At 72.5% G+C, this 53,547-nt stretch carries 49 protein-coding genes (1 of these 49 cut by a window edge); 34 read left to right on the forward strand and 15 right to left on the reverse strand.

Going from position 1 to position 53,547, the window contains the following annotated elements; all coding sequences use genetic code 11:
- The 5 genes in view from ACZ7EG_RS11680 to ACZ7EG_RS11700 are tightly spaced (at most 37 nt apart) and all read left to right on the forward strand, a layout consistent with a single transcriptional unit that may run on beyond the window.
- Positions 1 to 144, forward strand: partial view of a zinc-dependent alcohol dehydrogenase gene (locus ACZ7EG_RS11680; RefSeq protein WP_471075726.1) — the final stretch only. 927 nt of this gene lie to the left of the window's left edge; 144 of the gene's 1,071 nt are visible here — the last part of the coding sequence; its start codon lies beyond the left edge, outside the window; the stop codon is at positions 142 to 144.
- On the forward strand, positions 141 to 1,313 hold the full coding sequence (locus ACZ7EG_RS11685) for a glycosyltransferase family 2 protein (RefSeq protein ID WP_471075729.1): 1,173 nt from the start codon (positions 141 to 143) through the stop codon (positions 1,311 to 1,313). Before ACZ7EG_RS11680 ends, ACZ7EG_RS11685 begins: the two co-directional genes overlap by 4 nt.
- 37 nt (positions 1,314 to 1,350) lie before the next feature.
- The gene (locus tag ACZ7EG_RS11690) at positions 1,351 to 1,920 is read left to right on the forward strand and encodes a DUF1349 domain-containing protein (RefSeq protein ID WP_471075732.1); all 570 of its coding nucleotides are present in this window, start codon (positions 1,351 to 1,353) and stop codon (positions 1,918 to 1,920) included.
- Positions 1,913 to 3,310 (forward strand): MATE family efflux transporter, encoded by a 1,398-nt coding sequence (locus tag ACZ7EG_RS11695; RefSeq protein ID WP_471075735.1) that lies wholly within the window; start codon positions 1,913 to 1,915, stop codon positions 3,308 to 3,310. Before ACZ7EG_RS11690 ends, ACZ7EG_RS11695 begins: the two co-directional genes overlap by 8 nt.
- 31 nt (positions 3,311 to 3,341) lie before the next feature.
- On the forward strand, positions 3,342 to 4,130 hold the full coding sequence (locus ACZ7EG_RS11700) for an inositol monophosphatase family protein (protein ID WP_471075738.1): 789 nt from the start codon (positions 3,342 to 3,344) through the stop codon (positions 4,128 to 4,130).
- A gap of 52 nt (positions 4,131 to 4,182) precedes the next feature.
- Here the strand turns inward: ACZ7EG_RS11700 and ACZ7EG_RS11705 are convergent, their stop codons facing one another.
- From ACZ7EG_RS11705 to ACZ7EG_RS11715, 3 genes are all read right to left on the reverse strand, one after another.
- A complete protein-coding gene (locus tag ACZ7EG_RS11705) occupies positions 4,183 to 4,716 on the reverse strand; it encodes a winged helix-turn-helix transcriptional regulator (protein WP_471075741.1) in 534 nt (177 codons plus the stop codon).
- A gap of 68 nt (positions 4,717 to 4,784) precedes the next feature.
- Positions 4,785 to 7,223: an FtsX-like permease family protein gene (locus ACZ7EG_RS11710; protein ID WP_471075744.1), complete on the reverse strand. Its 2,439-nt coding sequence runs from the start codon at positions 7,221 to 7,223 to the stop codon at positions 4,785 to 4,787.
- Positions 7,217 to 7,942: an ABC transporter ATP-binding protein gene (locus tag ACZ7EG_RS11715; protein ID WP_471075747.1), complete on the reverse strand. Its 726-nt coding sequence runs from the start codon at positions 7,940 to 7,942 to the stop codon at positions 7,217 to 7,219. Before ACZ7EG_RS11715 ends, ACZ7EG_RS11710 begins: the two co-directional genes overlap by 7 nt.
- 157 nt (positions 7,943 to 8,099) lie before the next feature.
- On the opposite strand from ACZ7EG_RS11715, the gene ACZ7EG_RS11720 reads away from it, so the two are divergent.
- From ACZ7EG_RS11720 to ACZ7EG_RS11730, 3 genes are all read left to right on the forward strand, one after another.
- A complete protein-coding gene (locus tag ACZ7EG_RS11720; RefSeq protein WP_471075750.1) occupies positions 8,100 to 9,371 on the forward strand; it encodes a sensor histidine kinase in 1,272 nt (423 codons plus the stop codon).
- Positions 9,355 to 10,020 carry a response regulator gene (locus ACZ7EG_RS11725; protein WP_471075753.1) on the forward strand — a complete coding sequence of 222 codons (666 nt, stop codon included), beginning with the start codon at positions 9,355 to 9,357 and terminating at the stop codon, positions 10,018 to 10,020. Before ACZ7EG_RS11720 ends, ACZ7EG_RS11725 begins: the two co-directional genes overlap by 17 nt.
- A 411-nt stretch (positions 10,021 to 10,431) precedes the next feature.
- Positions 10,432 to 11,724, forward strand: a complete 1,293-nt coding sequence (locus tag ACZ7EG_RS11730; protein WP_471075756.1) for a cytochrome P450 family protein — start codon at positions 10,432 to 10,434, stop codon at positions 11,722 to 11,724.
- On the opposite strand, the gene ACZ7EG_RS11735 is transcribed toward ACZ7EG_RS11730, so the two are convergent.
- Entirely contained in the window at positions 11,725 to 12,648 is a 924-nt protein-coding gene (locus ACZ7EG_RS11735) for an NAD-dependent epimerase/dehydratase family protein (protein WP_471075759.1), read from the reverse strand.
- An 88-nt stretch (positions 12,649 to 12,736) separates the two neighbouring features.
- On the reverse strand, positions 12,737 to 14,134 hold the full coding sequence (locus ACZ7EG_RS11740; protein WP_471075764.1) for a ScbA/BarX family gamma-butyrolactone biosynthesis protein: 1,398 nt from the start codon (positions 14,132 to 14,134) through the stop codon (positions 12,737 to 12,739).
- A 157-nt stretch (positions 14,135 to 14,291) separates the two neighbouring features.
- On the opposite strand from ACZ7EG_RS11740, the gene ACZ7EG_RS11745 reads away from it, so the two are divergent.
- The 4 genes from ACZ7EG_RS11745 (at position 14,292) to ACZ7EG_RS11760 (ending at position 17,927) form a co-directional block, all read left to right on the forward strand.
- A complete protein-coding gene (locus ACZ7EG_RS11745; protein WP_471075767.1) occupies positions 14,292 to 14,993 on the forward strand; it encodes a ScbR family autoregulator-binding transcription factor in 702 nt (233 codons plus the stop codon).
- Positions 14,994 to 15,123: 130 nt separating this feature from the next.
- Positions 15,124 to 16,563: a DUF2252 domain-containing protein gene (locus tag ACZ7EG_RS11750; RefSeq protein ID WP_471075770.1), complete on the forward strand. Its 1,440-nt coding sequence runs from the start codon at positions 15,124 to 15,126 to the stop codon at positions 16,561 to 16,563.
- A 129-nt stretch (positions 16,564 to 16,692) separates the two neighbouring features.
- Complete coding sequence (locus ACZ7EG_RS11755; RefSeq protein ID WP_471075773.1) at positions 16,693 to 17,532, forward strand: hypothetical protein; 840 nt, start codon at positions 16,693 to 16,695, stop codon at positions 17,530 to 17,532.
- Between the two features lie 65 nt (positions 17,533 to 17,597).
- Positions 17,598 to 17,927: a rhodanese-like domain-containing protein gene (locus ACZ7EG_RS11760; protein WP_053670196.1), complete on the forward strand. Its 330-nt coding sequence runs from the start codon at positions 17,598 to 17,600 to the stop codon at positions 17,925 to 17,927.
- Between the two features lie 70 nt (positions 17,928 to 17,997).
- Here the strand turns inward: ACZ7EG_RS11760 and ACZ7EG_RS11765 are convergent, their stop codons facing one another.
- On the reverse strand, positions 17,998 to 19,131 hold the full coding sequence (locus ACZ7EG_RS11765) for an acyl-CoA dehydrogenase family protein (protein WP_471075776.1): 1,134 nt from the start codon (positions 19,129 to 19,131) through the stop codon (positions 17,998 to 18,000).
- 291 nt (positions 19,132 to 19,422) lie between these two features.
- On the opposite strand from ACZ7EG_RS11765, the gene ACZ7EG_RS11770 reads away from it, so the two are divergent.
- The 3 genes from ACZ7EG_RS11770 to ACZ7EG_RS11780 are packed head-to-tail and all read left to right on the forward strand — an operon-like array spanning position 19,423 to position 22,267.
- Positions 19,423 to 20,319, forward strand: a complete 897-nt coding sequence (locus ACZ7EG_RS11770) for a DUF5819 family protein (RefSeq protein WP_471077050.1) — start codon at positions 19,423 to 19,425, stop codon at positions 20,317 to 20,319.
- On the forward strand, positions 20,316 to 21,527 hold the full coding sequence (locus tag ACZ7EG_RS11775; RefSeq protein WP_471075779.1) for an HTTM domain-containing protein: 1,212 nt from the start codon (positions 20,316 to 20,318) through the stop codon (positions 21,525 to 21,527). Before ACZ7EG_RS11770 ends, ACZ7EG_RS11775 begins: the two co-directional genes overlap by 4 nt.
- The gene (locus ACZ7EG_RS11780) at positions 21,524 to 22,267 is read left to right on the forward strand and encodes a TrmH family RNA methyltransferase (RefSeq protein ID WP_471075782.1); all 744 of its coding nucleotides are present in this window, start codon (positions 21,524 to 21,526) and stop codon (positions 22,265 to 22,267) included. Before ACZ7EG_RS11775 ends, ACZ7EG_RS11780 begins: the two co-directional genes overlap by 4 nt.
- Before the next feature lie 81 nt (positions 22,268 to 22,348).
- Here the strand turns inward: ACZ7EG_RS11780 and paaN are convergent, their stop codons facing one another.
- Positions 22,349 to 24,040 carry a phenylacetic acid degradation protein PaaN gene (paaN, locus tag ACZ7EG_RS11785; RefSeq protein WP_471075785.1) on the reverse strand — a complete coding sequence of 564 codons (1,692 nt, stop codon included), beginning with the start codon at positions 24,038 to 24,040 and terminating at the stop codon, positions 22,349 to 22,351.
- A gap of 160 nt (positions 24,041 to 24,200) precedes the next feature.
- Between paaN and ACZ7EG_RS11790 the strand changes: the two genes are divergently transcribed.
- Both ACZ7EG_RS11790 and ACZ7EG_RS11795 read left to right on the forward strand, forming a co-directional pair.
- Positions 24,201 to 25,718 carry a 3-hydroxyacyl-CoA dehydrogenase gene (locus ACZ7EG_RS11790; RefSeq protein WP_471075788.1) on the forward strand — a complete coding sequence of 506 codons (1,518 nt, stop codon included), beginning with the start codon at positions 24,201 to 24,203 and terminating at the stop codon, positions 25,716 to 25,718.
- Positions 25,715 to 26,305, forward strand: coding sequence for a TetR/AcrR family transcriptional regulator (locus ACZ7EG_RS11795; RefSeq protein WP_471075791.1), 591 nt, complete (start codon positions 25,715 to 25,717; stop codon positions 26,303 to 26,305). The genes ACZ7EG_RS11790 and ACZ7EG_RS11795 overlap by 4 nt, the downstream gene beginning before the upstream one ends.
- A 10-nt stretch (positions 26,306 to 26,315) precedes the next feature.
- Here the strand turns inward: ACZ7EG_RS11795 and ACZ7EG_RS11800 are convergent, their stop codons facing one another.
- Positions 26,316 to 26,801 (reverse strand): Lrp/AsnC family transcriptional regulator, encoded by a 486-nt coding sequence (locus ACZ7EG_RS11800; protein WP_471077053.1) that lies wholly within the window; start codon positions 26,799 to 26,801, stop codon positions 26,316 to 26,318.
- 190 nt (positions 26,802 to 26,991) lie between these two features.
- Here ACZ7EG_RS11800 and pdhA (ACZ7EG_RS11805) point away from each other — a divergent pair, with 190 nt between their 5' ends.
- The 6 genes from pdhA (ACZ7EG_RS11805) to ACZ7EG_RS11830 all read left to right on the forward strand — a co-directional run bounded on the left by pdhA (ACZ7EG_RS11805) (position 26,992) and on the right by ACZ7EG_RS11830 (position 34,141).
- Positions 26,992 to 28,143 carry a pyruvate dehydrogenase (acetyl-transferring) E1 component subunit alpha gene (gene pdhA, locus ACZ7EG_RS11805; protein WP_471075794.1) on the forward strand — a complete coding sequence of 384 codons (1,152 nt, stop codon included), beginning with the start codon at positions 26,992 to 26,994 and terminating at the stop codon, positions 28,141 to 28,143.
- Positions 28,140 to 29,144, forward strand: a complete 1,005-nt coding sequence (locus tag ACZ7EG_RS11810) for an alpha-ketoacid dehydrogenase subunit beta (protein WP_471075796.1) — start codon at positions 28,140 to 28,142, stop codon at positions 29,142 to 29,144. Before pdhA (ACZ7EG_RS11805) ends, ACZ7EG_RS11810 begins: the two co-directional genes overlap by 4 nt.
- Positions 29,144 to 30,589 (forward strand): dihydrolipoamide acetyltransferase family protein, encoded by a 1,446-nt coding sequence (locus tag ACZ7EG_RS11815; protein ID WP_471075799.1) that lies wholly within the window; start codon positions 29,144 to 29,146, stop codon positions 30,587 to 30,589. Before ACZ7EG_RS11810 ends, ACZ7EG_RS11815 begins: the two co-directional genes overlap by 1 nt.
- Before the next feature lie 86 nt (positions 30,590 to 30,675).
- Positions 30,676 to 31,650 carry an NTP transferase domain-containing protein gene (locus ACZ7EG_RS11820; RefSeq protein WP_471075802.1) on the forward strand — a complete coding sequence of 325 codons (975 nt, stop codon included), beginning with the start codon at positions 30,676 to 30,678 and terminating at the stop codon, positions 31,648 to 31,650.
- Entirely contained in the window at positions 31,647 to 33,035 is a 1,389-nt protein-coding gene (locus ACZ7EG_RS11825; RefSeq protein WP_471075805.1) for a molybdopterin molybdotransferase MoeA, read from the forward strand. The genes ACZ7EG_RS11820 and ACZ7EG_RS11825 overlap by 4 nt, the downstream gene beginning before the upstream one ends.
- Complete coding sequence (locus ACZ7EG_RS11830; protein ID WP_471075808.1) at positions 33,032 to 34,141, forward strand: potassium channel family protein; 1,110 nt, start codon at positions 33,032 to 33,034, stop codon at positions 34,139 to 34,141. Before ACZ7EG_RS11825 ends, ACZ7EG_RS11830 begins: the two co-directional genes overlap by 4 nt.
- Before the next feature lie 170 nt (positions 34,142 to 34,311).
- On the opposite strand, the gene ACZ7EG_RS11835 is transcribed toward ACZ7EG_RS11830, so the two are convergent.
- Together ACZ7EG_RS11835 and ACZ7EG_RS11840 are read right to left on the reverse strand one after the other, a co-directional pair.
- Positions 34,312 to 35,160 carry an ABC transporter permease gene (locus ACZ7EG_RS11835; RefSeq protein ID WP_471075811.1) on the reverse strand — a complete coding sequence of 283 codons (849 nt, stop codon included), beginning with the start codon at positions 35,158 to 35,160 and terminating at the stop codon, positions 34,312 to 34,314.
- Entirely contained in the window at positions 35,157 to 36,176 is a 1,020-nt protein-coding gene (locus ACZ7EG_RS11840; RefSeq protein ID WP_471075814.1) for an ATP-binding cassette domain-containing protein, read from the reverse strand. The genes ACZ7EG_RS11835 and ACZ7EG_RS11840 overlap by 4 nt, the downstream gene beginning before the upstream one ends.
- 170 nt (positions 36,177 to 36,346) lie before the next feature.
- On the opposite strand from ACZ7EG_RS11840, the gene ACZ7EG_RS11845 reads away from it, so the two are divergent.
- Positions 36,347 to 37,336, forward strand: a complete 990-nt coding sequence (locus ACZ7EG_RS11845) for an NAD(P)H-quinone oxidoreductase (protein WP_471075817.1) — start codon at positions 36,347 to 36,349, stop codon at positions 37,334 to 37,336.
- Between the two features lie 28 nt (positions 37,337 to 37,364).
- Here ACZ7EG_RS11845 and ACZ7EG_RS11850 read toward each other — a convergent pair whose 3' ends face one another.
- Complete coding sequence (locus tag ACZ7EG_RS11850) at positions 37,365 to 37,535, reverse strand: hypothetical protein (protein ID WP_471075820.1); 171 nt, start codon at positions 37,533 to 37,535, stop codon at positions 37,365 to 37,367.
- Positions 37,536 to 37,557: 22 nt separating this feature from the next.
- Here ACZ7EG_RS11850 and ACZ7EG_RS11855 point away from each other — a divergent pair, with 22 nt between their 5' ends.
- Positions 37,558 to 37,977: a hypothetical protein gene (locus tag ACZ7EG_RS11855; protein WP_471075823.1), complete on the forward strand. Its 420-nt coding sequence runs from the start codon at positions 37,558 to 37,560 to the stop codon at positions 37,975 to 37,977.
- Between the two features lie 392 nt (positions 37,978 to 38,369).
- Complete coding sequence (locus ACZ7EG_RS11860) at positions 38,370 to 38,909, forward strand: bacterial proteasome activator family protein (protein WP_351632447.1); 540 nt, start codon at positions 38,370 to 38,372, stop codon at positions 38,907 to 38,909.
- A gap of 272 nt (positions 38,910 to 39,181) precedes the next feature.
- Here the strand turns inward: ACZ7EG_RS11860 and ACZ7EG_RS11865 are convergent, their stop codons facing one another.
- Positions 39,182 to 40,828, reverse strand: a complete 1,647-nt coding sequence (locus ACZ7EG_RS11865) for a protein kinase domain-containing protein (protein ID WP_471075827.1) — start codon at positions 40,826 to 40,828, stop codon at positions 39,182 to 39,184.
- Between the two features lie 357 nt (positions 40,829 to 41,185).
- On the opposite strand from ACZ7EG_RS11865, the gene ACZ7EG_RS11870 reads away from it, so the two are divergent.
- From ACZ7EG_RS11870 to ACZ7EG_RS11890, 5 genes are all read left to right on the forward strand, one after another.
- Positions 41,186 to 42,781 carry a protein kinase domain-containing protein gene (locus tag ACZ7EG_RS11870; RefSeq protein WP_471075830.1) on the forward strand — a complete coding sequence of 532 codons (1,596 nt, stop codon included), beginning with the start codon at positions 41,186 to 41,188 and terminating at the stop codon, positions 42,779 to 42,781.
- A gap of 394 nt (positions 42,782 to 43,175) precedes the next feature.
- Complete coding sequence (gene pdhA, locus ACZ7EG_RS11875) at positions 43,176 to 44,372, forward strand: pyruvate dehydrogenase (acetyl-transferring) E1 component subunit alpha (RefSeq protein WP_471075833.1); 1,197 nt, start codon at positions 43,176 to 43,178, stop codon at positions 44,370 to 44,372.
- 1 nt (position 44,373) lies between these two features.
- Positions 44,374 to 45,351, forward strand: coding sequence for an alpha-ketoacid dehydrogenase subunit beta (locus ACZ7EG_RS11880; RefSeq protein WP_062928023.1), 978 nt, complete (start codon positions 44,374 to 44,376; stop codon positions 45,349 to 45,351).
- 10 nt (positions 45,352 to 45,361) lie between these two features.
- Complete coding sequence (locus ACZ7EG_RS11885; protein WP_471075837.1) at positions 45,362 to 46,834, forward strand: dihydrolipoamide acetyltransferase family protein; 1,473 nt, start codon at positions 45,362 to 45,364, stop codon at positions 46,832 to 46,834.
- A gap of 140 nt (positions 46,835 to 46,974) precedes the next feature.
- Positions 46,975 to 47,178 carry a hypothetical protein gene (locus tag ACZ7EG_RS11890; protein WP_471077100.1) on the forward strand — a complete coding sequence of 68 codons (204 nt, stop codon included), beginning with the start codon at positions 46,975 to 46,977 and terminating at the stop codon, positions 47,176 to 47,178.
- A gap of 77 nt (positions 47,179 to 47,255) precedes the next feature.
- Here ACZ7EG_RS11890 and ACZ7EG_RS11895 read toward each other — a convergent pair whose 3' ends face one another.
- Positions 47,256 to 48,155 carry a D-alanyl-D-alanine carboxypeptidase family protein gene (locus ACZ7EG_RS11895; RefSeq protein ID WP_471075840.1) on the reverse strand — a complete coding sequence of 300 codons (900 nt, stop codon included), beginning with the start codon at positions 48,153 to 48,155 and terminating at the stop codon, positions 47,256 to 47,258.
- Positions 48,156 to 48,364: 209 nt separating this feature from the next.
- Between ACZ7EG_RS11895 and ACZ7EG_RS11900 the strand changes: the two genes are divergently transcribed.
- Together ACZ7EG_RS11900 and ACZ7EG_RS11905 are read left to right on the forward strand one after the other, a co-directional pair.
- Positions 48,365 to 49,015 (forward strand): GntR family transcriptional regulator, encoded by a 651-nt coding sequence (locus ACZ7EG_RS11900; RefSeq protein WP_471075843.1) that lies wholly within the window; start codon positions 48,365 to 48,367, stop codon positions 49,013 to 49,015.
- Positions 49,012 to 50,307, forward strand: coding sequence for an MFS transporter (locus tag ACZ7EG_RS11905; RefSeq protein ID WP_471075846.1), 1,296 nt, complete (start codon positions 49,012 to 49,014; stop codon positions 50,305 to 50,307). Before ACZ7EG_RS11900 ends, ACZ7EG_RS11905 begins: the two co-directional genes overlap by 4 nt.
- A gap of 81 nt (positions 50,308 to 50,388) precedes the next feature.
- Here ACZ7EG_RS11905 and ACZ7EG_RS11910 read toward each other — a convergent pair whose 3' ends face one another.
- Both ACZ7EG_RS11910 and ACZ7EG_RS11915 read right to left on the reverse strand, forming a co-directional pair.
- On the reverse strand, positions 50,389 to 51,129 hold the full coding sequence (locus tag ACZ7EG_RS11910) for an SAM-dependent methyltransferase (protein WP_471075849.1): 741 nt from the start codon (positions 51,127 to 51,129) through the stop codon (positions 50,389 to 50,391).
- A 465-nt stretch (positions 51,130 to 51,594) separates the two neighbouring features.
- A complete protein-coding gene (locus ACZ7EG_RS11915) occupies positions 51,595 to 52,419 on the reverse strand; it encodes a maleylpyruvate isomerase family mycothiol-dependent enzyme (protein WP_471075852.1) in 825 nt (274 codons plus the stop codon).
- A gap of 181 nt (positions 52,420 to 52,600) precedes the next feature.
- On the opposite strand from ACZ7EG_RS11915, the gene ACZ7EG_RS11920 reads away from it, so the two are divergent.
- Positions 52,601 to 53,398: a carbon-nitrogen family hydrolase gene (locus tag ACZ7EG_RS11920; protein ID WP_471075855.1), complete on the forward strand. Its 798-nt coding sequence runs from the start codon at positions 52,601 to 52,603 to the stop codon at positions 53,396 to 53,398.
- Positions 53,399 to 53,547 lie beyond the last annotated feature (149 nt).

The following is a 53,547-nucleotide window of genomic DNA, read 5'->3' on the forward strand; positions in this document are numbered from 1 at the left end:
GTGAGCCACGTCGTACCGCTCGCCGACTACCAGGACGGCTTCGCCGAGCTGGGATGCGACATCGCGAACAAGTCGACGGCACCGACCCGCTCGGCCAGTTGCAAGGTCCTCCTCGACGTCACGTCCACGGGCAGCGCCGCATGAGCGAGATGAAGGTCAGCGTCGTCATCCCCTACAAGCAACGCCTGGACAACATCCGGCTCTGCTTCGAATCCCTGGCCGAACAGACCATGGACAAGACGCAGTTCGAGGTGCTGGTCGGCGCCATGGAGTACTCGAAGGAGTACATCGCCCTCTGCGACGAATTCGCCGACCGCCTCACCGTCGTCTCCGTGCTGTCCGCCAGGGAGTGGCAGATCGCGCACGCCCGGAACCTGGCCATGCGCCAGGCCTCCGGGCAGGTCATGGTCCAGCTGGACGCGGACATGGCTCTGCCGCCGCGGTTCCTGGACAACCTTTACGACAGGTATTTCGCCTACGGGCAGAAGATCTGCGTGATAGGCCAGATGATCGGCTACGACAACAACAACAGTGACGTGGACAGCGTCGAGGTCAAGCCGTTCGGGCACTACCGGGCGAGGCTGGCCGAACTCGACGCGGCCGACGAGGTCCGGATCGACATGCGGATGCACGTCGACCATGTCATCCCATGGGCGTTCGCCTGGACCGCCCTGATCGCCCTGCCCACGGCACTGGTCCGGGAGCACGACCTCTTCTTCGACGAGGACTTCCGCGGCTACGGGGTCGAGGACCTCGAGTGGGCACACCGCATCTCCGCCACGGGCACACCGCTCGTCATGGGGAAGGACGTCTACGGTATCCACCTCCCGCACACGCGCAGCGTCGCGGGCAACCGGAACACCGAGAAGCTCAACTACCGCCGTTTCGTACGCAAGTGGCCGGGGCCCGACGTGGAACTGGCCGCCGCCTTCGGTGACTTCGAGGCCAACGGCCTGGCGGTCGGCTTCCGGCGGGAACTGACGTCCGCCGTGGGCGCGGACCGTGCTCCTGCCGTGGTCGCCGGCACGGTGGACGGGGTGAGCACCCTGGTGGTCGGGGCGGTCGTCGAGCGTGGGCAGACAACCGTCCCGGTCTGCCCCGGAGTCCGTTTCGACGCCCACCCGCGCCCCGAGGTGCTCCCGATCGCCGGACTGGCCCTGCCCTTCGCCGACCGGAGTGTCGAGGTCTGTCATCTGCTGCCGCCCGTGCTGCGCCTCTCCGAGGAGTACCGCAAGACCGTGCTCGGGGAGGCCGAGCGGGTGGCCGAATCCCTGGTGTGGCCCGCCGGCGACGGGCCGGCTCCCGCCGCCTGATCCGCAGGCGGCGCCTTCGATCCGCAGGGGAGTAGCCATGTTCGACACAATGCAGTGGCTGAACGAGCCGCCGCTCTGGTCCGTGGACGACGGCACGCTCGTCGTCATCACCGGCGACCGGACGGACTTCTGGAGGGAGACCTTCTACGACTTCGTCCGCGACGACGGACACTTCTTCGGCCGGGAGGTGACCGGGGACTTCACCGCGCAGGTCACACTCTCCGGACAGTACGAGACCCTCTACGACCAGATGGGCCTGATGCTGAGAGTGAGCGAGGACGTCTGGGTCAAGACCGGCGTCGAGTTCACCGACGGGGTCCCCCACCTCAGCTGCGTGGTCACCCGGGACTTCTCCGACTGGTCCGTCGTCGCTGCTCCTGGCGTCGGCGGCGATGTCACGCTGCGAATGACCCGGCACGGCAGCGCGGTGCGGGTGGAGTACCGCACCACGGCCGGTGACTGGCAGCTGCTGCGTCTGGGATACCTGCCGATGCCCTCGACCTGTCGGGTCGGTGTCATGGCGTGCTCGCCGCAACGGGCGGGATTCAGAGGCCGGTTCCGGGACTTCACGATCGCCGGACCGATCACCCCGGATCTTCATGCCTGAGACCGACCGGCACACCACCGCCGGCCGCAGCGCGCTGCGGCTGGCCCGGAACCGGGTGTTCGTCTCCGCGCTGCTGACGACGGCGGTGCCGGTGACCCTGCAGGCCCTGATGTCGACGTCCCGCACGATGGTCGACAGCGTCCTCGTGGCCCGGCTCGGTACCGAGGAGATCGCCGCCATCGGCTACGGCAGCCGCGTCGTCTTCGTGGTCATGCTCGCCACCATGGGCATGGCCGACGGCGGTGGCGTCATCATCGCGCAGTTCTGGGGAGGCCGCGACGCGGTCAGGGCCCGGCGCGCGGCAGCCGTGACCACGGCCGTCACCCTCGGCACAGCAGCCGTCGCCTTCGTCGTCTGCCTGGTCTGGGCCGAGCCGCTGGTCGCTCTCGCCACGCAGGACGCCCAGGTGATCGACCTGGGCTCGCAGTACGTCAGGGCGGTCATCGGGATGATCGTGCCCTTCGCGGTGATCTCGTCCTTCGCGGCGGGGCTGCGGTGCACGGGCCAGGCCCGGGTGGCGGCCGTGTGCGCGCTGGTCGGCGTAGCCGTGCACCTCACCCTGGCGTACGGGCTCGTCTACGGTCGCCTGGGGCTGCCCGCGTACGGCGCCCTCGGGGCCGGGTGGGCGACGCTGATCAGCACCTGTGTGGAGGCGCTGCTGATCACGGGCTACGTGTACGCGACCCGCCACGCCATGGCCTTCCGGGTGCGGGACTGTCTTCACGGTGTGCGGGACGGCATCTCCGCGAAGATCGGACGGGTCGGAGTGCCGGTGTCCGTCAGCTCCACCTCCTGGGCGCTGGGCATCCTGGTGTACAGCATCCTGGTGGGTCGGGCGGGCACCGTGGAACTGGCCGTCCTCTCCATGGTCAACCCGCTGGAATCGTTCGCGATCGCCGTCTTCATCGGTGTCTCCACGGCGGCCGGCGTCATGGTCGGCGGCAGCCTGGGAGAACGGGACCCGCACCGGGCCTGGGACCTGAGCAGGGCGTTGCTGGTCTGGTCGGCGGGCATCGCCGCGGTGACCGGCCTGGCTCTGCTGTCGGCGTACGTCTGGCTACCGGTGCTCTACGCGGGGGTCGGACCCGCGACCCTCGACGTCGCCCGCGACACCGTGCTGGTGCTGGGGCTGGTCTTCGTATTCCGGGCGATGAACATCACCGTCCAGAACGGGCTGCTGCGCGCCGGTGGCGACACGATGTTCGTCCTCCGAACGGACATCCTCTGCCAGTGGGCGGTGGCGGTGCCGCTCACCGCCCTGACGGCGCTCGTGTGGGAAGTCCCCTTCCCGCTGGTGTTCCTCGCGGTCAACACCGAGGAGATGGCCCGCTTCCTCATCAGCGGACACAGGGTGCTCAGCCGTCGGTGGATGCGCGTCCTGGTCGATTGAAACCGGACTTCGAACAGCGGAAGGTACCTTGGTGCTCACTTCTCACGCCCCGGCCCTGCTCGATCTCGCCGAGCGCGCGGCTCGTCTGGGCGGCGGCGAACTCAGCCGGCGGAGCCGCACCTTCACCCAGGCAGGCTGCAAGTCGTCCGCCACCGACCCGGTGACGGACGCCGACCTGGCCAGCGAATCGGCCATCAGCACGCTCATCACGTCCGAGCGTCCGCAGGACGGCCTCCTCGGCGAGGAAGGCGCGGACAGGGTCTCGCGCAGCGGCCTGCGCTGGGTGGTCGATCCCCTGGACGGCACCGTCAACTACTCCTACGGCATACCGCAGTCCGCGGTGAGCATCGCGTGCCAGCAGGCGCACGGTGACGGCTGGCGGACCGTGGTGGGCGCCGTGTACGACGTCGCCCGCGACGAGATGTACACGGCGGTCCACGGTCGTGGTGCGGCGGTGAGCGGCCGCCCCGTTTCCGTCAACGACCCCGTGGAGCTCCCCACGGCTCTGGTGGCCACCGGCTTCTCGTACCGTGCCGACGCGCGGGCCCGCCAGGCCGCCGTCCTTCCGTTCCTGCTGCCCGAGATCCGTGACATCCGCAGCGGGGGAAGCGCCGCACTGGAGCTGTGCTGGGTCGCGGCCGGCCGGTACGACGCGTATTACGAAGACGAACTCGCCCTGTGGGACTGGGCCGCGGGCGCGCTGATCGTGAGCGAGGCCGGTGGCACCGTCTCCCCGCTCGACGAGGGGGTCCTGGCGGCCGGGCCTTCGCTGCACGCCGGGCTGCGGCCGCTCGTCGCCGGGGGCCGGGACGTGCGGTGAGAGGCCGACCCCAGCCGTACGACGTGGTCCGCGCCGACGGCCGTAGAAGCGCTCAGCCCTCGCCGGCCGGGGTCTCGCCCAGCGTTCTGCCCGGGGCGAAGCGTTCCCGTACGACCGGGTCGTCGAGGAGGCGGGGCGGGTAGCCGGGGCCGGTGCGGGCGCTCATGTCCCGCTGCCGCAGGGACTCGCCGCAGGCGGAGCAGACGACCCGGGCCTCGGTGTCGTGGGCGCACGGCCGGTGGTGCAGGACCACCGGGGCGCCCTCGTCGCCGGCCAGCCAGCGGTCGCCCCAGGCGTTGATCGCGGCGAGGACGCCGAAGAAGTCGCGGCCCTTGTCCGTCGGCAGGTACTCGTGGCGGACCGGGTCCCTCTGGTAGACGTGCCGCCGCAGCAGGCCCTCGGCCTCCAGGCGCCGCAGCCGGTCGGTGAGGGTGTTGCGGGCGATGCCCAGGGTGCCGATGAAGCCGTCGAAGCGGGATTCGCCGTAGAAGACCTCGCGCAGCACCAGGAGGGTCCAGGCGTCGCCCAGGATGTCTGCGGTGCGGGCGATCGAGCAGGGCCAGGTGCTGAACGAGGTCCGTCTCATGGGTCCACTGTAGAAGGCCGTCCCCTTTTTGGTCTCATGATGAGATCGACCCTTCCGGCCGGGACGGGCTATTCGCGCATTCCCGCCAGGTCCGCCGGGCGGCGGCGCAGGGCGAGGGCGGCCGGGACCGTCGCGCAGACCACGGCCGACAGGGCGCAGACGGTCGCCGTCGTGCCGAGAGCCTGCCACGGGAGGGTGACGGTGGGCCGCACCGACAGCAGGCCGAGGGCGCCCCACATGCCGGCCAGGTTGACGCCCGTGACCAGCAGGCCCAGGAGCGCACCTGCCGCGGTGGCCGTCAGGGCCTCGGCCGCGGTCAGCCGCAGCACCTGCCGGCGGGTGGCTCCGGTCAGCCGCAGCACCGCCAGGTCGCGGACCCGGTCGGAGGCCGCCATGGCCGTGGTGTTGGCCACGGAGATGCCCGTGTAGAGCAGAGCGATGCCGAGGACCAGGAAGACGCCGAGACGGGTGTTGCGGTTGGTTTCCGGCTGGGTGGCGTGGATCCACGCGTCCCGGGAGAGGACCCGGCCGCCTCCCGCACCGGCCGCCTCGCGCAGGGCGGCGGCCACGGTGCCGGGGGCGGAGCCGGCCTCGAGCGCCACCTCCACGCGGTCGACCGGGGCGCCCGGGGCGTTGCGCGGGGTGACGTAGACGCCGTTGCCGCCCGTGCCGGTGGGCATCACCGCGGCGATGCGGAGGGTGCGGGGTGTTCCGTCGCCGAGCCATACCCGCACCCGGTCGCCCACCCGGTGCCGTTGCCACTCCTCGTTGACGATGATCGAGTCGTCGTCGAGGTCGCTCGTCCTGCCCGCGTCGATCGGCAGCCGGCTGGTGGCCGCCAGGTCGGCGGGGGTCGCGGCGCGGGCCTCGGAACGGATCAGGGCCATGCCGTCCTCCAGGACGTGGACGGCCGTCGTCGACGTCGGTGAGATCCGCGCGCCCGGTACGGCACGCAGCCTGCTCAGGGTGGCGGCGTCGAAGCCCTGTCCGGCGGCCGGGGTGACGACGAAGGCGGCGGTGGTGCGCTCGCTCGTCTCGGTGGACTTCGCGTGGTTCAGGGTCGCGGTGGCGCCGAGGAGTGAGCCGGCGAGTGCGACCGTGACGAGGACGGGGGCCGCGAGGGCGGCGGTACGGCGTACTCCGGTGGCCGTGTTCTCGCGGACCAGCATGCCCACGGCCGAGGGGAGGCAGGTCAGCAGGCGGGTCAGGGGCCGCAGGACCAGGGGTGCGAGCAGGGCGGCCGCGGTGATCAGCAGCATGGGGCGGATGATGTACGTCTTGCGGTGGAGCAGGTCTGACGGGTCGGCGGTGAGGGACAGGGCCAGGGTCACGGCGGCCGTGAGCAGGAGGGCCGTGCCGCTGAGCAGGCGTCCCCGGGTCAGTGGGCCGCTGTCCGCGACCGCCTCGCGCAGGGCCTCGGTGGGGGCGGTGCGGCCGGCCCGCCAGGAGGCCGCGGTGGCTCCGCCCAGGGCGACGAGCAGGCCCGTCCAGAAGGCAGCGTGGTAGGGCCAGGTGTGCTCGCCGATGGTGAACCAGGCCGGGGCGATGCCCTCTTCGACCACCCGGGCCGCCAGCAGCGGCGCCCCGTAGGAGCCCAGCGCGCAGCCGGCGGCCGAGGCGAGGGTGCCGACGGCGAGGGCCTCGGCGAGGACGGCCCGGCGGAGCTGGGCCGGACTCGCCCCGGCGGTGCGCAGCAGGGCGAACTCCCTGCGGCGCTGGGCGACGGCGAAGGCGAAGGTCGACGCCACGACGAAGACGGACACGAAGGCGGTGACGCCACCGGCGGTGCCGAACAGGGCGTTCATCGCGGTGAGCGCCTCACGGTCCCGGCCCGGGTCGGCGTCGGCGAGGCGGCGTGCCGTGCCGGTGAGCACCTGGGCGCTGTCGCCCACCGCCGCGCGTACGGACGTCGGGTCGGCCTTCACGACCAGCTGTGCGATGGAGGGGTGCAGTTGTGCGGCGCGGGTGTCCGTGAAGAACACGGCGTTCTCGAAGCCGCGGGAGGCCAGCGTGCCGACGACGCGTACGGTGCCCGCATCGGTGCGGATGCGTTGGCCCGGGCGCGCCCAGTCGCCGGTGACGGTGACCTCGCCGGCCGTGCGGGGCGCCCGGCCGGTGGCGAGGTCGTACGGGGCGAACGCGGCGGTGGACCAGGGGTGGCCCACCAGGTCGGCGGGACCGCCCTGGGCCCCTACGGGAAACGAGCGGTCCTCGACGACCGGGCCCAGCGTCCGCAACCGCGCGACGGTCGCGGCCGGTACGGGACGCGGGTGCGCGAGCCGGGACTCCCGGATGCCGATCGGGGTCGGTACGCGCAGGGTGTCCTGGCCCTTGACCACCACCGGCGCGGCGGCGAAGCGTTCGGGGTCGCGCTCCGGGGCGGTGGCCGTCGCGGCCAGGGCCAGGCCCATCACGGTCAGCAGCGCCACGCCCAGCGAGAGCGCGACGAAGCTGCCGGTGAAGGTGGCCCAGCGGGCGCGCAGCGTGCGCAGGGTGACACTCAGCACGGCACGGCCTCCAGGCGGGTCATGCGGGTGGCGATGCGATCGGCGTCGGCGCCGGTCAGCTCCCCGCTCACGCGGCCGTCGACGAGGAAGACCACACGGTCGGCGTACGCGGCGGCCACCGGGTCGTGCGTGACCATGACGACCGTCTGGCCCTCGCGGTCGACCATGCCGCGCAGCAGGCCGAGCACATCGCGGCCGGTCCGGGTGTCCAGGGCGCCGGTCGGTTCGTCGCCGAACAGCACGTCGGGCCGGGTGATCAACGCGCGGGCCAGGGCGACGCGTTGCTGCTGGCCGCCGGAGAGCTGGGCCGGCCGGTGCCGGGCCCGGTCGGCGAGACCGACCTGTCCGAGCGCCTGGCGCACCCGGGCCGTGGGGACGCGGCGGCCGGCCAGGCGCAGGGGCAGGGCCACGTTCTGTTCGGCGGTCAGCGAGGGGAGCAGGTTGAACGCCTGGAAGACGAACCCGATGCGTTCGCGCCGCAGCAGGGTCAGCCGCCGTTCGCCGAGCCCGGTCAGTTCGGTGCCGCCCACGGCGACCGACCCGGAGGTGGGCCGGTCCAGCCCGGCCGCGCACTGGAGCAGCGTGGACTTGCCGGAGCCGGAGGGGCCCATGACGGCGGTGAAGGTCCCGGCGGGGAACGACAGGCAGACCCCGTCGAGTGCGGTCAGGGATCCGTATCTCCTGGTGACCGAGTCCAGCCGGACGGCGTCGTGTGTCATGGGTTCCCCCTGGTGTCGGTGTCGGTCTCCACGAAACCGTGCGGGGGCGGGCCGGCGCAGTGCGGCAGGACCTAGACCTGGGGTAGGGCCAGGCATACCCCAGGGCCTCCGCCTGATCCCATGGCCGCGGCCCGGAGCGGCTTCTACGGTGATCCCCATGCACCCTCGCAACGTGTGGCAGGCCATGTCCCGCCCCGGCTATCTGCTGTCGGCGTGGCCATGGCGGTCGGCCGCCTACCTGTTCACCGGCGCGCTCATCGGCGTGCTCGTGCTGGTGGGGATCGTGCTCTCGGCGGCGGCCGGCGGGGTGCTCGCACTCGCGCTGGTGGGGCTGCCGTTGCTGCTCGGGACGGCCCTGGCGGGCATTCCGGTGGCGGCCCTCGAGCGGTACCGGCTGCGGCTGGTCGACGCGGAGCGGGCGCCCGATCCGCACGAGGCGCCGCGGGAGCCGGGGCTGCGGGCCTGGCTGTCGGCGCGGTTGCGGGAGCGGGCCACCTGGCGGGAGCTGGGCCACGCCCTGCTGTTCGCGGGGCTGTTGTGGCCGGTCGACGCCGTCGCGTTCGCGGTCTTCCTGCTCGGGCCGCTCTCCGTGGTGGCGACCCCGTTGCTCCTGGCCGCCCTCGGCGAGGCGAAGGTCCTCAAGGTGTGGCTGGTCACCACCTGGCCGGCCGCAGCGGGGTGCGCCGTCCTCGGGCTGGTCCTGCTCGCGGCGGGTGCCTGGCTGCTGGGCGTCGTGGCCGGGGCCCGGGCCGGGCTGACCCGGCTGCTGATCGCGCCGCGGGAGGCCGACCTGGGAGCCCGTGTGGTCGAACTGGCCCGCTCCCGGGTGCGGTTGGTGGACGCCTTCGAGGCGGAGCGGCGGAGGATCGAGCGCGATCTGCACGACGGGGCGCAGCAGCGGCTCGTCGCCCTGACGATGACGCTCGGGCTGGCCCGCCTCGACGCCCCACCCGGTCCGCTGGCCGACCAGCTCGCCAAGGCGCACCAGGAGGCGGGCACGGCCCTCGCGGAGCTGCGCGAGCTCATCCACGGCATCCACCCCAAGGTCCTCGCCGACTACGGGCTGGAAGCGGCGGTCGCCGACGCGGCCGACCGTTCGGCCGTGCCCGTGGACGTCGACCTGGAGCTGCCCGGGCGGCTCTCCCCGGCGGTCGAGGCCGCCGCCTACTTCGTGGTGTGCGAGGCGCTCGCCAACGTGGGCAGGCACAGCGGGGCGAGCCGGGCCGAGGTGAGCGGCGGGCACCGCGACGGGCGGCTGCTGCTGCGGATACGCGACGACGGGCGCGGTGGAGCGCGGGCCGGGGAGGGCAGCGGGCTGACCGGGCTCGCCGACCGGGTGTCGGTGCTCGATGGCAGACTCTCCCTGTCCAGTCCGCCCGGCGGACCGACCCTGCTGCGTGTGGAGATCCCTTATGACCCTGCGAGTTGAGCGGCCGCTGCGCGTCGCCCTGGCGGAGGACAGCGTGCTGCTGCGGGACGGGCTCGTCGGACTGCTGGAGCGTTGCGGGCACCAGGTCGTCGCGGCCGTGGGAGACGCCGGGGCGCTGGTCGCGGCCGTCGGGGAGCACGACCCGGACGTGGTCGTGACGGATGTGCGGATGCCGCCGGACTTCCAGGACGAGGGCTTGCACGCGGCCGTACGCCTGCGCCAGGAGCGGCCCGGGCTGCCCGTGCTGGTCCTCAGCCAGTACGTGCAACGCCGGTACGCCGCCGAGCTGCTGGACTCCGGCGACGGCACGGGCGTCGGCTACCTGCTCAAGGACCGCGTCGGCCAGGTCGAGGAGTTCGTCGAGGCGCTCGGCGAGGTCGCGGACGGCGGCACGGTCGTCGACCCCGAGGTCGTACGGCAGTTGCTGCGCCGCCGCCGCGATCCGCTGGAGCGGCTCACCCCGCGCGAGCGGGAGGTGCTGGCGCTGATCGCGGAGGGCCGGTCCAACAGCGCGATCGCCCGCGAACTGGTCGTCTCCGAGGCGGCCGTGGGCAAGCACGTCTCCGGCATCCTCACCAAGCTGGACCTGCCGCCGGCCGACGCCACCCACCGCCGGGTGCTGGCCGTGCTGGCATATCTGCGCGCGTAGGAACAATCCCAAAGCCCCTGCGGGTTCGGCACGTTGTGCAAAAACCAGCGAGTTGGTTTCATTGCGTCGCCATCAGAGCCCTGCAGGGGAGCCACGGGTGACCAAACAGGAGCGGGCGGTCCGGACCCGTCTCGTGTTGATCCGGTCTGCTGTCTGGTGGGGGTGCTGGATCCGGCGGGGAGCGGTTCGGTCGAAGGCGGTTCGGAGGGGAAAGGACCGGCGGGGCGTGGGGCGCCGGCTGATCCGGGCCTTCGGGCGGAAGCTTCCTGGGGGGGGGCTCGCGCTGCGATAGTGACGTGCCATGGGCCTGCCGTGGGTGCAGCCATGGCTGAAACAAACCGGATGCCAAGTTTTTCCGGCCCGCTGATCGGACGATGGTCCCCCAGCCCCTGGACCGAGGAGCGATGAGTCATGGCAGAACAGCAGGCCTGCCCCTTCCTGTCGATCGACCCGTCCGGTCAGGACCTCTACGGCGAGATATCCCGGATCCGTGCCCGGGGGCCGGCCGTGGAGGTCGAACTCCCCGGCGGCGTACGAGCGTGGTGGATCACCGGCTTGGAGCTGAACAAGCGGCTCCTGGCCGGGCCCGAGACCAGCAAGGACGCCTACCAGCACTGGCCGGCCTGGATCAACGGGGACATCTCCCGCACCTGGCCGCTCGCCATCTGGGTCTCGGTGCGCAACATGGTCACCGCCTACGGCTCCGACCACAGCCGGCTGCGCAAGCCGATGGCCGCCGCGTTCACCAAGCGCCGCGTCGACGCGCTCATGCCGCGTGTCCAGGAGATCGTCGACCGGGCGCTGGACGCGCTGGAGCGCGTCCCGGAGGGCGAAGTCGTCGACCTGCGGGCTGCGTTCGCGGCGCCGATCCCGCACGAGGTGGTGTGCGAGCTCTTCGGCGTACCGGCCGGCGGGGACGGCCCGCGCGCGGACCTCTACCGCATCATCAACCGCTTCTTCGACACCGCCATCTCCCTGGAGGACGCCCAGGCCAACGCCGTCGACCTCTACGGCACGCTGACCGCGTTCCTCCAGCACAAACGCGAGCACCCGGCCGACGACCTGACGACGGCGCTCATCGCCGCGCGCGACGAAGGCAGCTTCAGCGAACAGGAGTTGATGGACAACCTGATCCTGCTGCTCACCGCCGGTTTCGAGACGACCGTCAACCTCATCGACAACACCGTGCACAGCCTGCTCGCCCACCCCGACCAGCTCGGCCTCGTCCGCTCCGGGCGGGCCACCTGGGAGGACGCCCTGGAGGAGTCGCTGCGCTTCGAGGCGCCGGGTGCCATGTCGGGTCTGCGCTACGCCGTGCGGGACATCGAGATCGAGCCGGGCCTGACCATCCCCGAGGGCGACCCGCTCGTGGTCTCCTTCGCCGGTGCCGGGCGCGACCCCGAGCGGCACGGGCCCGACGCCGACCGGTTCGACATCACCCGCGGCACCAGCCGCGACCACGTGTCCTTCGGCCACGGCGTGCACCACTGTCTGGGCCGGCCCCTGGCCATGGCCGAGGCGACCGTGGCCCTCAGGTCGCTGTTCGCGCGCTTCCCGCGGCTGGCCCTGGCCGATCCGGCGCATCCGCCGAAGCGGCTGCGGTCCATCATCTCCACCGGCCACGAGGAGCTTCCGGTGCTGTTGCACGGCCGGGATACCGGCCCGCGCCCGGAGAAGGGGGCCGCGGAGGCGGAGTCGGAGTGATCAGGAGACCTTCCGGCCCTGGAGGAACGCGCGGTACCAGGGCGCCGCGCGGGTGAACCCGGCCGCGAACCCCTCGCCGGGCGAGCAGTCGACAGCCTTCCAGAACGTGTCGTCCGCGAACCAGTGGTCGACCGTGAGCATGCCGAGGTGGTGAAGGGCGAGCGGTGACCCGGCGGCCCGGTCGAGGGCGGTGGCGACGTCCACGGCCGCACCGCCGCCGGGCTCCCCCAGTTCCCGGGCCACGGCCGCCAGCAGGTCCGCGACCGCCACCGGCTCGGGGTGGTTCACGTGGTGCACGCCGCCGGGCGCCGGGGAGAGCGCGGCGGCCACCACCGCACGGCCCAGGGTGTCCACGTCGATCATCGACTGGAGCGCCGCGCAGCCGGTCAGGGTGGCGGCCGACAGCTCGTTCATCAGCCACACCAGGCCGGGGATCACCCAGCGGTCGCCCTCGCCGTACACGAGGTGGGGGCGCAGCACCAGGCCGCCCGCGTCGAGGACGTACCGTTCGGCGGCGGCCCGGGTGCGGCTGGTGGGTGACGTGGGCGCGATCGGGACCTCCCCGGGGCGTACGCCGCGGAAGGGGCCCCGGCCGTGCACGGCGGCCGTACTGACGTGCACGATGCGGCGCACTCCGGCGCGCACGGCCTCCTCGACCAGGGCCCGCGTGCCGTGGTCGTTGACCGCCTCGACGGTCTCGGCGTCGCCGCCGACCCGCGTGGCGCAGTGCACCAGGACGTCGGTGTCGGCGCAGACGCCGCGCAGGGAGGGCGGGGCGCAGAGGTCGCCGTGCACGTACTCGGGTCCCTGCGGTGCGTGCCGGGACAACAGGCGTACACGGACGCCCGGTTGCCGCTGCGCCGTGACCGCGACCCGGCCGCCGACGAAGCCGCTAGCGCCCGTGATCAGAATCTTGAGCGTCACGACAGGGACCGTACCCGCACGGGCGGGGCGGAGGTCAGGGCGGCGGTGAAGACGGACTCGCCGTTCTGTCGCCCCGACACCTGCACGGTCACCTCCCCGGATCTCTCGGCGAGCACCTCGGCGACAGGGACCGTACCCGCACGGGCGGGGCGGAGGTCAGGGCGGCGGTGAAGACGGACTCGCTGTTCTGTCGCCCCGACACCCGCACGGTCACCTCCCCGGATCTCTCGGCGAGCACCTCGGTCTCGATGCGGCAGGGGGTGTGCAGTTCGGCGTACCGGGTGAAGTCGGCCGTCATCCTGCTCGGCAGGAAGGGGTGCAGGCCGGACGCGGCGGTCGCGGCCTGGCGGGCCGCCTCGAACAGGACCATGCCGGGGACGTGGTCGTTGGGCCGCGGGAAGAGGACCGGGTGGCCGGTGTCGACGCGCAGGTTCCAGACGCCGGGGCGGTCGCCGGGAGCGAGGACGACGTCCTCGGCGCGGTCCCGGCCCGCGGTGGGCGGCGCTATGCCCGCCGGGAGGGGAACCGGCCGGTCCAGGGCGTCCAACCTGCCCGCCCGCAGCCGGCGGTAGGCGCGCGGTGAGGTGCAGCCGGTGCTTCCGGTGCCGCGGGCGACGAGCCGCCCCGCGCGGCGGAACTCCATCGTGGTCCGCATGCTGTGCAGCCCGCGGCCGCGGCGGCGGACCTCGGAGCACACGACGTCGAACTCGACCGGTTCGGCGGCGTCCGCCAGCAGCAGCGCGGCCGGGTCGACACGGACCGTCATGTCCCACATGACGAAGTGCGTGTCGGCCGGGGCACCGAACTCGGCGTGCGCCAGCACCATCGAGGCCTGCCGCAACGTTTCGCCCACGATCATCGGGTCCTGATGGCGGTCGTCCACGGGGCCGAAGAAGGGGTGGGCGGCCGGCCAGTGCGCGGTGAAGCGGAAGCGACTGTCGGAGATTCGGGTCCACCGGGCGGGGAAGACGTCCGTCTCAGTGGTGCGATGGGCGAGTTCCTTGGTGACGACGGCTGCGGTGTGGGAGTGGGGGGCGGAGCGTTCCGTGACGGGGGAGGGCGGCGCGGGTTCCTGGGCGACGTCGGCCGAGGCCGGGGCTGCCTCCGCGGTGGTGGCCGGGGCTGCGGGTGCCTCGGGCGCCGGAGCCGACGGTTCCTCGATGACGGGTGTGGAGGGTAGCTCGATGACCGGTGCGGACGGTTCCGGTTCCTCGATGACCGGTGCCGACGATCGCTCGATGGCCGTGTCCGCGGCCGGGGCCGCGGGTGCCTCGGTGGCCGGTGCCGGTGCCGGTGCCGGTGCCGGTGGTGCGGTTGCGTCGGCGGTGGTGGCCGATGCTTCCGCGGCGGGGTGGGGTGGGGCGATCCCCCGGGGGGCGGTGGCCTGTGGCGGATTCTCGACGGTCGTAGCGCTTCCGTTTGCCGGACGGCCCTCGCGTCCGGTCTGATCCTCCGTGAGGGCGCTTAAAGGCCCTGTCTGCGGCATGAGAACCCCCAGCTCGGCTGCCTGGCCGCGGTCGACGCTTGACTAAGATACGGACGAACCGGTTTTTTTCAAAGGGTGATCCAAGCCCTGGAACAGGCTCTCGCGCCCTCGCCACACAGCGACTTCACAGGGATCGACGGAGATCAGGAGGCATCCGATGGCGCGACAGGAGCGCGCGATCCGCACCCGGCGGACCATCCTGGAGGCGGCAGCGGCCGTCTTCGACGAACGCGGCTACACCTCGGCGACCATCGGCGAGATCCTGGACCGGGCCGGCGTCACCAAGGGCGCGCTGTACTTCCACTTCGGTTCCAAGGAGGAACTGGCGGTGGGGGTGTTCGAGGAGCAGCTCGCGATCACGCTCCCGCCGCAGTCCAGCAAGCTCCAGGAACTCGTCGACTCCGGTCTGGTGATGGCCCGTCGGCTGCGGTCCGAACCGCTGGTACGGGCCAGTGTGGGGCTCGCCCTCGACCAGGGGGCCATGGACCTCGACCGCACCCCGGCCTTCCGGATGTGGATCGACCAGAACACACAGCTGCTGACCGAGGCGAAGGCGCGGGGCGAGCTGCTCCAGCACGTCGACGTGGCGGAGACGGCGGAGCTGCTGGTCGGCAGCTTCTCCGGGGTGCAGCTGCTGTCCCAGCTGCGCTGCCAGCGGCAGGATCTGGAGCGCCGTGTCGTCGTGCTGTTCGAGCACTTCCTGCCCAGCATCACCGTGCCGGCGGTGCTGGCCAGGCTCGACATCTCGGTGAAGAGGGCCGAGCGGGTGCTGGCGCAGGTCCTGACGGAGGAGGTGGCGGCGGCCGTGCCGGCGCAGGCCTCCGAGCCCGCCCAGGCCCCCGTGTCCTCGAGGACGTAGCCACAGTCGTACGGGCCCGGCGTGGGTGTCCACAGCGGTGGAGTCGTCCACAGGGTCTGACGCGTTTCGGCCACCGGTTGTACGGTCGGAACGTGTTGATGTTCGTGCGCGTGCGGGGGAGGCGGTCGGGATGACCAGCACCGGAGCTCAGGACGAGAGCGGGACCACGGCGAGGGCCGGGGCGCCGCGCAGGCTGCCCCGGGTACGTGGCTTCGCCGAGTGGCCGCCCGCCGGTTCGCCCAAGGACGAGGGCAAGGCCCTCCGGAAGCAGATCCCGCGCAGCTCGCACGCCTCGCTCGACCTGGACGCGTCCCGGCCCGACGCGGTGAGCGCCGTGGAGGAGTCGGGCCGCGGGCGGCTGCCCGAGCTGACCCCGATCCGCGTCGGCCGCATGGCCGCCACCCCGTTCGCGTTCCTGCGCGGCTCTGCGGGACTCATGGCGTACGACCTCGCGCGCACGCCCATGACCAGGATCCGGGCACAGCTCTGCGGCGACGCCCACGCGGCCAATTTCGGCCTGTACGGCGACGCGCGCGGCGGCCTGGTCATCGACCTGAACGACTTCGACGAGACGGTGCCCGGCCCCTGGGAGTGGGACCTCAAACGACTCGCGGCCTCCCTGGTGCTCGCGGGCCGGGTGGGCGGCGCCGACGAGGACCAGTGCCGCAAGGCGGCCTACGACGCGGCAGGCGCCTACCGCAGGACCATGCGGCTGCTGGCCAGGCTCCCGGTGCTGGACGCGTGGAACGCCATCGCGGACGAGGAGCTCGTCTCCCACGCGGACGCCCATGATCTGCTCGGCACGCTGGAGCGGGTCTCCGAGAAGGCCCGCCACAACACCAGCGGCCGCTTCGCTGCCAAGTCGACCGAGGCCACGGAGGACGGCGGACGCCGGTTCGTGGACGCGCCACCGGTGCTGCGGCGCGTCCCGGACGCCCAGGCCGCGGCGGTGGCGGCGTCCCTGGAGGAGTACGTCGGCACCCTCCAGGAGGACCGCCTTCCGCTCCTCGCCCGGCACGCGGTGCACGACGTCGCCTTCCGCGTCGTCGGCACGGGCAGTGTCGGCACCCGGTCCTACGTCGTGCTGCTCCTGGACCACCGGGGCGAACCGCTGGTGCTCCAGGTCAAGGAGGCGCGGACGTCGGCGCTGGTTCCGCATCTGGCGACGGCCGGTTTCGACACGCCGGCGGCCGGCCATGAGGGCCGGCGGGTCGTGCTGGGCCAGAAGCGGATGCAGGTCGTGAGCGACAACCTGCTGGGCTGGACGACGGTGGACGGGTTGCCCTTCCAGGTCCGCCAGTTCCGCAACCGCAAGGGCAGCGTCGACCCGGCCGCCCTGGCCACCGACCAGCTGGACGACTACGGCCGTATGACCGGTGCCCTCCTGGCGCGTGCGCACGCGCACAGCGTCGATCCGCGGCTCATCGCCGGGTACTGCGGGAAGAACGAGGAGCTGGACGAGGCGATGGCGACCTTCGCCGTGGCCTACGCGGACCGGACCGAGGCGGATCACGCGGAGCTGCTGGCGGGGGTGCGGGCGGGGAAGGTCGCTGCGGAGACGGGGGTGTAGGAGGCGGGGGTGGGCCGTCCCACCCGGGGCGCCGGCAGCGGCCGGCGTGCCACCTCCCGGGTCTGCCACCTTCCGGGTCTGTTCTCCTCCGGGGCCGGGCCGGGTCGGTGCGTCACCTAGGCTGGTCGGGTGACGACCCCGGAAGCTGAGCAGGATGGCGGCGACGCCGCACGGCCGGAGGCGCGGCTGGAGCGGGCCGTGCGGGCCGCCGAGCAGGCGTTGATCGAGTACGAGATCGCGGTGGAGACCTTCCGCGTCGAGGTCGAGAACTTCTCCCGGCTGCACGAACAGAAGCTCGGCCCGCTGTACGCGCGGCTCGAGGAGCTGGACGCCCGGATCCTGGAGGCCAGAGCCGCCCGCAGCGGCGACCCCGCGGACCGGCAGCGGGCGGAGGAGGCCAGAGCGCGGCTCGCCCCGATCCCCGGCGTCGAGGAACTGCTGCACGGCTGGATGGACGGCAGCGGGCTGTTCCCGGAGGCCTCGGCGATGCTCACGGACCAGCCGGTCCGGCCTCCGCAGCGGGTCCGTCCCAGCGAGGAGGCCCGCAAGCTCTACCGCGACCTCGCCCGCAAGGCCCACCCGGACCTGGCACAGGAGGAGAAGGAGCGCGCGCGGCGCGAGGAGTTCATCACGCGGGTCAACGCCGCCTACGCCCGGGGCGACGAGGCGGAGCTGCGCGAACTCGCCGCGGAGTGGGCCGAGGGACCCGAACTGAAGCGGGGCCCCAGCCGGGCCGAGGAGCTCTACGCCCGCCTCGAGTGGCTCGCCCAGCGCAAGGAGCTGCTCGGGCTGCTGGCCGGGGAGCTGGAGGACAGCGCCATCGGCCACATGCTCCAGCTGGCCCCGGACGATCCGGACCGGCTCCTGGACGAGATCGGGCAGGGCCTGCTCACCCAGGTCGGCGAGCGGGAGACGGAGCTGGCCGCGCTGCTCGACGGCGACGAGGGCCAGGGCCAGGGCCAGGGCTGAGCCGTGCCCCGGGCGGTGTTCCGGCCGGTTCGGGTAGCGTCGGACGCATGAGTTTTGGAGCTGGTGTGCCCACGGTCGCGGTCGCGGACCTCAAGGACGGTGACTTCCTGCTGGACGTCCGGGAGGACGACGAGTGGAAGGCCGGCCATGCCGCAGGGGCGCTGCACATCCCGATCAGCGAGTTCGTCGCCCGGTACGGCGAGCTGACCGAGGCCGCCCCGCAGGACGGCCGGGTCCATGTGATCTGCCGTTCGGGCGGCCGGTCCGCACAGGTCACGATGTACCTGGCCCAGCAGGGCGTCGACGCCGTGAACGTCGACGGCGGCATGCAGGTGTGGGAGGCGGCGGGCCGTCCCGTCGTGACGGACGACGGGCAGCAGGGGTTCGTCCTCTAGGGGCCGTCCTCTGGGGTTCGTCCTCTGGGGGCCGTCCTCCAGGGGCGCCCCCACGGCCCTGTGCCGTGGATCAGGCCGGTGGGTGGGCGGCCAGGAGGTCGCCCAGGGCCTCCTCGTGTGCCGCGGCCGGGCCGAGTGAGAGTTCCAGGTGCTTGGCCCAGGCGTGGTAGCGGTGCAGGGGATAGTCCACGTCGGCGCCGAACCCGCCGTGCAGGTGCTGCGCGGTCTGCACGACCCGGCGGACGCCCTCCGCCGCCCAGATCTTGGCGACGGCCACGTCACCGGCGGCGGGCAGCGGGCCCGGGGCGCCGGAGGCGATCCGCCACGCCGCCTGCCAAAGGGTGGCCTCCATCGCGCGCAGGTCGATGTAGCGGTCGGCGGCCTGCACGGCGACGGCCTGGAAGGTCGCGATCGGGAACCCGAACTGCTCCCGCTTGCCCGTGTACTCCCCGGTCATCCGCAGCACGCGCTCCCCGAGCCCGAGCGCCAGCGCACACGTCCCGGTGGCCAGCAGATCCCGCAGCCACTCCCACGCCCCGTCGGTGTCGATCACGTCCCGGTCCGCGAGCCGTGCCGATGCCAGCCGCAGCTCACCGAGCCGCTCGCCGCTGGTGGAGATCTGCTCGGCGAGGCGGGCCCCCTCGTGCCCGCGCGGCACCAGGGCCAGCACGGTCCGGCCGGTCCCGGTGTGCGCGGGGACGAGCGTGACGTCCGCGTCGTAGGCCCACGGCACCGCCGTCTGGACGCCGTCCAGCACCCAGGTCCCGCCGTCCTGCCGGGCGGTCACGGACTGTTCGGCCGGGTCGTGGCCGGTGCGGCCGTGCGCGGCGACGGTCAGGACGGTTTCGCCCCGGCCGGACCGGGCGAGCAGGTCCGCCTTCGCCTCCTCACCGCCGTAGGCCTGGACGGCCGCGGCCGCCGCGCTGTTCTCCAGCAGGGGGACCCTGGCCAGTACCTGTGCCGACTCCCGCAGTACCAGGCAGAGCGCGATGGCGTCCAGGCCGGCCCCGCCGTACCGCGCGTCGAGCAGCAGGCTCAGCAGGTCGGCGTCGGCGAGCCGGGCCCACAGGGCGCGGTCGTACGTCTCGGCGACGGCGCCCGGGGTGAGGGCCGGGCTGGGCACGGCGTCGGGGGCGACCCCGGCGAACACGCCCTTCGCCGCCTCGGCCGCCGCCTGCTGCTCCTCGGTGAAGGTGAAGTCCACGGTGCCTGTCCTTCCGGCGATCCCGTTGAGCTGACGGGGCGTCAAGATAGAACAGGTTCTAGAAGAAGGGAATGGGTGTACGGGCGGGCGCCGTAGGGTGTCACTCGCCGTGCGGTCGGCCTCCCCGGTGTGGCGACGGCCACGGTGGGAGGGGCGGACAGGGGGTGTGCGCGGGTGGGTCTCCTGAGTACCGTGCCCGTGCCGATGCCGTGCGCAGTGCCGTGCGGGCGGTGCGACGCCCTCGCGGCCGGGCGGACGGAACGACGGACCGGGATCGTGGAACGGGGCGGAATGGACGCGTACGACGAGGGCTCGGACGCCCGGCACGGCCCCGATGCGCCGAGCCGTCCGACCCCGCCCGCGGAGCAGGACGCACCGGCTGAACCGGGCACACCGGCGGATTCCGCCGCGCATTCCGGGCCTGCCGGGCTGGTCCCGCCGCACGGTGTGTCCGAGCCGTACCGGCCCGGTGACCCCCGTACCGGCATCGCCGTGGGTGTGTCCGAGCCGTACCGGCCCGGTGACCCCCGTACCGGCATCGCCGCGCTCTCCCTCCGCTACCAGGCCGGTGTCGCCCTGGCGCTCGCGGTGGTCGCCATCGGGGTGTGTGTGCATCTCGGGATGACGTTCCTGCACGTCGCGCCGGCGAACACGGTCACCAGGGCGCACGGTGAGGCCGTCGACGACTGGATCTATCCGGAGTTCGAGCAGAACTGGAAGCTCTTCGCGCCGAACCCGCTCCAGCAGAACATCTCGATCCAGGTCCGCGCCGGGGTCCGCGGGCCGGACGGCATGACGTCGACCACCGGCTGGTACGACCTGTCCGCCGAGGACGGCCGGGCCATCGACGGCAACCTGCTGCCCAGCCACACCCAGCAGAACGAGCTGCGCCGGGCCTGGGACTTCTTCGTCGCGACGCACGACGGCGAGAGCCGCCCGGTGGGGCTGCGCGGAGCGCTCTCGGAGTCGTATCTGCGCCGGATCACGGTGCTGCGCCTCCACCACGACGACGCGGTGCGGGCCGCGACCGGGGGTGCCGGTGTCATCGAACGGGTGCAGGTGCGCTCCCGCACCAGCAATGTGCCGCCGCCCGAGTGGAGCCGGGAGAAGGTCACCATGACACCGTCCTACCGGGAGCTGCCGTGGTGGAAGGTGCCGCAGGACGAGGCCGAGGGAGGGGTGCGGTGAACCGCTTCTCGTCGGCCGTCTCGGGCGCCATAGCCCGCGTCACCGAGTCCGCCCTGGGCCCCTACCAGACGGCCGTCATCCGCATCGGCTTCAGCGCCACCTGGCTGCTGTTCCTGCTGCGCGAATTCCCCCACCGGCACGAGCTGTACGGTCCCGACGGCCCCTGGAGCTGGGATCTCGCCCAGCAGCTGGTCGGGTCCAACGGCTCCTTCACCGTCCTGATGTGGTCGGACGGCCCGGCCTGGTTCGAGATCGTCTACGCGCTCGCGGTCCTCTCCGCCGCCCTGCTGATGCTGGGCTGGCGCACCCGCACCATGTCGGTGCTGTTCATGGTGGGTGTGCTGTCGCTGCAGAACCGCAGCGTCTTCATGGGCGACGGCGGCGACAACGTGCTGCACCTGATGTCGATCTACCTGGTCTTCACGCGGTGCGCCCAGGTGTGGTCGCTGGACGCCCGGCGGGCTGTGCGGGACCGGGCGGCCCGCGCGCGGGGCGAGCGGGTGACGGACCGGGCCGGACCGGCCCTGTGGGGCGTGCTCGGGTTCGTGCTGGTCGCGGTCACCCTGGTCGGCCGGATGCAGGGCGACCGGCTGATACCGGCACTGCTGTGGACGGTGTGGGTCGTGCAGGCCCTGTGGTGGCTGGTCGGGCGGCGGGCCCGGACCGGTGAGCCGCGGATCCTGCTGGACGTCGTCGCGAACATCGTGCACAACGGCGCCCTGCTCGTGATCATGGCGGAGGCGTGCCTGATCTACGCGACGGCCGGCTGGTACAAGATCCAGGGCTCCCGCTGGCAGGACGGCACCGCGGTCTACTACCCGCTCCACCTGGAGTACTTCTCGCCCTGGCCGGCACTGGCGGATCTGCTGTCCGCCAGCGGAACGATGGTGATGCTGGTGACCTACGGCACCGTCCTGGTGCAGGTCGCCTTCCCGTTCACGCTGTTCAACAGGCGGGTGAAGAACGTCCTGCTGGCGGTGATGATGACCGAGCACGCCGTGATCGCCGTGGTCCTCGGACTGCCGTTCTTCTCGCTGGCGATGATCGCCGCGGACGCGGTGTTCCTGCCGACGGGCTTCCTGCGCCGTCTGGGCGACCGGGCGGCACGCGTGCGTGACCGGCTGGCGCGCCGGGGCGGCCGGGCGCCGGTCCCCGGGCAGCGTGCGCACGAGAGCCACGAGACCACGCACGTAGGCTTCGGGGCATGACCGACCCCGTGACCGCCTGGCACCGGCTCGCCGGTGACACCGTCCTGCTCGACGGGTTCCACGCCCTCAAGCACGCGCTGCGTTTCGGCGCGGAGGTGCCGGTGGCGGTGACGGCCGACCGGGCGGCCGCACTCGCGCTCGCCGACGAGCTGGCCCCGGATGTGCGGGACGTGCTGGCCGGGCTGCTGAGCGAGGTGCCGCACGAGACGTACGCGTCGTTCGTGCCGCGCCCGCACCCCACCGCCGTGGCCGCGCTGGCCGTTCGGCCGTCCCGTTCCGCCGGCCTCGCGAAGCTGGCGGCCGCGCCGCGGAGGACCCCGGTCGTGGTCCTCGACAATCCGCGCAACCTGGGCAACGCCGGTGCGGTGATCCGCCTGGCCGCCGGCTTCGGCGTCACGGGCGTGGTGACGACCGGGACGGTCGACCCCTGGCACCCGACGGTCGTGCGGGGCGGCGCGGGCCTGCACTTCGCGACGACGGTGGAGCGGCTGGCCGTCGACGAACTGCCGCCGGGCCCGCTGTTCGCCCTGGACCCGGAGGGCGACGACATCCGGGGCGTCAAGCTCCCGGACGACGCGGTCCTCGCCTTCGGCTCGGAACGCACCGGCCTGTCGACGGAACTCCGCGCCCGCGCGGACCACCTGCTGTCCCTGCCGATGCGCCCTCAGGTCAGCAGCTACAACCTGGCGACGAGTGTGGCGATGACGCTCTACCACTGGAGTCTCGGAGCGTCCCTCTAGGGGCGCCCCTTCAGGTGCGCGGGGAACCGCGCGAGCAACCCGCACGGCCGGCACCCGCGCACCACCGAGACCCCCGAGCTCCTAGGCGTCCCTGCGCACCTCGACCACCCGGAACCGGTTGGCCACGAACGCCCCGTCACACAGAGCCGCACTCGCCGCCGGGTTGCCACCCGACCCGTGGAAGTCGGAGAACGCGGCCGTCTGGTTCACGTACACCCCGCCCGTGAGGTTCAGCGACAGCTGCGCCGCCTCCTCCAGACAGGCCTCCTGGACGGCCTGTTCGACGTCCGGGTCGGTCGTGTACGCCCCGACGGTCATCGCGCCCTTCTCCCGCACGGTCCGCCGCAGCAACTCCACCGCATCGGACGCGGAGTCGACGGCGACGGCGAAGGACACCGGCCCGAAGCACTCGCTCATGTACGCGGCCTCGTCGTCCGGCTTGGCCCCGTCCAGCTTCACGATCACCGGCGTACGGACGACGGCCCCCGGGAAGTCCGGGTTGGTGATCTCCCGGGACGCCAGGGCGACCTCGCCCAGCCCCGAAGCGGCCTCCAGGCGGGCCTTCACGTCCGGGTTGACGATCGCGCCGAGCAGCGCGTTCGCCCGGGCGTCGTCGCCCAGCAGCCCGTCCACGGACTTGGCGAGATCCGCGACGACCTCGTCGTAGGACTTGGGGCCCTGGTCCGTGGAGATGCCCTCGCGGGGGACGAGCAGGTTCTGCGGGGTCGTGCACATCTGGCCGCTGTACAGGGACAGCGAGAACGCCAGGTTGGAGAGCATGCCCTTGTAGTCGGACGTGGAGTGGACGACGACGGTGTTGACGCCGGCCTTCTCCGTGTAGACCTGCGCCTGGCGGGCGTTGGCCTCCAGCCAGTCGCCGAACTCGGTCGAGCCCGTGTAGTCGATGATGCGGACCTCGGGGCGCAGCGCGAGGGTCTTGGCGATGCCCTCACCGGGGCGCTCGGCGGCCAGCGCGACCAGGTTCGGGTCGAAGCCGGCCTCGGCGAGCACCTCGCGGGCGACCTGCACGGTGAGGGCGAGCGGCAGCACCGCGCGCGGGTGGGGCTTGACCAGGACCGCGTTGCCGGTGGCGAGGGAGGCGAACAGGCCCGGGTAGCCGTTCCACGTCGGGAAGGTGTTGCAGCCGATCATCAGGGCGATGCCCCGCGGGACCGGCGTGAACTGCTTGTTCATCGCCAGCGGGTCGCGCTTGCCCTGCGGCTTGGTCCACTCGGCGTTGTCGGGCGTGCGCACCTGCTCCACGTACGCGTAGGCCACCGCCTCCAGGCCGCGGTCCTGCGCGTGCGGGCCGCCCGCCTGGAACGCCATCATGAACGCCTGGCCGGAGGTGTGCATGACCGCGTGCGCGAACTCGTGCGTCCGGTCGCTGATGCGCTTGAGGATCTCCAGGCAGACCACCGCGCGCTGCTCCGCGCCCGCGTCCCGCCAGGCCCGCTGGCCGGCCTTCATGGCGGGCAGCAGCACGTCGAGGTCCGCGTGCGGGTAGGTCACGCCCAGGTCGACGCCGTACGGGGAGGTCTCACCGCCCACCCAGTCGTCCGTGCCCGGCTGGCCGAGGTCGAGGCGGGAGCCGAGCAGGGCGTCGAAGGCGGCCTTGCCCGCCGCCGCGTCCAGGCTGCCGTTCTCCCCGTAGGCCTTGGGGTGCTCGGGGTGCGGGGACCAGTAGGCGCGTGTGCGGATCGCTTCCAGCGCCTGGTCGAGGGTGGACCGGTGCCGGGCGATCAGCTCGTGCGCCGAGAGTGCGGCGGTCATGGGTGACCAACTCCTCGTCTCAAGAACTCCTCGTCGAGTTCATGACCTGGGCAGAAACCTGGGCAGGAACACTCGGACAGAGCTAGAGTAACCGAACGATCGGTCGGTTCAAGGGGGTCCGCCGCATCTGTGGAAAACCCCGTGCGGGAGGATCGCGCACATGACAGCACTCGACCTCAGCAGCCCCGTGGCCGTCGTCGGCACCGGCACCATGGGCCAGGGAATCGCCCAGGTCGCGCTGGTCGCGGGCCATCCCGTACGGCTGTACGACACCGTCCCCGGGCGGGCCCGGGAGGCGGCCGACGCGATCGGCGCCCGCCTGGACCGGCTCGTCGAGAAGGAGCGGCTCACCGGCGCCGACCGGGACGCCGCCCGGGCCCGGCTGGTCCCCGCCGAGGACCTCGCCGAGCTCGCGGACTGCGCCCTGGTCGTCGAGGCCGTCCTGGAGCGGCTGGACGCCAAACAGGCGCTGTTCGGCGAGCTGGAGGGCATCGTCTCCGAGGACTGCCTGCTCGCCACCAACACCTCGTCGCTGTCCGTCACCGCCATCGGCGGCGCCCTGCGCCTTCCAGGCCGGTTCGTCGGACTGCACTTCTTCAACCCCGCGCCGCTGCTGCCGCTGGTCGAGGTCGTCTCCGGGTTCGCCACCGACGTCACCTACGCCACGCGCGCGTACGAAACCGCCCGCGCCTGGGGCAAGACGCCGGTGGCCTGCGCGGACACCCCCGGCTTCATCGTCAACCGCATCGCCCGGCCCTTCTACGCCGAAGCCTTCGCGGTGTACGAGTCGCAGGGCGCCGACCCTGCCACCATCGACGCCGTGCTGCGCGAGTCGGGCGGCTTCCGGATGGGCGCGTTCGAGCTGACCGACCTGATCGGCCAGGACGTCAACGAGTCGGTCACGCGGTCGGTCTGGCAGTCCTTCTTCCAGGACGTGCGCTTCACCCCGTCGCTCGCCCAGCGCCGCCTGGTCGAGTCCGGACGGCTCGGCCGCAAGACCGGCCACGGCTGGTACGACCACGGTGACGGCGCCGAGCGTCCCGAACCGGACACCGCCGACAAGCGGCAGCCGCCCGCGTACGTCGTCGCCGAGGGCGACCTGGGCCCGGCCGCCGAGCTGCTCGGGCTGATCCGGGAGGCGGGCATCCCGGTCCGCGACGAGGACGAGGACAGCGGCAGCCGCCTGGTGCTGCCGAGCGGCGGGCAGCTGGCCCTCGCCGACGGGCAGACCTCCGTGGAGTTCCGCGACGTCGTCTACTTCGACCTCGCGCTCGACTACCGCAAGGCCACCCGGATCGCCCTGTCCGCCTCCCAGGACACCTCCCCGCAGACCCTCGCCGAGGCCATCGGCCTCTTCCAGGCGCTCGGCAAGCAGGTCAGCGTCATCGGCGACGTGCCGGGCATGATCGTCGCCCGTACGGTGGCGCGGATCATCGACCTGGCGCACGACGCGGTCGCCAAGGGCGTGGCCACCGAGGAGGACATCGACACCGCGATGCGCCTCGGTGTGAACTACCCCCTGGGCCCCTTCGAGTGGAGCCGCCGGCTCGGCCGCTCCTGGGCCTACGCGCTCCTGGACGACCTGCACGTGCGCGACCCCTCGGGGCGCTACGCGCCCTCCCTGGCGCTGTACCGCCACGCCCACGCCTCCGACAAGCGGGAGGGCACCGCCTCATGACCACCGCCAAGCGCGACACCTACACCCCGGACACGCTGCTGTCCGTCGCCGTCCAGGTGTTCAACGAGCGTGGCTACGACGGCACCTCCATGGAGCACCTCTCCAAGGCGGCCGGTATCTCCAAGTCGTCGATCTACCACCACGTGACCGGCAAGGAGGAGCTGCTGCGCCGGGCCGTGAACCGGGCCCTGGACGGGCTCTTCGGGATCCTCGACGAGGAGCACGCGCGCGTGGGACACGCCTCGGACCGTCTGGAGTACGTCGTCCGGCGCATGGTCGAGGTGCTGATCACCGAGCTGCCCTACGTGACCCTGCTGCTGCGGGTGCGCGGCAACACCGACACCGAGCGGTGGGCCCTGGAGCGGCGCCGCGACTTCGACCACCGGGTCGCCGACCTGCTCAAGGCGGCCGCCGCGGACGGGGACGTGCGCGCCGACATAGAGGTCCGGCTGGTGACCCGGCTGGTCTTCGGCATGATCAACTCGATCGTCGAGTGGTACCGGCCGGACGGGCGCGGCATGAGCGAGCGCGAGGTGGCCGACGCGGTGGTGCAGCTGGCCTTCGGAGGCCTGCGCAAGGCCGGGTGACCAGGGCCTGTCAGCCCTGCGGTTCCAGGTCCTCCTCCTCGAACACCAGCAGGGTGCGCGTGCTGAGCACCTGAGGGATCGCCTGGAGCCGGGTCAGCACCAGCTCGCGCAGGGAGCGGTTGTCGGAGACGTGGACCAGCAGCAGTACGTCGAAGTCACCGCCCACCAGGGCGATGTGGGAGGCGCCGGGCAGCTGTCTGAGCTCCTTGCGCACCGTCCGCCAGGAGTTCTGGACGATCTTCAGCGTGATGTACGCGGAGGTGCCCTGGCCTGCCCGCTGGTGGTCGACCCGGGCGCCGAAGCCGCGGATGACACCGTCCTCGACGAGCCGGTTGATACGGGCGTAGGCGTTCGCCCGGGAGACGTGGACCCGCTCGGCGACCGACCGTATCGAGGCGCGGCCGTCCGCCTGGAGCATGCGCAGGATGTCCTGATCGATGGCGTCCAGGGGTCGTGGCGGCGGCAGGGGGCCGCTGTCGTCCTTGCCTTCGGCCATTTGTTCAGATGCCACCTGCGCCGACCTCCCCGCCATGGACGTACTGCGTCCATCTCAGGCTGTGGAGAACCGTTTGTCCACAGCCTGAGGTCACCCATAGCCAAAATGTGCCGTCGACCGAACAATCGGTAGGTGAGGCGGGTCACAGCCGACGCGCCTCTTCGAGCCGCTCCCACGAGGAGGTGCCGTCATGACGGTCATGGAGCAGCGGGGCGCGTACAAGCCGACCCCGCCGCCCGCCTGGCAGCCCCGGACGGATCCCGCGCCGCTGCTGCCCGACGCCGAGCCGTACCGCGTCCTCGGCACCGAGGCGGCCGCGAAGGCCGACCCCGAGCTGCTGAGGACGCTGTACGCGCAGCTGGTGAAGGGCCGCCGCTACAACGCGCAGGCCACCGCCCTCACCAAGCAGGGCCGTCTCGCTGTCTACCCCTCCACCACCGGCCAGGAGGCCTGTGAGGTCGCCGCGGCCATGGTCCTTCAGGAGCGCGACTGGCTCTTCCCGAGCTACCGCGACACGCTCGCCGTGGTGGCCCGGGGAGTGGACCCCGTCGAGGCGCTCACCCTGCTGCGCGGCGACTGGCACACCGGCTACGACCCCTACGAACACCGGGTCGCCCCCCTGTGCACCCCGCTCGCCACCCAGCTTCCGCACGCCGTCGGCCTCGCGCACGCCGCCCGCCTCAAGGGCGACGACGTGGTCGCGCTGGCCATGGTCGGCGACGGCGGCACCAGCGAGGGCGACTTCCACGAGGCGCTGAACTTCGCCGCCGTCTGGCAGGCCCCGGTCGTCTTCTTCGTGCAGAACAACGGCTTCGCGATCTCCGTGCCGCTCGCCAAGCAGACCGCGGCCCCGTCGCTGGCCCACAAGGCCGTCGGCTACGGCATGCCCGGCCGCCTGGTCGACGGCAACGACGCCGCCGCCGTGCACGAGGTGCTCTCCGACGCCGTACGCCACGCCCGGGCGGGCGGCGGACCCACCCTCGTCGAGGCGATCACCTACCGCGTCGACGCCCACACCAACGCCGACGACGCGACCCGCTACCGCGGCGACGCCGAGGTCGAGACCTGGCGCGAGCACGACCCGATCCGGCTGCTGGAGCGCGAGCTGACCGGGCGCGGTCTGCTCGACGAGGCCGGCATCGAGGCCGCCCGCCAGGAGGCCGAGACCATGGCCGCGGCCCTGCGCGAGCACATGAACCAGGACCCGGTGCTCGACCCGATGGACCTGTTCGCCCACGTCTACGCCGAGCCCACCGGGCAACTGCGCGAGCAGCGCGACCAGCTGCGGGCCGAGCTGGAGGCCGAGGCCGACGCCGCTCCGGAGGGGGGCACGCACCGATGACCACCGTCGCCGTCAAGCCGGCCACCATGGCGCAGGCCCTCACGCGCGCGCTGCGCGACGCCATGGCCGCCGACCCCGCCGTGCACGTCATGGGCGAGGACGTCGGCACCCTCGGCGGCGTCTTCCGCGTCACCGACGGACTCGCCAAGGAGTTCGGCGAGGACCGCTGCACGGACACGCCGCTCGCCGAGGCCGGCATCCTCGGCACCGCGGTCGGCATGGCCATGTACGGGCTCCGGCCGGTCGTGGAGATGCAGTTCGACGCGTTCGCCTACCCGGCGTTCGAGCAGCTCATCTCGCACGTGGCCCGGATGCGCAACCGCACCCGCGGCAGGATGCCCCTGCCGATCACCATCCGCGTCCCCTACGGCGGCGGCATCGGCGGCGTCGAGCACCACAGCGACTCCTCCGAGGCGTACTACATGGCGACTCCGGGGCTCCATGTCGTCACGCCCGCCACGGTCGCCGACGCCTACGGGCTGCTGCGCGCCGCCATCGCTTCCGACGACCCGGTCGTTGTCCTGGAGCCGAAGCGGCTGTACTGGTCGAAGGACTCCTGGAACCCCGAGGAGCCGGCGCCCGTCGAGCCGATCGGCCGCGCCGTGGTGCGGCGTTCGGGGCGCAGCGCCACGCTCATCACCTACGGGCCGTCCGTACCGGTCTGCATGGAGGCCGCCGAGGCGGCCCGGGCCGAGGGCTGGGACCTCGAAGTCGTCGACCTGCGCTCCCTGGTGCCGTTCGACGACGAGACGGTGTGCGCCTCGGTGCGGCGGACGGGACGCGCGGTCGTCGTCCACGAGTCGGGCTCCTTCGGCGGCCCGGGCGGGGAGATCGCGGCCCGGGTCACGGAGCGCTGCTTCCACCACCTGGAGGCGCCGGTGCTGCGGGTGGCCGGGTTCGATGTCCCGTATCCGCCGCCGATGCTGGAGCGTCACCACCTGCCCGGTGTGGACCGGATCCTGGACGCCGTGGGGCGTCTGCAGTGGGAGGCCGAGAGCTGATGGCACAGGTGCTCGAGTTCAAGCTGCCCGACCTCGGTGAGGGGCTCACCGAGGCGGAGATCGTGCGCTGGCTGGTCGAGGTCGGCGACGTCGTCGCGATCGACCAGCCGGTCGTGGAGGTCGAGACGGCCAAGGCGATGGTCGAGGTGCCGTGCCCCTACGGCGGTGTGGTCACGGCCCGCTTCGGCGAGGAGGGCACGGAACTGCCCGTCGGGGCTCCGCTGATCACCGTGGCCGTGGGGGAGCGGCCCGCTTCCGGCGCCGACGACACCGGCTCCGAGGGGTCGGGCAACGTCCTGGTCGGCTACGGCACCTCCGAGGCGCCCGCGCGGCGCCGCCGGGTTCGGCAGGAGCGGCCGCTGTCGGGCGCGTCCGCGACAGCCGGTCAGGCCGGTGCCGCCGGGCCGCTGAACGGGCGGGCGGACGCCGCCGTGTCCCCGGCCGGCGCGCAGGCGCAGGCCGGTGGCCCCGAGACGACCGTGAACGGGCGGGCCGACGGCACCGCCCCGGACGACGGTCCGGTGCCCGTGATCTCACCCCTGGTGCGCCGACTGGCGCGACAGAACGGCCTCGACCTGCGGAAACTGACCGGGTCCGGCCCCGACGGGCTGATCCTGCGGGCGGACGTGGAGTACGCCCTGCGCGTCGCGGGCCAAGGCGCCCCGGCGGCAGCGCCGGCCGAATCGCACCCGCGCGTGCCGCAGGCACCGAGCCCGGCCCCCGTATCCCGTCGACTCTCCGCGACAGCGGCACCCGGCGAGATCCGCACCCCGCTCAAGGGCATCCGGGGCGCCGTCGCCGACAAGCTGGCGCGCAGTCGCCGCGAGATCCCCGACGCCACCTGCTGGGTGGACGCGGACGCCACGGAGCTCATGCGGGCGCGCGCGGCCATGAACGCGGCCGGCGGACCGAAGATCTCCCTCCTGGCCCTGCTGGCCCGGATCTGCACCGCGGCCCTCGCCCGCTTCCCCGAGCTCAACTCCACGGTCGACGCGGAGGCCAGGGAGGTCGTCCAGTTCGACCACGTGCACCTGGGGTTCGCGGCGCAGACCGACCGGGGCCTGGTCGTCCCGGTCGTACGGGACGCCCACGCGCGCGACGCCGAGTCTCTGACCGCCGAGTTCGCCCGGCTGACCGAGGCGGGCCGGACGGGGACGCTGACGCCGGGCGAACTCACCGGCGGGACCTTCACGCTGAACAACTACGGTGTCTTCGGCGTCGACGGTTCCACCCCGATCATCAACCACCCCGAGGCCGCCATGCTCGGCGTCGGCCGCATCGTCCCCAAGCCGTGGGTGCACGAGGGCGAGCTGGCGGTGCGGCAGGTCGTCCAGCTCTCGCTCACCTTCGACCACCGGGTGTGCGACGGGGGCGTGGCGGGCGGCTTCCTGCGGTACGTCGCGGACTGCGTGGAACAGCCGGCGGTGCTGCTGCGGACGCTGTGATTCCTGTTCCTCGTCCGAGCCGGTGTTCGTGATCGTGTCGCTTCCCCCGCGTTCCGTGTGATCGCGGGGGCACGCATACTCGGGGGGTGACCGCCTACGAGTCCCCCGGTGAACCCGGTGCCGCCACCGGCCCCGCGCACGGGTCCGGCCCCGCCCGGTACGACGCCGTCGTACTCGCCGGCGGTGCCGCCCGGCGCCTGGGCGGCACGGACAAGCCCGGCGTGCGGGTGGGCGGACGGCCCCTGCTCGACCGGGTGCTCGCGGCCTGCGCCACCGCTCGCACCACCGTCGTCGTCGCCGCGCCCCGGCCGACCGCACGGCCCGTGACCTGGGCCCGCGAGGACCCGCCCGGCGGCGGACCGCTCGCCGCGCTCGACGCCGGACTCCGCCACACCACGGCCGAGCACGTCGCCGTGCTCTCCGCCGACCTGCCGTTCCTTCAGGAGCCGACGGTGGGCCGTCTGCTGAGCGCACTGCGGGCGAGCGGCTTTGACGGCGTGCTGCTGACCGACCCCGGAGGCCGTGACCAGCCGCTCGTGGCCGCCTACCGCGCGCCGCGGCTGCGCGAGGAGCTCGCGCGCCTCGGCGCCCGGCACGGCGCTCTCGCCGGTCTCCCCCTGCGGCGCCTCACCGCCGAGTTGGACCTCACCCGCATCTCCGACCCCGTCGCGTCTTTCGACTGCGACACCTGGGACGACATCGCCACCGCCAGGGCACGTATCAGGGAGCATGGGCACGTGTTGGATGAATGGATTTCCGCCGTCAAGGACGAACTGGGGATCGACCTCGATGTCGACACCCGCGGCCTGCTCGACCTCGCCCGCGACGCCGCCCACGGGGTGGCCCGGCCCGCGGCGCCGCTGACCACCTTCCTCGTCGGTTACGCGGCCGCGCAGGCGGGAGGAGGCCCCGAGGCGGTCGCCGAGGCGGCCCGCAAGGCCGCGGCCCTCGCCGACCGCTGGGCGCAGGAGAGCACCTCCGAGGCCGAGCCCGCCGCCGGCGGGCCTCAGGGCGACGTGGCCCCCGACGCCACGCCCGACACCCGCCCGGACGCCGGATGACCCCGCACCACGCCCCTGCCGGTGAGGACGCCGAGGACCTCGACGTCGAGGAGGTGCTCGCGCTCGTGAGGAACAGCAACGGCAACCACCCGCCCGACCCCGCGCCGCGGGGCGAGACGGACAGCGCCCACTCCTCCCACCAGCCGGATCCCTCCGCCCGGCCCGACACCCGCCACCGCGCCACCCCCTGGCCCGAAGCCCGGGCCCTGGCCGAGCGCGCCGGCCGCGACGCCGCCCGGGCCGCCCGCCGCGCCCCCGTCTCCGCGCCCCTCGACACCGCCCTTGGCCTGACCCTCGCCGCCCCGCTCGACGCCCTCACCGACCTCCCCTCCTTCGACACCTCCGCGATGGACGGCTGGGCGGTGTGCGGCCCCGCCCCCTGGCACGTACGGGACGAGGGCGTCCTCGCCGGGCATGCCGCGCCGGGGTCCCTCACCGACGGCGAGGCCGTCCGGATCGCCACCGGCGCCCGCATCCCCCCGGACACCACCGCGGTCCTGCGCAGCGAGCACGGCCGCACCGACGACAAGGGCCGCCTGTACGCGACCAGGGACGTCGTCCCCGGCCAGGACATCCGCCCGCGCGGCCAGGAATGCCGTACCGGCGACCAGCTCCTCGCCGTCGGCACGCTCGTCACCCCGGCCGTTCTCGGACTCGCGGCGGCGGCCGGATACGACGCCGTCACCGCCGTCCCCCGCGCCCGTGCCGAAGTCCTGGTCCTCGGTGACGAGTTGCTCACCCAGGGCCTGCCGCACGACGGTCTGATCCGGGACGCGCTCGGCCCGATGCTGCCGCCCTGGCTGCGGGCGCTCGGCGCCGAGGTCACCGCCGTCCGGCGCATCCGTGACGACGCCGACGCCCTGCACGAGGCCGTCACCGCGTCCGGGGCCGACGTCATCCTCACCACCGGCGGCACCGCGGCGGGCCCCGTCGACCACGTGCACCCCACGCTGCGCCGGCTCGGTGCCGAGCTCCTCGTCGACGGCGTCAAGGTGCGCCCCGGCCACCCCATGCTGCTGGCCCGCATCACGCAGACCCAGCACCTCGTGGGCCTTCCGGGCAACCCGCTCGCCGCCGTCTCCGGCCTGCTGACGCTCGCCGAGCCCCTGTTGCGGGTCCTCGCGGCGCGCCCGGCTCCCGAGCCGTACACGATGCCGCTCCGGGACGCCGTGCACGGGCACCCGCACGACACCCGGCTCGTCCCCGTCGTCCTGCGCGGCGACGAGGCCGTGCCGTTGCACTACAACGGCCCGGCCATGCTGCGCGGTATCGCGGCGGCCGACGCGCTGGCCGTGGTCCCGCCGGGCGGCGCCCGTCCGGGGCAGGAGGCGGAACTGCTCGACCTGCCCTGGGCGTCCGGGGGAATCGGGGTGTGTTTCACGTGAAACTTCCGGGCCAGGACGTGATCGCCCGCCAGGCCGACGAGCATCTGGTGACCCATCGGGTGAAACTCCCGAGGAAAGTGGTGGAGCACCCGATCCGCCAGGTCGCCAAGCGGCTCTCCATCGCGCTGTTCGTCCTCGTCCTGACCGCGCTGATCGTCTACGCCGACCGCGACGGTTACAACGACAACGCGGGTGGTGGCATCAGCCTCCTCGACGCGTTCTACTACGCGACCGTCACGCTCTCGACCACCGGCTACGGTGACATCACCCCCGCGAGCGAAAGCGCCCGGCTCACCAACATCCTCGTCATCACGCCCCTGCGGGTGCTCTTCCTGATCATCCTGGTCGGCACCACCCTCGAAGCCCTCACCGAACGCACCCGGGAGGAATGGCGACTGACCCGCTGGAGGTCCACGTTGCGCGATCACACCGTCGTCATCGGCTTTGGCACGAAAGGCAGGTCGGCGATCCGGACCGTCTGCGCGACGGGCCTGAGGAAGGAGCAGGTGGTCGTGGTCGACCCCAGTTCCAAGGTGATCGACGCCGCGACCGCCGAGGGCTACGCGGGCATCGTCGGGGACGCGACCCGAAGCGAGGTGCTGACGCAGGCCGAGGTGCACAAGGCGCGTCAGATCATCATCGCGACCCAGCGCGACGACACCGCGGTCCTGGTGACGCTGACGGCACGCCAGCTCAACCGCGGGGCGAAGATCGTGGCCACCGTGCGGGAGGAGGAGAACGCCCCGCTGCTCAAGCAGTCCGGCGCCGACGCGGTCGTCACCAGCGCCAGTGCCGCCGGCCGGCTGCTCGGCCTGTCCGTGCTCAGCCCCTCCGCCGGCATGGTGATGGAGGACCTCATCCAGCAGGGCAGCGGGCTCGACATCGTGGAACGGCCGGTGGTGAAGGCCGAGGTGGGCAAGACGCCGCGGGAGGTCGCCGACCTGGTGGTGAGCGTCATACGCGGACACCGGGTCCTCGGCTACGACGATCCGTCCGTCGGACGGCTGGAGCTGGCCGACCGCCTCATCACGATCGTGCGCGCGACCCCGGCCACCCAGGTCGCGCCGGACATCCGCCCGATGCCGCCGATGCCCCGCAACAACTGACGGGCAGAGCGGCCGGCCGCCCCGCAACAACTGACGGGCAGAGTGGCCGGCCGCCCCGCATCCGCCCGGTGCGCGAGGGCCGGCCGCCCCGCACCCGCCCGGTGCGCGAGGGCCGGCCGCCCCGCACCCGCCCCGGTGCGCGACGGCCGGCCGGAAGCTCGCCGCGAGGGCTACTTGCGGTTGTACAGCCGCATCGTGACCGGCCCGAAGACCAGCACGAACAGGGCCGCCCAGCCCAGCGACCAGGCGACCTCGTCGGCCGGCCAGTCGCCGCCCATCAGGCCCCGCACAGCCGACGCCAGATGCGTGATGGGGCTGTTGTTCACGAACGCCTGCAGCCAGCCCGGCATGGTCTTCGGATCCACGAACACGTTGGACAGGAACGTGAGCGGGAAGATCACCATCATGCTGACGCCCATCACCGACTTCTCGGTGCGCAGCAGAAGCCCGAACATCGTCCAGATCCACGAGAAGGCGAACGAGAAGGCCACCAGGAGGGCGATCCCGGCGAGCACACCGGCGACCCCACCGTCCGGCCGGTAGCCGAGGATGATGCCGACGGTGAGCATCACGACCGAGGCGATCGTGTACCGCAGGGCGTCACCGAGCAGATAGCCGACCATCGTCGACGGCCGCCAGATCGGCAGGCTGCGGAACCGGTCGAAGACGCCCTTCTCGATGTCGGTGTTCACGGAGACACCCGTGTACATCGTGATCATCACGACCGACATCACGAGGATGCCCGGCAGCAGGAACTGGATGTACTCCTTCGGCGAGCCGGCCAGCGCCCCGCCGAACAGATACGTGTACATCAGCACCATCATGATCGGGAACGCCGTGACGTCGAAGAGCTGCTCCGGCACGTGCTTGATCTTGAGGATCGCCCGCCAGCCGAAGGTCATCGAGGCCGACCACGCGCTGGGCCGCGGCGGCCTCTCCTTGGCGACCAGCAGTGCGGCGAGGGACTCGGCGCTGACCGGGGCGAGCTCTTTGCTCTCGGTGGTCGTCGTGGTGCTCATGCCGCCACCTCGTCCTTCGGGTCGTCGGAGTACTGGGCGGAGTCGTGCGTGTCGTGCCCGGTGAGGGCGAGGAAGACCTCGTCCAGGCTGGGCTGGCCCAGCGAGAAGTTGTCGACGGTGATCCCCGCGCGGGCCAGTTCGCTCAGGGCACGGGCGGACTGCTCGGCCGCGGAGTCGTCACTCGCCGCCGAGCTGAGGCGGGCGGTGAGGGCCACCGGGTCGGGCTCCGGCTGTACCTGTGCGTCGAGGGCACGGCGCAGCAGGTCGGCCGCGAGATCGCGCTGGTCGGGATCGCGCAGGCGCAGATGGACGGACCCGGCGCCGACGGACGACTTCAGCTCGCCCTTGGTGCCCTCGGCGATCACCTTGCCCCGGTCGATGACGGCGATCCGGGACGCCAGCTGGTCGGCCTCGTCCAGGTACTGCGTGGTCAGCAGCACCGTGGTGCCCTGGGCGACGACGGCCCGCACGATGTCCCAGACCTGGTTGCGGCTGCGCGGGTCCAGGCCGGTGGTCGGCTCGTCGAGGAACAGCAGGTCGGGGGTGTTGAGGATGGACGCGGCGATGTCGATGCGGCGCCGCATGCCGCCGGAGTAGTGCTTGACCTGCTTCGGGGCCGCGTCCGTGAGCCCGAAGGCCTCCAGGAGCTGGGCGGCGCGCTCGCGGGCGGCCTTCTTGTGGTGGCCGAGCAGCCGGCCCAGCAGGACCAGGTTCTCGGTGCCGGTGAGGTCCTCGTCCACCGACGCGTACTGGCCGGTGAGGCTCACCCGGCCGCGTACCTCGTCCGCCTCGCGGACGATGTCGTGACCGAAGACATGCGCCTCGCCGCTGTCCGGCCGCAGGAGTGTGGCGAGCATCTTCACGGTGGTGGTCTTGCCGGCGCCGTTCGGGCCTAGGACGCCGTAGACCGTGCCCGCGGGCACGGACAGGTCGACGCCGTCGACGGCTCTCGTCTCGCCGAACGTTTTCACCAGGCCCGCGGTCTCGATCGCCAGGCCGGACATCTGCGTGCTCATGCTTCGGGTCCTTCCGCGTGCTTGGGCTACGCATGGAGAGACCTTTACCGTCGCGCAAACTCATCGGTGACGCACACGGGTTTTCTGCGGGACCGGTCCAAGGGCGGAGGCGGGGAGGACCTCGGGACGGAGCGGACTCGGTCCCGGGACCGACGGGTACGGTCCCTTGCATGCATGCGATCACGATTCCCGAACCTGGTGGGCCCGAGGCGCTGGTCTGGGACGAGGTCCCGGACCCCGTGCCCGGCGAGGGCGAGGTCCTGGTCGAGGTGGCGGCCGGCGCCGTCAACCGGGCCGACATCCTGCAGCGGCAGGGCTTCTACGAACCACCGCCCGGCGCGTCCCCGTACCCCGGCCTGGAGTGCTCCGGGCGGATTGCCGCGGTCGGCACCGGCGTCTCCGGCTGGAACGTCGGTGACGAGGTGTGCGCGCTGCTGTCCGGCGGCGGCTACGCCGAGAAGGTGGCCGTCCCGGCCGGGCAACTGCTGCCCGTGCCCGAGGGCGTCGGCCTGACGCAGGCCGCGGCACTGCCCGAGGTGGCCTGCACCGTCTGGTCGAACGTCTTCATGATCGCCCATCTGCGGCCCGGCGAGACGCTCCTCGTGCACGGAGGCTCCAGCGGCATCGGCACGATGGCGATCCAGCTGGCCAAGGCCGTCGGCGCGCGGGTGGCCGTGACGGCCGGTACGAAGGAGAAGCTGGAGCGGTGTGCCGAGCTGGGCGCCGACATCCTGGTCAACTACCGCGAGCAGGACTTCGTCGAGGAGGTCAGGAAGGCGACGGACGGCGCCGGTGCCGACGTCATCCTCGACAACATGGGCGCCAAGTACCTGGAGCGCAACGTCAAGGCCCTCGCCGTCAACGGCCGGCTCGCGATCATCGGCATGCAGGGCGGCGTGAAGGGCGAGCTGAACATCGGCGCCCTGCTGGCCAAGCGCGCCGCCATCAGCGCGACGTCCCTGCGGGCCCGGCCCCGGGAGGAGAAGGCCGCCATCGTCGCGGCAGTACGCGAACACGTATGGCCCTTGTTCGCGGGGGGCCACCTTCGCCCGGTCGTCGACCGCGAACTCCCGATGCGGGACGCCGCCGCCGCGCACCGGGTGGTGGAGGAGAGCGGCCACATCGGGAAGGTGCTGCTGATCGCCCCTCAGGCAGCCTGACACTCGCCCGGCCCGCCCCTGGGCACACCTAGACCCGCCGCAGCCGCAGCGCCACGAACGCCAGGGCCAGTCCCAGGCCGATCAGGACCAGGCCGCTGCCCAGGGGCAGGATGCGCAGGACCTGGCCGACGGGGCGTTCCGCGGTCGCGGCCTCTCGTACGGGCTGGTGCGACGGAGCCGCGGGTACCGGGTCGGTCACCTGCGGCTCGTCGGGGAGGGCCGTGGCGTCGGAGAGGCCCGGCCCCTCCCCTGACTCCTCCGGCCGCCCGGGCCGCACCCGGCCCTCTCCCGCCCTGCTCCCGGCCCGCGAGGGCTCACCGGCGTCGGAAGGGGGCGCCACGGCTGCCGCAGCCGACGAAGCCGCCCGGGCCGACGAAGCCGCCTCGGGCGACGGAGCAGCCAGGGGTGGTGGGGCGGACCGGGCCGACGAAGCCGCCCGGGGCGACGGAGCAGCCAGGGGTGACGGGGCGGACCGGGACGACGAAGCCGTCCGGGACGACGCCGTCGGCCGGGACGCCGGGGGCGGGGCGGGCGGGTCGGCGGAGGCGGGCCCGGGCGACGGGGTGGTGAGGGTCCCGGACCCCGCCTGCGCCGGCTCCGCCGAGACCGCCTCCTCGTCGTACGTGCGGACAGCCCCGTAGGACGGGACGGATCCGAAGGGTGAGACGGCCGCGCCGGCCCCCAGGGCGAGGACCAGTCCCGTCGCCCGCAGCGCGCGTAGCCATGGAGTCACGGGGGTGACCCCCTCCCGCCGTGCCCGGTAGGGCAGAACGGCAAGTTCGGTCATATATGGCAATCAGCCTCACACCGCCCCGCAGTCCCGGCACTCCGGGTTCGGCCGACGGACGGAATCGCTGCACAATCCGGGGGCCGGACCACTGCGAGGCCCGCCTGCTCCGATTCGCCCGCGAGGAGGAACCGCCCCCGCCGGAGCAACCCGAAGCGTGACCGACTCGTCTCCTCCAGCGCGGTGGATCAGCCTCCTGTGGGGGCACCACGGAGGTGAGATGCAGGCGTGCGACAGAATGGCGACATGGAGATGCCGAGGAACGAAAGGTCGCCGGAGAACCCGCAGATCCTGGTCGTGGGCCAGGACGGCATGGCGCTCGGTGGCGGCAGCGCAGACGAGGACTCCCGCGAGACCCCGGTCACGGAACAGGTGGAGCAGCCCGCCAAGGTCATGCGGATCGGCAGCATGATCAAGCAGCTGCTGGAGGAAGTGCGCGCGGCTCCCCTCGACGAGGCCAGCCGCGTCCGGCTCAAGGACATCCACGCCAGCTCGGTGAAGGAGCTGGAGGACGGTCTGGCGCCCGAGCTGGTCGAGGAGCTGGAGCGGCTCTCCCTGCCGTTCACGGACGAGACGACTCCCAGCGACTCGGAGCTGCGCATCGCGCAGGCCCAGCTCGTGGGTTGGCTGGAGGGGCTCTTCCACGGGATCCAGACGACGCTGTTCGCCCAGCAGATGGCGGCGCGTGCCCAGCTGGAGCAGATGCGCCGCGCCCTCCCGCCGGGAGTCGGCGACGGCCTCGACGAGCAGCACCCGGGCGGCCGGTCCGGCGGCCCCTACCTGTAGGCGGCCACAGGACCGGGACGGCCGCGGGACCGAGGCCACAGGACCTGGGACGGCCACAGGACCGGACGGCCGCGGGACCGAGGCCGCCACAGGACCTGGGACGGCACAGGACCGGGACGGCCGCGCGACCGAGGCCACAGGACCTGGGACGGTCGTGCGGTATCGGGCGGGTACGACGGCCTCTTCGAGTCTGTAGGACCTGGGAAGGTCACAAGCCGCACGGACGGAAGGGCCCGGCGAAGCCGCCGGGCCCTTCCGCGCGTCGGGGGACCTCAGGAGGGCGGGTTGCCCGTCGAGACGCTGAGTTCGATCTCGGGCATGTCCTTCGGGTCGACGTCGGTGTCGGCGGACGGGAACTGGTTCATGACCGTGCCGTCGCCGTAGGTGTTCTCGTCGACCTTCTTCTCGTTCACTTCCCAGCCGGCCGCCTGCAGACAGGCCTTGACCGACTTGATGTTCTTGAACTTGAAGTCCGGGATCTGGATCTTGTCGGGGTCGTTGTACGACTCCCGCGGCTCCGTGCACTCCTCGGTGTCGATCGTCTTCGCGGTGTCCGGGCCGCGGTAGCCGGGCTTCTTCTCCGCCGAGGCCGAGGCACTCGCGCCGGTGCCGCCGCCTCCCTTGTCGTCCTCGCTGCCGCCGTTCAGCAGCAGCGCCGTGACGAGGCCGCCGACCGCGACGACGGACACGATGACCGAGCCGATGATCACCGGCTTGTTGTTCCTGCCGCCGCCGGAGGAGGCGGCCGTGGTCTGGGGCGACAGGTTGTACGGCGGCGGCGTCGACGGGCCGGGCTGTGGGGAGTACCCCGCCGGGGACGGCGTCGGGTAGCCGCCCTGCTGCGGATAGCCGTACGCCGGGTTCGGCCCCGTCGGGGAGGGCGCGCCGTACGGGTTCGGGGGCGGGGCCGGCTGGTACGGCGTCTGCACCTGGCCCGAGGGCGCCGGGGTCGCCTGGTCGACCGGCGGGAACACGGCCGAGCCGACGCCCGCGCCGCTGGGGGCCTGGGTGCCCGGGACGATGCTCGGCGGCGCGGCCTGGAAGGACGCGGCCACCCGCAGGCACTCGTCCCGCATGGCCTCGGCGCTGGGGAAGCGTTCGTTCGGGTTCTTCTTGAGCGCGCGGGCGATCAGCGCGTCCACCGCCGGGGGCAGGGAGCGGTTGACCGAGGACGGAACCGGCGGCTCCTCCTGGACGTGCGCATACGCGATGGCCAGCGGCGAGTCCGCCTCGAACGGCAGCCGCCCGGTCACCAGTTGGAACAGCATGATGCCGACCGAGTACAGGTCGGAGCGGGCGTCCACACCGCGGCCGAGGGCCTGCTCCGGCGAGAGGTACTGCGGGGTTCCGACGACCATGCCGGTCTGCGTCATCGACGTCACACCGGACTGCATGGCGCGCGCGATGCCGAAGTCCATGACCTTGACCACGGCGCGCTTGGTCATCATCACGTTGCCCGGCTTGATGTCGCGGTGGACCAGGCCCATCTCGTGGCTGATCTCCAGCGCGGCCAGCACGTCCGCGGTGATCTTCAGCGCCTTGTCGGCGGGCATCGCGCCCTGCTGCCGCACGTCCTCGTCGAGGACCGAGCCGAGCGGGCGGCCCTCGACGTACTCCATGACGATGTACGGCGTCGTCATACCGTCGAGGGTGTCCTCGCCGGTGTCGAAGACCGACACGATGTTGGTGTGCGTGAGCTTGGCCACGGACTGGGCCTCGCGGCGGAACCGCTCGCGGAAGGCCTGTTCCCGTCCGAGATCCGTGTGAAGTGTCTTGATGGCGACCTGCCGGTCGAGCACGCTGTCGTACGCGAGGTGCACCGAGGCCATGCCGCCCTGGCCGAGGAGGTCACGCAGTTGATAGCGGCCACCGGCGAGCGCCCGCCCCGCGTACTGGCCCTGTGCGCCGTCCTGGCTCATGTTCCGTTTCCCCCGTAGCCCTTGAGGCGCCGCCGACTTGCGCTGATCCGCCGCAGATCCGTCGTTGATCCAAACCGCCATTCCCGGCCAAGTCTGCCCCAGGGCACTGACACGTCAAGCTCGGTGCCCGTTCCGTGACCGTACGCGAAAGAAGCGTCGCGGAAGCGTTACCGGGGACGTACGGGCGGGACACAGAATTTGCACGACGGTAAGGAGTGAAGGTTTCATGGCCGGTCCGTCTCGTGCCGGTCCCGGTGCCCCTTCTCGGGCCGGAGGCTTGCGCGGAGGCTGTAGCGTGGCCGACGGAGACCGTAACAACACCGCGCGCACCGCGGGCAGAAACGACGGCGAGGACTGATGGCACAGCAGCAGCGCGCTCAGGGCCCGTCCGACCCCGAGGGCACTGGCGGCGGCATGTCGGAGGCGCCGGAGTCCTGGGGGAACGGCGGACTGGTCGGGGACGGCCGGTACCGGCTGACCCACAGACTCGGCCGGGGCGGCATGGCCGAGGTGTTCGCAGCCGAGGACGTCCGTCTCGGACGCACGGTCGCGGTCAAGCTGCTGCGCTCCGACCTCGCCGAGGACCCGGTGTCCAAGGCGCGCTTCACACGCGAGGCCCAGTCGGTGGCCGGCCTCAACCACCACGCGATCGTCGCCGTGTACGACTCCGGCGAGGACTTCGTCGGCGGCCAGTCCGTGCCCTACATCGTGATGGAGCTGGTCGAGGGCCGCACCATCCGTGACCTGCTGCTGAACGCGGAGGCCCCCGGCCCGGAGCAGGCGCTGATCATCGTCTCGGGTGTCCTGGAGGCGCTCGCCTACTCGCACCAGCACGGCATCGTGCACCGCGACATCAAGCCCGCCAACGTCATCATCACGCACAACGGTGCCGTGAAGGTGATGGACTTCGGCATCGCCCGCGCCCTGCACGGCGCGTCCACGACGATGACGCAGACCGGCATGGTCATGGGCACCCCGCAGTACCTCTCCCCCGAGCAGGCCCTCGGCAAGGCCGTCGACCACCGCTCCGACCTGTACGCCACGGGCTGTTTGCTCTACGAACTCCTCGCGCTGCGCCCGCCGTTCACCGGCGAGACCCCGCTGTCGGTGGTCTACCAGCACGTCCAGGACATCCCGACGCCGCCGTCCGAGGCCTCCGACGCCTGCCCGCCGGAGCTGGACGGCATGGTCATGCGCTCCCTCGCCAAGGAGCCCGACGACCGCTTCCAGACGGCCGAGGAGATGCGCGGGCTGGTCCAGTACGCGCTCCAGATGCTCTACGACCAGGGCGGCCACACCGGCACCTGGAACACCGGCCCCGTCGGCATGCACGAGGGCCGGAAGACCCCCTCGGGCGGCTTCGCCGGTGCGACGGCCGTGATGGGGCACCCCGGGGACGTCTCCGGCACCACGCAGATCCCCTCGCCGATCCTGCCCGGCGGCTACGGCGGCGGGGACGACGGCGGCTTCGAGGGCCACGGCAACAAGGGCAGCGGCCGCGGCAAGCTCTGGATCCTCGCCGTGCTCGCGGTGATCGCCATCGCCGCGGGTGTCGCCCTGGCGCTGCAGAACACCGGCGGCGACAAGGACGACCCGAGCAAGGAGCAGAAGCCGACCACCTCGCAGACGACCGAGAAGAAGACGCCCAGCGAGACCCCGAGCGAGGACGACCCCGGCGAGCCGACCGACACGGAAACGGACACCGGGACCGGCACCGGCTCGGGCAACGGCAACTGGACGCCGACCTACAAGCCGTCCCCCACGTTTTCGCAGAGTGCTCCCGCCTCGCCCACCGGCGAGCCGACGGGCGCGCCGACCAGCGCGGAGCCGACCGGCGAACCGACGGACGAGGAGCCCACGGACCCGGGCACCCCGACCGACGACACCGGCGGTGCCGACGGCGGCGGCACCACGGAGGGCATCGTGGGAGGCGCGGGCGACGGCGAAGGCTGATCCCGCTGCTCAACGGCATGATCCACGCGCGCGTGGGACCCGGGAACGGGGCCCACGCGCGCGTGCCGTTTTGGGCGCGCCGAAAAGAGGACTCTTCCCGTGACCTGGGTCACCGGGTTAACGTGCGGTAGCTCCGGCCTCCTGCAAGGCTGTGACCAGGGCCATTCCACGCCTTTCCGATTTACTTGGATATCCAAGCAAAATCGCAGGTCAGGTGAGGTTTCACAGAAATGTGGCGCACTGGGTAACGTGCCTTCTGCAGGGCGCTCGCCGGGGCACCTGTCACGCCTGTTCCCGGCCGAGTGGCACCCACCCCGTGCCCCGGTGGTCGAGTTCAGGTGAGCCGCACTGGCCTACCGGCAACCCCGGGGGCCGGACCGACGGAGGAGCACACGTGACCGTGGAGAGCACTGCCGCGCGCACACCGCGACGCAGCGCCGGAAGCAAGGCCGGCACCACCGGCACCAAGCGCACCACCCGCACGCCTGCCAAGAAGGACGCCAAGAGCACCGAGCCCCAGCTCGTGCAGCTGCTGACGCCCGAGGGCAAGCGCGTCAAGAACGCCGAGTACGACAAGTACGTCGCCGGTATCACTCCGGAAGAGCTCCGCGGCCTCTACCGCGACATGGTGCTCACCCGCCGCTTCGACGCCGAGGCCACCTCCCTGCAGCGCCAGGGCGAGCTGGGCCTGTGGGCGTCACTGCTCGGCCAGGAGGCCGCCCAGATCGGGTCCGGCCGGGCCACCCGGGAGGACGACTACGTCTTCCCGACCTACCGCGAGCACGGCGTGGCCTGGTGCCGCGGCGTCGACCCGGCCAACCTGCTCGGGATGTTCCGCGGCGTGAACAACGGCGGCTGGGACCCCAACAGCAACAACTTCCAGCTGTACACGATCGTCATCGGCTCCCAGACGCTGCACGCCACCGGCTACGCGATGGGCGTCGCCAAGGACGGTGCCGACAGCGCGGTGATCGCCTACTTCGGCGACGGCGCCTCCAGCCAGGGCGACGTGGCCGAGTCCTTCACCTTCTCCGCGGTGTACAACGCCCCGGTCGTGTTCTTCTGCCAGAACAACCAGTGGGCCATCTCCGAGCCCACCGAGAAGCAGTCCCGCGTCCCGATCTACCAGCGCGCCCAGGGCTTCGGCTTCCCGGGCGTCCGGGTGGACGGCAACGACGTGCTCGGTGTCCTCGCGGTCACCCGGTGGGCCCTGGAGCGGGCCCGCAGCGGCGAGGGCCCGACCCTCGTCGAGGCGTTCACCTACCGCATGGGTGCCCACACCACCTCCGACGACCCCACCCGCTACCGGGGCGACGAGGAACGCCAGGCCTGGGAGGCCAAGGACCCGATCCTGCGCCTTCGCCGGTACCTGGAGGCCTCAAACCACGCGGACGAGGGATTCTTCGAGGAACTGGAGGCCGAGTCCGAGGCGTTGGGCAAACGAGTGCGCGAGGCGGTCCGTGCCATGCCGGACCCGGACCACTTCGCGATCTTCGAGAACGCCTACGCGGACGGACACGCGCTCGTCGACGAGGAGCGCGCCCAGTTCGCCGCCTACCAGGCGTCGTTCGCCGACGAGGGGGGTAACTGAGATGGCCGACAAGATGGCACTGGCCAAGGCGATCAACGAGTCGCTGCGCCGCGCCCTGGAGTCCGACCCCAAGGTCCTGATCATGGGCGAGGACGTCGGCAAGCTCGGCGGCGTCTTCCGGGTGACGGACGGCCTGCAGAAGGACTTCGGCGAGAGCCGCGTCATCGACACCCCGCTCGCCGAGTCGGGCATCGTCGGCACGGCGATCGGCCTGGCCCTGCGCGGCTACCGCCCGGTGGTGGAGATCCAGTTCGACGGCTTCGTCTTCCCGGCGTACGACCAGATCGTCACGCAGCTCGCGAAGATGCACGCCCGCTCGCTGGGCAAGGTCAAGCTCCCGGTCGTCGTGCGCATCCCGTACGGCGGCGGCATCGGCGCGGTGGAACACCACTCCGAGTCCCCCGAGGCGCTCTTCGCGCACGTGGCGGGCTTGAAGATCGTCAGCCCGTCGAACGCCTCGGACGCGTACTGGATGATGCAGCAGGCCATCCAGAGCGACGACCCGGTGATCTTCTTCGAGCCCAAGCGCCGCTACTGGGACAAGGGCGAGGTCAACGCGGAGGCGATCCCGGGCCCGCTGCACAAGGCCCAGGTGGTCCGCGAGGGCACCGACCTCACCCTTGCGGCCTACGGGCCGATGGTGAAGCTCTGCCAGGAGGTCGCGGACGCGGCCGCCGAGGAGGGCAAGAACCTGGAGGTCCTGGACCTGCGCTCGGTCTCCCCGCTCGACTTCGACTCGATCCAGGCGTCGGTGGAGAAGACACGCCGCCTGGTCGTCGTCCACGAGGCCCCGGTGTTCTTCGGCTCGGGCGCGGAGATCGCCGCCCGGATCACCGAGCGCTGCTTCTACCACCTGGAGGCCCCGGTGCTCCGGGTCGGCGGCTACCACGCGCCGTACCCCCCGGCCCGCCTGGAGGAGGAGTACCTGCCGAACCTGGACCGGGTACTCGACGCCGTCGACCGCTCGCTGGCGTACTGAGGAGAGGGTCGTGACGACGATGACGGAAGCGTCCGTGCGCGAGTTCAAGATGCCCGACGTGGGCGAGGGACTCACCGAGGCCGAGATCCTCAAGTGGTACGTCCAGCCCGGCGACACGGTCACCGACGGCCAGGTGGTCTGCGAGGTCGAGACGGCGAAGGCGGCCGTCGAGCTGCCCATTCCGTACGACGGCGTGGTCCGGGACCTGCACTTCCCCGAGGGCACCACGGTCGACGTGGGCACGGCGATCATCGCGGTGGACGTGGGCGGCGGCAGCGCCGCACCCGCGCCCGCAGCTGAGCAGCCCGCCGCCGCGCAGCCCGCGGCAGCGGCTCCCGCCGAGGAGCCGAAGGCGGCGGGGTCGGGACGTCAGCCGGTCCTGGTGGGGTACGGGGTGGCGACCTCGTCCACCCGCCGCCGCCCCCGCAAGGGCCCGGAGGTTCCGGTCCAGCAGGCCTCGACGGCGATCCGGACGGAGCTGAACGGCCACACGCCGACGGCCCCGGCAGCGCCCGCCCCGGCAGCGCCCGCCCCGGCAGCGCCCTCCCCTGCAGCTCCGGCCGCCCCGGCGGGCGGGGAGCGCCCGCTGGCCAAGCCGCCCGTCCGCAAGCTCGCCAAGGACCTGGGCGTCGACCTGACGACGGTCGTCCCGACCGGCCCGGACGGCATCATCACCCGCGAGGACGTGCACGCGGCGGTCGCCGCCGCCGTACCGGCGGCCACCGAGCCGCAGGTCGCGCCCGCCCCCGCCGTGGCGCCGGCGCCGACGTCGTACGACACCACGCGCGAGACCCGTATCCCGGTCAAGGGTGTCCGCAAGGCGACGGCGGCGGCGATGGTCGGCTCGGCGTTCACCGCGCCGCACGTCACGGAGTTCGTGACGGTCGACGTGACGCGCACGATGAAGCTGGTCGAGGAGCTGAAGGCCGACAAGGAGTTCGCGGGTCTGCGCGTGAACCCGCTGCTGCTGATCGCCAAGGCGCTGCTGGTCGCGATCCGGCGCAACCCGGACGTCAACGCGTCCTGGGACGAGGCCGCCCAGGAGATCGTGGTCAAGCACTACGTGAACCTGGGCATCGCGGCCGCGACCCCGCGGGGCCTGATCGTGCCGAACATCAAGGACGCCCACGCCCAGACGCTGCCGCAGCTGGCCCGGTCGCTGGGCGAGCTGGTGGCGACGGCCAGGGACGGCAAGACGTCCCCGGCGGCCATGCAGGGCGGCACGGTGACGATCACCAACGTCGGCGTCTTCGGCGTCGACACGGGCACGCCGATCCTCAACCCGGGCGAGTCCGCGATCCTCGCGGTCGGTGCGATCAAGCCGCAGCCGTGGGTCCACAAGGGCAAGGTGAAGCCCCGCCAGGTCACCACCCTGGCCCTGTCCTTCGACCACCGCCTGGTCGACGGTGAGCTGGGCTCGAAGGTCCTGGCGGATGTGGCGGCGATCCTGGAGCAGCCGAAGCGCCTGATCACCTGGGCGTGAGCCGACTGCGGCGGCCCCCCCCCCCTTGTGGGCGGGGGGCCGCCGGCGTCCGTGCGGGGGTGAACCAGCGGTTCGCCGTACCGGCACGACCGTGCTGGAGACCGGCGAGGCCGACTGGGCGACCCTGTACGCCCTGATCCGTGCCCTGCAGTACGAGCTGGGCGTCACGGCGTTCTCCGACAACTTCGGCCCCACCACGCTCGGGTGTCGCCGCCCTGCCGCTGTCCCATGTCCTGCCCCAGGCGTACGCCGACGCGAACAACCCGATCCCGGCCCGGGTCCGGGACGTCCTGCGCAGCGCGCAGGACGTCGGATGGCACGAGCCGGTCGGCCTCGCCGTGTGACGGAGGCGACCGTATGACGAAGGGGGCTCCGCCGCGGAGTGCGGTGGAGCCCCCTTCGTCGTCCTGCTTGTGTCGTCCTACCTGGTGAAGCCGTAGTTGAGCAGCTTCGTCGCGTCCGCCTTGCGGGCGTCCGGGCCGGTCGAGGCGAGGACCGTGCCGATGACCGTCTTGCCGTTGCGGGTGGCGGCGAAGACCAGGCAGTACTTCGCCTCCGGGCCGGAGCCGGTCTTCACGCCGATCGCGCCGCTGTAGCTGCTGAGCAGCGGGTTGGTGTTCTCCCACGGCTTCATCGTCCGCGTGCCGCCGGTCTTGGTGGTCGTCTTCGCCGTGTACTTCTTGGTCTTGACGACCGTGCGGAACGTGGAGTTCTTCATCGCCGCGCTGGCGAGCTTGGTGAGGTCGCGCGGCGTGGAGTAGTTGGCGCCGTGGCCGATGCCGTCGAAGGAGTCGAAGTGGGTGTTCTTCAGACCCAGGTTCTTGGCGGTGGTGTTCATCTTGCCGATGAACGACTTCACGCGCGCCGAACGCGTCGAGCCCGAGCCGAACTTGTCGGCGAGCGCGTACGCGGCGTCGCAGCCGGACGGGAGCATCAGCCCGTACAGCAGCTGGCGGACGGTGACCTTGTCGCCGACGATCAGCTTCGCGTTGGACGCGTAGTTGTTGTCGACGATGTAGTCGCTGTACGCCTTCTGGATCGTGACCTTGCTGTCCATGTTCAGGTTCGACTGCTTCAGCACCACCAGTGCGGTCATGATCTTGGTGGTCGAGCCGGTCGAGCGGCGCGTGTCGGCCGCCTTGGTGTAGAGCGACTTGCCGGTCGCGTTGTTCATCACGTAGCCGCCCTTGGCGGCGATGGAGGGCGCCGAGGCGGCCTGCGCCGGCGCGACGGTGAGGGCACCGGTCGCGAGCATGGCACCGGTGGTGACGGCGACGGCCGCGGCTCTGCGGAGACGAGTGCCCTTAATGCCGGTTATCAAGTCAAGTACCCCGATTGCGTCGAAATGCCCCAACGGTGCGGCCGAGTTGAGGACGAGGGGAAAGGGGCCGCACGTGTCTGACTCGTAACTAGCACACGTGGTTGTGCTGTTGCCGAGGGGGATCCCTCCTTTGCCACAGATGTGTGACATTCAAGTCCGCATATTGGACGTATCCCTTCATGCGTACCTGTTGTATCTATGCTGTCCGCATGACCTTGGCCGTGAAGCAACCGCCCGCCGCCGACCGCGTCTACGCCCATGTCAAACAGGGCGTCCTGGAGCGCCGCTACGAGGGCGGGACCCTCCTCACCGAGGGCGAACTCGCCGAAGCCGTCGGAGTGTCGCGCACGCCGGTACGCGAGGCGCTGCTCCGGCTGGAGGCCGAGGGGCTCATCCGGCTCTACCCGAAGAAGGGTGCCCTCGTCCTGCCCGTCTCCGCGCAGGAGATCGCCGACGTCATCGAGACGCGGCTGCTCGTCGAGGAGCACGCGGCGCGCAAGGCCGTGCCCGCGCCCGCCGGGCTCATCGAGCGTCTGGAGGAGCTGTTGGCCCGGCAGAAGGAGCAGGCCGCCGCCGGGGACTTCGCCGGCGCCGCCGTCACCGACCGCTGCTTCCACGCCGAGATCGTCCGCAGCGGCGGCAACGAGATCCTCTCCCGCCTCTACGACCAGCTGCGCGACCGCCAGCTCCGGATGGGCGTCGCCATCATGCACTCCCACCCCGACCGCGTCGCCAAGACCCTCGCCGAGCACGCGGAGATCCTCGACGCGCTGCGCTCCGACGACGCGGAGACGGCCGTCGGCCTCGTCCGGCGGCACATCGGCTGGTTCTCGCACCTGGCCCGGGGAGAGGTCCGATGAGCGCCACCGCGATTCCCGGTGACCCGCCGGGCGGCCGCAGGGCGCTGGCCGTGTGGGGCACGGGCGTCTCGGTCTACTTCGTCGCGGTCATCTTCCGCACGTCCCTGGGCGTGGCCGGCCTCGACGCCGCCGACCGCTTCCACGTGAACGCCTCGGCCCTGTCCACCTTCTCCATCCTCCAGCTGCTGGTCTACGCGGGCATGCAGATCCCCGTCGGCCTGCTGGTCGACCGGCTCGGCACCAAGAAGGTGCTGGCGCTCGGCGCGGTGCTGTTCACCGCCGGGCAACTGGGCTTCGCCTTCTCCCCGTCGTACGGCACGGCGCTCGCCTCCCGGGCGCTGCTCGGCTGCGGTGACGCGCTGACCTTCATCAGCGTGCTGCGCCTGGGCAGCCGCTGGTTCCCGGCCCGGCGCGGGCCGCTGGTCGCCCAGTTCGCGGGACTGGTGGGCATGGCCGGGAACCTCGTCTCCACGCTCGTGCTGGCCCGGCTGCTGCACGGCATCGGCTGGACGGCTGCGTTCGCGGGCAGCGCGGCCGCCGGGGCCGTGGTGCTCGTCCTGGTGCTGTTGTTCCTCAAGGACCACCCGGAGGGCCAGGAGCCCGAGCCGCTTCCGCACCAGGGCGCGGCCTACGTGCGGCGGCAGATCGCCGCCTCCTGGCGGGAGCCCGGGACGCGGCTCGGCCTCTGGGTGCACTTCACCACCCAGTTCCCGGCGATGGTGTTCCTGCTGCTGTGGGGACTGCCGTTCCTCGTCGAGGCGCAAGGGCTGTCCCGGGCGGTCGCCGGTGAACTGCTCACCCTCGTCGTCCTGTCGAACATGGTGGTGGGCCTGGTCTACGGCCAGATCGTCGCCCGGCACCACGGGGCCCGGCTGCCGCTCGCGCTCGGCACGGTAGGGGCGACGGCGGCCCTGTGGGCGGTCACCCTCGCCTACCCCGGCCCCCGCGCCCCGATGTGGCTGCTGATCGTGCTGTGCACGGTGCTCGGGGCGTGCGGGCCGGCGTCGATGATCGGCTTCGACTTCGCCCGCCCGGCCAACCCGCCCGAGCGGCAGGGCACCGCCTCCGGCATCACCAACATGGGCGGCTTCGTGGCCTCCATGACCACGCTGCTCGCGATCGGCGTCCTCCTGGACGCCACCGGCGACGACTACTCCCTGGCCTTCTCGGTGGTGTTCGTGCTCCAGGCGGTCGGGATCTCCCAGATCCTGCGGCTGCGCAGGCGGGCGCAACGGCGGGAGCGGGAACGGCTGGTGGCGAGCCGGGTGGAGACGGTGCACGTGCCGGCGTAGCTCAACGGGCCGCCACCGGACGGTGCACGTGCCGGCGTAGCTCAGCGGGCCGCCACCGGACGGTGCGCGTGCCGGCGTAGCTCAACGGGCCGCCACCGGTACGAGGGTGAGGTAGGCCAGGCCGAGGACACCGCGGTAGGTGAGCCACCTGGCCCGGTGCCGGTCGGCGCGCTCACGGGTCTCGGCCGCGAGCGGGTGGCCGGGGTTCTCGGCGAGCCACACCTCGGTGTCCGCGAGGTAGCCCGACTCGAACTCCTCCCATTCGTCGAGGTTCGCGGTCTCCGTCCACTCCGGCCTGAACCCCGCGTCGATCGCCAGGCCGACGAGTGCCGCGAGGTCGGGGTGGTCGGTGGCCGCGGCGTCCGGCCACATCCTGGACAGCTCGTCGGGGGTGGGGGTGCGCTGCCAGAAGCCCTCGCCGAGCAGGACGCGGCCGCGGTCGGTGACCAGGCGGCGCAGTTCCCTGAGCACGCTCGGCAGTTCGTCGCCGAGGGCCTGGCTCGCTCCCACGCACAGGACGAGGTCGGCGGGGCCCCGGCTGGTGCCGGTGGCGGACTCCTCCACGAATCGGACCCGGGACGCCAGGCCGCGCTCTTCGGCGGCCTTCCGCCCGCGCGCCAGGTCGTCGGCGTCGAGGTCGACGCCGGTGCCGGTCGCCTCCGGCGCGGCGGCCAGGACGCGCAGCATGAGCTCGCCCGAGCCGCAGCCGATGTCCAGGACGGTGGTGGGCCGGTGACGGGTGAGGCGTCGCACGAGGGCGTCCGCCCGGGTCTCGGACAGCGGGCCGTGGAAGGTGAGGCGGGTGCGCTGGGGTGGGGTCATGCGAGCGGACGCTACGGGCGGGGTGGGGCCGGTGCATGGGATTTTCGGGGCCCTGGGCTGTTGCTGCCGCTCCGCCGGGCGGGCCCGCCCGGCGGAGCGGGGTACTGCTGCGCCCACCCGCGCCGCCCCTGGCGGCACGCGTGCCCGCAGCGAAGCGGGGCGGGGCGTCCTCGGCCAAGCGGGACGGGGCGTCCTCGGCTGAGCGGCACGCATGCCCGCAGCCAGACGGGGCGGGGCGCCGACAGCCATGCGGCAGGCATGCCCGCGGCCAAGCGGGACGGGGCGCCCGCGGCCAAGCGGCACGCATGCCCGCAGCCAAGCGGGACAGGGCGTCCGCAGGCATGCGGGGCGGGGCGTCCGCAGGCATGCGGGGCGGGGCGTCCGCAGGCATGCGGGGCGGGGCGTCCGCAGCCAAGTGGCACGTGTGCCCGCGGCCAAGCGGGGCGGGGCGCCCGCAGTCGGCTCCTACCGCGTCACCGTGAAGTTGTTCAGGATGGCCGCCGTCAGGTCCGGGTCGCCCTCCGTCTTCAGGCGGTCGGAGACCGCCTCCGGGGTCACACGGCCGCAGGCCAGACGGACGTACGTCTCCCAGTCGAGGGTGAGGGTCGCGGCGGGGCCGAGGGCCGGGGCCGTCTCCAGGGTGCCGCGGCCCTGGATGTCGACGCGGATCGTGCGCAGGAACTCGACGGGGCCGTGCACGTCGAAGACGATCGCCGAGCTGCGCGGTGCCTGCGCGTCCTCGGCCACCACGCGCGGCAGCTCCCCGAGCAGCACGTCACGGGCGACCAGCGCGCCGGGGGAGTCGAGATCGCCGGGGCGGCCGAGCGCCGTGCGCAGATCCTGCTCGTGCACCCACACGTCGAACGCGTGCCGCCGCATCGACTCCTCCAGGGTGAGCTCGCTGCCGAGCGGCCCCCGCACCTTCGTGCCCGGGTCACGCGACTCGTTCCGCAGCTGCCGGTTGCGGCGGATGATCACGTACTCCAGCTCGGAGGTCATCTCCGGTGCCGTGTGGTGGCGGCGGACGTCGACCTGCATCTCCATGTAGCGCTGGTGCTCGTTGGTGACGTGGAAGAGGTCGCGCGGGAGGCTGTGGATGGGGCGCGGGTCGCCGAGCATCTCGCAGTCCAGGCCGATGACATGGGAGACCACGTCCCGCACCGACCACCCGGGGCACGGCGTCCGCCGGTTCCACTCGGCCTCCGGGAGCGGCTGGAGCAGCTCGGATATCGCTTCGATGGAGTGGGTCCAGGCGTCGGCGTAGGGCTGGAGGGTGGGATGCAGACTCACGGAACGGGACCCCTCGGCGGTTCGGTCACGGGCAGGTGGTGGCGGCGTTGCCAGTGGGAGGTGGCGGCTGTCGGCGGGCGTCTTGCGAGCTAAGTTACGCTGCTGTGAGGCACCCCGGCAGTGCTTTCGTGTGACGATCGTAGGCCCGTGTGGACGGCTCGAATGCCAGGACGGTGGTAGTGTGCGCGCCTCTGTGATCCAGATTGCCGTGAACGAGGACGAATCGGTCGAAGCGCGCCGCCGACGCGTCACGGCGCTGGTCCGGGAGCAGGCCGGGGCCGATCTCGTCGTCCTGCCGGAGCTGTGGACCACGGGTGCCTTCGCCTACGAGGAGTTCGGGCGCGAGGCCGAGCCGCTCGAGGGGCCGACGTACGAGGCGATGGCGAAGGCCGCGAGCGACGCGGGCGTGTGGCTGCACGCGGGTTCCATCCCGGAGCGGGACCCCGACGGGCCGCTCTACAACACCTCCCTCGTCTTCTCGCCCTCCGGCGATCTGGCAGCCGCCTACCGCAAGATCCACCGCTTCGGCTTCGACAAGGGCGAGGCCGTGCTCATGGGCGCGGGCGCGGAACTGGTGACGTTGCGTCTGCCCGAGACGACTCTGGGCCTGTCCACCTGCTACGACCTCCGCTTCCCCGAGCTCTACCGCGGTCTCGTCGACGCCGGTGCCGAGACGCTCGTGGTGTCGGCGGGCTGGCCGGAGCGCCGCCGCTCCCACTGGACGCTGCTGGCCCAGGCACGGGCCGTGGAGAACCAGTCGTTCCTCCTCGCCTGCGCAACGGCCGGGACGCACGCCGGAATTCCGCAGGCCGGTCACTCGATCGTGGTCGACCCGTGGGGTGAGGTGCTGGCGCAGGCCGGTGCCGACGAGGAGGTGCTCACGGTGGAGTTCGACCCGGGGAAGGTCGCCACCACGCGGGAGCAGTTCCCTGCGCTGAAGGACCGGGTGCTGGGACTTCAGCCTCCTCGCCGGCCCTGAGGACGGGGGCGGACACCGGAGTCGGGCGCGGGTCGTGGGGACGGGCGCGGGCTCCGGAGTCGGGCGCGGGTCGTGGGGACGGGCGCGGGCTCCGGAGTCGGGCGCGGGTCGTGGGGACGGGCGCGGGCTCCGGAGTCGGGCGCGGGTCG

The organism is Streptomyces sp. NPDC037100 (assembly GCF_055606225.1).

Bases quoted from the DNA above. Each gene is read 5' to 3' on its own strand.
- ACZ7EG_RS11910 (WP_471075849.1), bottom strand. From the start codon at position 51,129: ATGACCCCACCCCAGCGCACCCGCCTCACCTTCCACGGCCCGCTGTCC.
- ACZ7EG_RS11685 (WP_471075729.1), top strand. From the start codon at position 141: ATGAGCGAGATGAAGGTCAGCGTCGTCATCCCCTACAAGCAACGCCTG.
- ACZ7EG_RS11715 (WP_471075747.1), bottom strand. From the start codon at position 7,942: ATGACACACGACGCCGTCCGGCTGGACTCGGTCACCAGGAGATACGGA.
- ACZ7EG_RS11835 (WP_471075811.1), bottom strand. From the start codon at position 35,160: ATGAGCACCACGACGACCACCGAGAGCAAAGAGCTCGCCCCGGTCAGC.
- ACZ7EG_RS11815 (WP_471075799.1), top strand. From the start codon at position 29,144: ATGGCACAGGTGCTCGAGTTCAAGCTGCCCGACCTCGGTGAGGGGCTC.
- ACZ7EG_RS11800 (WP_471077053.1), bottom strand. From the start codon at position 26,801: ATGGCCGAAGGCAAGGACGACAGCGGCCCCCTGCCGCCGCCACGACCC.
- ACZ7EG_RS11845 (WP_471075817.1), top strand. From the start codon at position 36,347: ATGCATGCGATCACGATTCCCGAACCTGGTGGGCCCGAGGCGCTGGTC.
- ACZ7EG_RS11725 (WP_471075753.1), top strand. From the start codon at position 9,355: ATGACCCTGCGAGTTGAGCGGCCGCTGCGCGTCGCCCTGGCGGAGGAC.
- ACZ7EG_RS11690 (WP_471075732.1), top strand. From the start codon at position 1,351: ATGTTCGACACAATGCAGTGGCTGAACGAGCCGCCGCTCTGGTCCGTG.
- ACZ7EG_RS11880 (WP_062928023.1), top strand. From the start codon at position 44,374: ATGGCCGACAAGATGGCACTGGCCAAGGCGATCAACGAGTCGCTGCGC.
- ACZ7EG_RS11865 (WP_471075827.1), bottom strand. From the start codon at position 40,828: ATGAGCCAGGACGGCGCACAGGGCCAGTACGCGGGGCGGGCGCTCGCC.
- paaN (WP_471075785.1), bottom strand. From the start codon at position 24,040: ATGACCGCCGCACTCTCGGCGCACGAGCTGATCGCCCGGCACCGGTCC.
- ACZ7EG_RS11825 (WP_471075805.1), top strand. From the start codon at position 31,647: ATGACCCCGCACCACGCCCCTGCCGGTGAGGACGCCGAGGACCTCGAC.
- ACZ7EG_RS11705 (WP_471075741.1), bottom strand. From the start codon at position 4,716: ATGAGACGGACCTCGTTCAGCACCTGGCCCTGCTCGATCGCCCGCACC.
- ACZ7EG_RS11790 (WP_471075788.1), top strand. From the start codon at position 24,201: ATGACAGCACTCGACCTCAGCAGCCCCGTGGCCGTCGTCGGCACCGGC.
- ACZ7EG_RS11905 (WP_471075846.1), top strand. From the start codon at position 49,012: ATGAGCGCCACCGCGATTCCCGGTGACCCGCCGGGCGGCCGCAGGGCG.
- ACZ7EG_RS11740 (WP_471075764.1), bottom strand. From the start codon at position 14,134: ATGCCGCAGACAGGGCCTTTAAGCGCCCTCACGGAGGATCAGACCGGA.
- ACZ7EG_RS11860 (WP_351632447.1), top strand. From the start codon at position 38,370: ATGGAGATGCCGAGGAACGAAAGGTCGCCGGAGAACCCGCAGATCCTG.
- ACZ7EG_RS11770 (WP_471077050.1), top strand. From the start codon at position 19,423: ATGGACGCGTACGACGAGGGCTCGGACGCCCGGCACGGCCCCGATGCG.
- ACZ7EG_RS11745 (WP_471075767.1), top strand. From the start codon at position 14,292: ATGGCGCGACAGGAGCGCGCGATCCGCACCCGGCGGACCATCCTGGAG.
- ACZ7EG_RS11795 (WP_471075791.1), top strand. From the start codon at position 25,715: ATGACCACCGCCAAGCGCGACACCTACACCCCGGACACGCTGCTGTCC.
- ACZ7EG_RS11870 (WP_471075830.1), top strand. From the start codon at position 41,186: ATGGCACAGCAGCAGCGCGCTCAGGGCCCGTCCGACCCCGAGGGCACT.
- ACZ7EG_RS11750 (WP_471075770.1), top strand. From the start codon at position 15,124: ATGACCAGCACCGGAGCTCAGGACGAGAGCGGGACCACGGCGAGGGCC.
- ACZ7EG_RS11900 (WP_471075843.1), top strand. From the start codon at position 48,365: ATGACCTTGGCCGTGAAGCAACCGCCCGCCGCCGACCGCGTCTACGCC.
- ACZ7EG_RS11695 (WP_471075735.1), top strand. From the start codon at position 1,913: ATGCCTGAGACCGACCGGCACACCACCGCCGGCCGCAGCGCGCTGCGG.
- pdhA (WP_471075794.1), top strand. From the start codon at position 26,992: ATGACGGTCATGGAGCAGCGGGGCGCGTACAAGCCGACCCCGCCGCCC.
- ACZ7EG_RS11810 (WP_471075796.1), top strand. From the start codon at position 28,140: ATGACCACCGTCGCCGTCAAGCCGGCCACCATGGCGCAGGCCCTCACG.
- ACZ7EG_RS11730 (WP_471075756.1), top strand. From the start codon at position 10,432: ATGGCAGAACAGCAGGCCTGCCCCTTCCTGTCGATCGACCCGTCCGGT.
- ACZ7EG_RS11720 (WP_471075750.1), top strand. From the start codon at position 8,100: ATGCACCCTCGCAACGTGTGGCAGGCCATGTCCCGCCCCGGCTATCTG.
- ACZ7EG_RS11840 (WP_471075814.1), bottom strand. From the start codon at position 36,176: ATGAGCACGCAGATGTCCGGCCTGGCGATCGAGACCGCGGGCCTGGTG.
- ACZ7EG_RS11780 (WP_471075782.1), top strand. From the start codon at position 21,524: ATGACCGACCCCGTGACCGCCTGGCACCGGCTCGCCGGTGACACCGTC.